49 protein-coding genes (1 of these 49 running past the window's edge) are annotated in these 57,671 nt (G+C 65.9%); 15 read left to right on the top strand and 34 right to left on the bottom strand.

Annotated features, from left to right (window positions below; all coding sequences use genetic code 11):
* Window positions 1-172: 172 nt before the first annotated feature.
* Window positions 173-982 carry a 3-methyl-2-oxobutanoate hydroxymethyltransferase gene (gene panB, locus LC092_RS17580; protein WP_224808670.1) on the bottom strand — a complete coding sequence of 270 codons (810 nt, stop codon included), beginning with the start codon at window positions 980-982 and terminating at the stop codon, window positions 173-175.
* A gap of 193 nt (window positions 983-1,175) precedes the next feature.
* On the opposite strand from panB, the gene sppA reads away from it, so the two are divergent.
* From sppA to LC092_RS17595, 3 genes are all read left to right on the top strand, one after another.
* Window positions 1,176-2,180 carry a signal peptide peptidase SppA gene (gene sppA / locus LC092_RS17585; RefSeq protein ID WP_224808671.1) on the top strand — a complete coding sequence of 335 codons (1,005 nt, stop codon included), beginning with the start codon at window positions 1,176-1,178 and terminating at the stop codon, window positions 2,178-2,180.
* Complete coding sequence (locus LC092_RS17590; RefSeq protein ID WP_224808673.1) at window positions 2,177-2,473, top strand: integration host factor subunit beta; 297 nt, start codon at window positions 2,177-2,179, stop codon at window positions 2,471-2,473. Before sppA ends, LC092_RS17590 begins: the two co-directional genes overlap by 4 nt.
* Window positions 2,474-2,562: 89 nt before the next feature.
* Window positions 2,563-2,916, top strand: a complete 354-nt coding sequence (locus LC092_RS17595) for a LapA family protein (protein WP_224808674.1) — start codon at window positions 2,563-2,565, stop codon at window positions 2,914-2,916.
* Here the strand turns inward: LC092_RS17595 and LC092_RS17600 are convergent.
* The 16 genes from LC092_RS17600 to LC092_RS17675 all read right to left on the bottom strand — a co-directional run bounded on the left by LC092_RS17600 (window position 2,913) and on the right by LC092_RS17675 (window position 24,687).
* A complete protein-coding gene (locus tag LC092_RS17600; protein WP_224808676.1) occupies window positions 2,913-3,260 on the bottom strand; it encodes a VOC family protein in 348 nt (115 codons plus the stop codon). The two genes, LC092_RS17595 and LC092_RS17600, sit on opposite strands and share 4 nt — an antisense overlap.
* 198 nt (window positions 3,261-3,458) lie before the next feature.
* Window positions 3,459-4,070, bottom strand: a complete 612-nt coding sequence (locus LC092_RS17605) for a trimeric intracellular cation channel family protein (RefSeq protein WP_224808678.1) — start codon at window positions 4,068-4,070, stop codon at window positions 3,459-3,461.
* A 161-nt stretch (window positions 4,071-4,231) separates the two neighbouring features.
* A complete protein-coding gene (gene grpE / locus LC092_RS17610) occupies window positions 4,232-4,885 on the bottom strand; it encodes a nucleotide exchange factor GrpE (protein ID WP_412103604.1) in 654 nt (217 codons plus the stop codon).
* A gap of 271 nt (window positions 4,886-5,156) precedes the next feature.
* Window positions 5,157-5,477, bottom strand: coding sequence for a thioredoxin (gene trxA / locus LC092_RS17615; RefSeq protein WP_224808681.1), 321 nt, complete (start codon window positions 5,475-5,477; stop codon window positions 5,157-5,159).
* Window positions 5,478-5,552: 75 nt separating this feature from the next.
* The gene (gene addA, locus LC092_RS17620; protein ID WP_224808682.1) at window positions 5,553-9,086 is read right to left on the bottom strand and encodes a double-strand break repair helicase AddA; all 3,534 of its coding nucleotides are present in this window, start codon (window positions 9,084-9,086) and stop codon (window positions 5,553-5,555) included.
* Window positions 9,083-12,244, bottom strand: coding sequence for a double-strand break repair protein AddB (gene addB, locus LC092_RS17625; RefSeq protein WP_224808683.1), 3,162 nt, complete (start codon window positions 12,242-12,244; stop codon window positions 9,083-9,085). Before addB ends, addA begins: the two co-directional genes overlap by 4 nt.
* Window positions 12,245-12,329: 85 nt before the next feature.
* On the bottom strand, window positions 12,330-13,049 hold the full coding sequence (locus LC092_RS17630; protein ID WP_224808684.1) for a nucleotidyltransferase family protein: 720 nt from the start codon (window positions 13,047-13,049) through the stop codon (window positions 12,330-12,332).
* Between the two features lie 14 nt (window positions 13,050-13,063).
* The gene (gene tsaE, locus LC092_RS17635; protein ID WP_224808685.1) at window positions 13,064-14,659 is read right to left on the bottom strand and encodes a tRNA (adenosine(37)-N6)-threonylcarbamoyltransferase complex ATPase subunit type 1 TsaE; all 1,596 of its coding nucleotides are present in this window, start codon (window positions 14,657-14,659) and stop codon (window positions 13,064-13,066) included.
* Between the two features lie 9 nt (window positions 14,660-14,668).
* A complete protein-coding gene (locus LC092_RS17640) occupies window positions 14,669-17,179 on the bottom strand; it encodes a sensor histidine kinase (RefSeq protein WP_224808686.1) in 2,511 nt (836 codons plus the stop codon).
* 214 nt (window positions 17,180-17,393) lie between these two features.
* Entirely contained in the window at window positions 17,394-18,791 is a 1,398-nt protein-coding gene (ahcY, locus tag LC092_RS17645; protein ID WP_224808687.1) for an adenosylhomocysteinase, read from the bottom strand.
* 381 nt (window positions 18,792-19,172) lie between these two features.
* The gene (locus LC092_RS17650) at window positions 19,173-19,466 is read right to left on the bottom strand and encodes an HPr family phosphocarrier protein (RefSeq protein WP_224808688.1); all 294 of its coding nucleotides are present in this window, start codon (window positions 19,464-19,466) and stop codon (window positions 19,173-19,175) included.
* Window positions 19,467-19,468: 2 nt separating this feature from the next.
* Complete coding sequence (locus LC092_RS17655) at window positions 19,469-19,873, bottom strand: PTS sugar transporter subunit IIA (RefSeq protein WP_029057726.1); 405 nt, start codon at window positions 19,871-19,873, stop codon at window positions 19,469-19,471.
* Window positions 19,874-20,057: 184 nt separating this feature from the next.
* A complete protein-coding gene (locus LC092_RS17660) occupies window positions 20,058-20,570 on the bottom strand; it encodes an HPr kinase/phosphorylase (protein ID WP_224808689.1) in 513 nt (170 codons plus the stop codon).
* Entirely contained in the window at window positions 20,567-22,396 is a 1,830-nt protein-coding gene (locus tag LC092_RS17665) for a sensor histidine kinase (RefSeq protein WP_224808691.1), read from the bottom strand. The genes LC092_RS17660 and LC092_RS17665 overlap by 4 nt, the downstream gene beginning before the upstream one ends.
* A 38-nt stretch (window positions 22,397-22,434) precedes the next feature.
* On the bottom strand, window positions 22,435-23,133 hold the full coding sequence (locus LC092_RS17670; RefSeq protein WP_029057728.1) for a response regulator transcription factor: 699 nt from the start codon (window positions 23,131-23,133) through the stop codon (window positions 22,435-22,437).
* 138 nt (window positions 23,134-23,271) lie between these two features.
* Window positions 23,272-24,687: an MATE family efflux transporter gene (locus LC092_RS17675; protein ID WP_224808692.1), complete on the bottom strand. Its 1,416-nt coding sequence runs from the start codon at window positions 24,685-24,687 to the stop codon at window positions 23,272-23,274.
* Between the two features lie 617 nt (window positions 24,688-25,304).
* Here LC092_RS17675 and LC092_RS17680 point away from each other — a divergent pair.
* The 8 genes from LC092_RS17680 (at window position 25,305) to LC092_RS17715 (ending at window position 33,392) form a co-directional block, all read left to right on the top strand.
* Window positions 25,305-26,876 (top strand): phosphoenolpyruvate carboxykinase, encoded by a 1,572-nt coding sequence (locus tag LC092_RS17680; RefSeq protein WP_263627194.1) that lies wholly within the window; start codon window positions 25,305-25,307, stop codon window positions 26,874-26,876.
* Between the two features lie 137 nt (window positions 26,877-27,013).
* Window positions 27,014-27,367 carry an XdhC family protein gene (locus LC092_RS17685; protein ID WP_224808696.1) on the top strand — a complete coding sequence of 118 codons (354 nt, stop codon included), beginning with the start codon at window positions 27,014-27,016 and terminating at the stop codon, window positions 27,365-27,367.
* Window positions 27,368-27,450: 83 nt separating this feature from the next.
* On the top strand, window positions 27,451-28,155 hold the full coding sequence (locus LC092_RS17690) for an XdhC family protein (protein ID WP_224808698.1): 705 nt from the start codon (window positions 27,451-27,453) through the stop codon (window positions 28,153-28,155).
* Window positions 28,152-29,783, top strand: a complete 1,632-nt coding sequence (locus LC092_RS17695) for an NTP transferase domain-containing protein (RefSeq protein ID WP_224808700.1) — start codon at window positions 28,152-28,154, stop codon at window positions 29,781-29,783. Before LC092_RS17690 ends, LC092_RS17695 begins: the two co-directional genes overlap by 4 nt.
* A gap of 127 nt (window positions 29,784-29,910) precedes the next feature.
* Entirely contained in the window at window positions 29,911-30,609 is a 699-nt protein-coding gene (locus LC092_RS17700) for a L,D-transpeptidase (protein WP_224808701.1), read from the top strand.
* Window positions 30,606-31,148: an OmpA family protein gene (locus tag LC092_RS17705; protein ID WP_224808703.1), complete on the top strand. Its 543-nt coding sequence runs from the start codon at window positions 30,606-30,608 to the stop codon at window positions 31,146-31,148. The genes LC092_RS17700 and LC092_RS17705 overlap by 4 nt, the downstream gene beginning before the upstream one ends.
* A gap of 291 nt (window positions 31,149-31,439) precedes the next feature.
* Complete coding sequence (locus LC092_RS17710) at window positions 31,440-31,652, top strand: GcrA family cell cycle regulator (RefSeq protein ID WP_224808704.1); 213 nt, start codon at window positions 31,440-31,442, stop codon at window positions 31,650-31,652.
* Between the two features lie 198 nt (window positions 31,653-31,850).
* Complete coding sequence (locus LC092_RS17715) at window positions 31,851-33,392, top strand: cryptochrome/photolyase family protein (RefSeq protein WP_224808706.1); 1,542 nt, start codon at window positions 31,851-31,853, stop codon at window positions 33,390-33,392.
* A gap of 153 nt (window positions 33,393-33,545) precedes the next feature.
* Here LC092_RS17715 and rpsL read toward each other — a convergent pair whose 3' ends face one another.
* The 9 genes from rpsL to mutM form a co-directional block, all read right to left on the bottom strand.
* Window positions 33,546-33,917 carry a 30S ribosomal protein S12 gene (gene rpsL / locus LC092_RS17720; protein WP_029057738.1) on the bottom strand — a complete coding sequence of 124 codons (372 nt, stop codon included), beginning with the start codon at window positions 33,915-33,917 and terminating at the stop codon, window positions 33,546-33,548.
* A 114-nt stretch (window positions 33,918-34,031) separates the two neighbouring features.
* Complete coding sequence (gene gyrB, locus LC092_RS17725) at window positions 34,032-36,485, bottom strand: DNA topoisomerase (ATP-hydrolyzing) subunit B (protein WP_224808708.1); 2,454 nt, start codon at window positions 36,483-36,485, stop codon at window positions 34,032-34,034.
* Between the two features lie 205 nt (window positions 36,486-36,690).
* Entirely contained in the window at window positions 36,691-37,308 is a 618-nt protein-coding gene (locus LC092_RS17730; RefSeq protein WP_224808710.1) for a LysE family translocator, read from the bottom strand.
* 23 nt (window positions 37,309-37,331) lie between these two features.
* Window positions 37,332-38,471 carry a DNA replication/repair protein RecF gene (recF, locus tag LC092_RS17735; protein WP_224808712.1) on the bottom strand — a complete coding sequence of 380 codons (1,140 nt, stop codon included), beginning with the start codon at window positions 38,469-38,471 and terminating at the stop codon, window positions 37,332-37,334.
* Between the two features lie 49 nt (window positions 38,472-38,520).
* Entirely contained in the window at window positions 38,521-39,639 is a 1,119-nt protein-coding gene (gene dnaN, locus LC092_RS17740) for a DNA polymerase III subunit beta (protein WP_224808713.1), read from the bottom strand.
* Window positions 39,640-39,923: 284 nt separating this feature from the next.
* A complete protein-coding gene (dnaA, locus tag LC092_RS17745) occupies window positions 39,924-41,399 on the bottom strand; it encodes a chromosomal replication initiator protein DnaA (RefSeq protein ID WP_224808714.1) in 1,476 nt (491 codons plus the stop codon).
* Between the two features lie 1,185 nt (window positions 41,400-42,584).
* Entirely contained in the window at window positions 42,585-42,851 is a 267-nt protein-coding gene (rpsT, locus tag LC092_RS17750; RefSeq protein ID WP_224808715.1) for a 30S ribosomal protein S20, read from the bottom strand.
* A 179-nt stretch (window positions 42,852-43,030) separates the two neighbouring features.
* Complete coding sequence (locus LC092_RS17755; protein WP_224808716.1) at window positions 43,031-43,804, bottom strand: enoyl-CoA hydratase; 774 nt, start codon at window positions 43,802-43,804, stop codon at window positions 43,031-43,033.
* A 124-nt stretch (window positions 43,805-43,928) separates the two neighbouring features.
* Entirely contained in the window at window positions 43,929-44,840 is a 912-nt protein-coding gene (gene mutM / locus LC092_RS17760; protein WP_224808717.1) for a bifunctional DNA-formamidopyrimidine glycosylase/DNA-(apurinic or apyrimidinic site) lyase, read from the bottom strand.
* A gap of 250 nt (window positions 44,841-45,090) precedes the next feature.
* Between mutM and ubiE the strand changes: the two genes are divergently transcribed.
* Together ubiE and ubiB are read left to right on the top strand one after the other, a co-directional pair.
* The gene (gene ubiE / locus LC092_RS17765) at window positions 45,091-45,888 is read left to right on the top strand and encodes a bifunctional demethylmenaquinone methyltransferase/2-methoxy-6-polyprenyl-1,4-benzoquinol methylase UbiE (RefSeq protein WP_224808718.1); all 798 of its coding nucleotides are present in this window, start codon (window positions 45,091-45,093) and stop codon (window positions 45,886-45,888) included.
* A 7-nt stretch (window positions 45,889-45,895) separates the two neighbouring features.
* Complete coding sequence (ubiB, locus tag LC092_RS17770; RefSeq protein ID WP_224808719.1) at window positions 45,896-47,464, top strand: 2-polyprenylphenol 6-hydroxylase; 1,569 nt, start codon at window positions 45,896-45,898, stop codon at window positions 47,462-47,464.
* A 16-nt stretch (window positions 47,465-47,480) separates the two neighbouring features.
* Here the strand turns inward: ubiB and LC092_RS17775 are convergent, their stop codons facing one another.
* From LC092_RS17775 to LC092_RS17810, 8 genes are all read right to left on the bottom strand, one after another.
* Entirely contained in the window at window positions 47,481-47,906 is a 426-nt protein-coding gene (locus LC092_RS17775; RefSeq protein ID WP_224808720.1) for a GFA family protein, read from the bottom strand.
* A gap of 147 nt (window positions 47,907-48,053) precedes the next feature.
* On the bottom strand, window positions 48,054-48,683 hold the full coding sequence (locus LC092_RS17780; RefSeq protein ID WP_224808721.1) for an alpha-ketoglutarate-dependent dioxygenase AlkB family protein: 630 nt from the start codon (window positions 48,681-48,683) through the stop codon (window positions 48,054-48,056).
* Window positions 48,684-48,823: 140 nt separating this feature from the next.
* A complete protein-coding gene (locus tag LC092_RS17785; protein WP_224808722.1) occupies window positions 48,824-49,231 on the bottom strand; it encodes a F0F1 ATP synthase subunit epsilon in 408 nt (135 codons plus the stop codon).
* 24 nt (window positions 49,232-49,255) lie between these two features.
* Window positions 49,256-50,680, bottom strand: coding sequence for a F0F1 ATP synthase subunit beta (gene atpD, locus LC092_RS17790; RefSeq protein ID WP_224808724.1), 1,425 nt, complete (start codon window positions 50,678-50,680; stop codon window positions 49,256-49,258).
* A 24-nt stretch (window positions 50,681-50,704) separates the two neighbouring features.
* A complete protein-coding gene (locus tag LC092_RS17795; RefSeq protein ID WP_224808725.1) occupies window positions 50,705-51,589 on the bottom strand; it encodes a F0F1 ATP synthase subunit gamma in 885 nt (294 codons plus the stop codon).
* A gap of 35 nt (window positions 51,590-51,624) precedes the next feature.
* A complete protein-coding gene (gene atpA / locus LC092_RS17800; protein WP_224808726.1) occupies window positions 51,625-53,154 on the bottom strand; it encodes a F0F1 ATP synthase subunit alpha in 1,530 nt (509 codons plus the stop codon).
* Window positions 53,154-53,714, bottom strand: coding sequence for a F0F1 ATP synthase subunit delta (locus tag LC092_RS17805; RefSeq protein ID WP_224808727.1), 561 nt, complete (start codon window positions 53,712-53,714; stop codon window positions 53,154-53,156). The genes atpA and LC092_RS17805 overlap by 1 nt, the downstream gene beginning before the upstream one ends.
* Before the next feature lie 238 nt (window positions 53,715-53,952).
* Window positions 53,953-56,190 carry a primosomal protein N' gene (locus LC092_RS17810; RefSeq protein WP_224808728.1) on the bottom strand — a complete coding sequence of 746 codons (2,238 nt, stop codon included), beginning with the start codon at window positions 56,188-56,190 and terminating at the stop codon, window positions 53,953-53,955.
* Between the two features lie 149 nt (window positions 56,191-56,339).
* Between LC092_RS17810 and fsa the strand changes: the two genes are divergently transcribed.
* A complete protein-coding gene (fsa, locus tag LC092_RS17815) occupies window positions 56,340-56,993 on the top strand; it encodes a fructose-6-phosphate aldolase (RefSeq protein WP_224808729.1) in 654 nt (217 codons plus the stop codon).
* 65 nt (window positions 56,994-57,058) lie between these two features.
* A protein-coding gene (locus LC092_RS17820; protein WP_224808730.1) for a tyrosine recombinase XerC crosses the window boundary here: on the top strand, window positions 57,059-57,671 show its 5' portion. Its footprint extends 356 nt past the window's final position; the window shows 613 of its 969 coding nt (coding positions 1-613); its start codon is at window positions 57,059-57,061; its stop codon lies beyond the right edge, outside the window.

Genomic DNA, 57,671 nt, shown 5'->3' on the forward strand with positions numbered 1-57,671 from the left:
AGCCCCAGCCTGAGGTGGCTGGACCAATCTAACCCTGAACCAAAACCGCTCAAAACCTCAGAACCAAAACTGCAAAAAAACAAACCCGCCGAAATCGACGGGTTTGTCAGCAGTCTGAGCCCGGCCATCTGGCCGGGCTTTCTCGTTTCAGCACCTCAATCAGACCGCGGCCTTACCCGTAGCAATGTTCGGGTGCGGGATAGACACCCGTCTCGACCTCCTCGGCAAAAGCGCGAAACGCCGCCTCGATGCCGCCGGCCTGCGCCATGTAGTCCTTGACGAAGCGGGCCTTGCGCCCCGGCGATACGCCCAGCATGTCGTGCATCACCAGCACCTGGGCATCCGTCGCCGGTCCCGCGCCGATCCCGATCACGGGGATCGAAAGCGACGCCGCAACCGCCGCGCCGAGCGCATCGGGAACGCATTCCAGCACCAGCAGGCGCGCACCGGCCGCCTCCAGCAAAGCCGCATCGTCGCGGATGCGGCGGGCGGCTGCCTCATCGCGCCCCTGCACCTTGTAACCGCCGAGCATGTCCGCCGTTTGCGGCGTCAGCCCGAGATGCGCGCACGCCGGCACGCCGCGTTCGCTCAGAAAGCGCACGGTGTCGGCGAGCCATGCGCCACCCTCCAGCTTGACCGCATTTGCGCCGGCACGCATCAAGCGGGCCGCATTCTGCCCGGCCTCTTGCGGTGTGTAATAGGTTCCAAGCGGGAGATCGGCGACGATCAGCGGCGCCGCTGCCCCGCAAGAGGCGATGCCGCGCGCCACGCAGGCGGTGTGATAGGCCATGTCCTCGAGGGTGACGGACGCGGTCGAGGCACCGCCCTGGACGACCATGCCCAGGCTGTCGCCAACCAGCACCGACGCCACCCCGGCGCGGGCCGCTGCTCCCGCGAAGGACGCATCATAGGCGGTGACCATGGAAAAGCGTTTTCGCTCGGCTTTGAACTTGTTCAGTGTGGCGAGGGTGATCGCGGACATGACGACGAGGACACTCCTGTTGAATGACGGGCTCCGGAAGTCCTTTAGCCTGCCCTTATTGAGTGTACAATCAAGGCCCTGTGATCAGCCGCGGCAAAGAGGAATGTGCAATCAGACCGCTTCCGGGCTTTCCATCCGCGGCGCGGGGATGTAGCGATAAGGTCCCGACGACCAGAGAGAAGGCTCCTTGTTCATGTCCCTCGATGCCGACGCCATCGTCGACCGCCGTCGCCTGCGCCGCAAAGTCACCTTCTGGCGGGTTGCTGCCTTCCTGGTCGCCATAACCGCCCTTGCGGGGATTATCGGCTGGAGTGGCGCCTTCGGCTCGATGTCGAAACGCTCGACGCATATCGCCCGGATTTCGATCGAGGGCGTCATCGTCGACGACAGACGGCGCCTGAAGCTGCTGGAAGACGTTGCCGAAAGCGACCGGGTCAAGGCCGTGATCCTCGACATCGATTCTCCCGGCGGATCCACCGTCGGGGGCGAGGCGCTTTACCAAAAGCTCCGCGAGCTTGCCGAGAAGAAGCCGGTCGTTGCCACCATCGGGACACTGGGCGCTTCCGCCGGATACATGACCGCGATCGCCGCCGATCATGTCGTCGCCCGCCACACATCTCTCACGGGCGCGATCGGCGTCTACATCCAGTACGGCAACATCAAGGGCCTGCTCGATTCAATCGGCGTGAAGGTCGACGTCGTTCGCTCCGGCCCGCTCAAGGCCGAACCGAATTTCTTTTCCGACACGCCCGAAGCCGCCCGCGAAAACCTCCAAGCGGTGATCGACGACAGCTACGATTGGTTCGTCGGGCTTGTCGCGGAGCGCCGCAAGATGAGCGACACGGAGGCAAGAAGCGTTGCCCAGGGCGGTATCTTCTCGGGCGAGCGAGCCCGGCAGCTCGGTCTCGTCGACGCCATCGGCGGACGCGACGCAGCGCTCGCCTGGCTCAAGGAAGAGCACGACATTTCCTCCGATCTTCCCGTCGTGACCTGGTCCGTACCGGAAGAATACGACGACCTGCCCTTCGCCGCGCGGATGTCGCATGCCGTGGGCCAGGGCATCGGCGCCACGGTTCTTGAAGCGCTTGGCGGCGCCGGAGCGCTTTTGGGAGAAGGCGTTGCGCTTGACGGTCTGGTATCCGTTTGGCACGCTCAGGACGCGTCGAACGCAAGCAGTGGCCCTGGGGGACGGGAATGATCAAGTCGGAACTGGTGCAGCGGATTGCCGAACAAAATCCGCACCTCTACCAGCGGGACGTGGAAAACATCGTCAACGCCATTCTCGACGAGATCACCAACGCCCTTCGGAACGGGAACCGCGTCGAATTGCGCGGCTTCGGAGCCTTCTCGGTGAAGAACCGGCCGGCGCGCACCGGACGCAATCCACGGACCGGCCAGAAGGTCGACGTGGACGAGAAATACGTGCCGTTCTTCAAGACCGGCAAGGAGATGCGCGAGCGTCTGAACGACGGCGACGGATCCGAGGACTGACGCCACGCCCCCGTATCGCCGGCCTGACAACGGCTTCCGGCGATGCGTCACCACACGCCCAAGACGTATCAAATGCGGGAGAACATGCCGTGAGGCGGTTGATCAAGAACCTGGTGCTCATTCCGATCGCGATCGTGCTCATCGCACTCGCGGTCGCCAATCGCCATACGGTGACCTTGTCGCTCGACCCGTTCTCGCCTGCAGATCCGGCCATCAGCATCAACGCACCGCTGTTCTGGTATCTGTTCGCCGCCGTTGCCTTCGGCGTTCTGATCGGCGGCATCGCCTCCTGGGCCGGCCAGGGTAAATGGCGCAAGGAAGCGCGCGTCAAGCGCCGCGAAGCCGACCGCTGGCACAATGAGGCCGACCGGCTCAAGGCCGTGCATGAACCGGCCAAGGGGCCGGCGCTGCCCGCTCCGACCTCGTCGCGAAACGCGGCCTAAGACGGTTCGACGGGCGTCATCCACCCGGTAACCGCGCCTTCCGGGTCGCGGACGATCGCAATCCGACCCACTCCCTCGACGTCGAACGGCGTGCGAAGAATGCTGCCGCCGGCGCCGACGGCCGCCTCCAGCCGCGCATCGACATCATCCACCGCGATGTAGGACATCCAGTGCGGCTGCATCTGCGGGTCGTCCATCATATGGATGTCGAACAGGCCGGCCACCGGCGCCTCGCCGCTGGCCATGACGAGCCAGTAGGTGCCCTCAGGCATGGGCATGGGCGCGAAGGTCCAGCCAAGCGCGGCGCCGTAGAAGGCCTTCGCGCCCTCCACGTCACGGGTCATCAGTTCATTCCAGTAGAATACACCGTGTGCGACAGGCATTAGGTCCCCCGGGTTTCACGCCTCACGGAACGAAACACGCCTCACGTGCGGCATTGGTTGCCACCACCTTGAGAATAATAAACCGAAACGGCCGGCAACGCACGCAGTGCGGATGAGGCGACACCTCCAAAGAAGCGGCGGGTTGGACGACGGCTGCCGTCAGGAGCGGTCCTGCGGCGGCGCATAGGGGGGAAGAGACCAGCCCTTGAGGATCGCCCCGCCGCGCAGGAGCAGCGCACAGGCGGCTCCTGCCAGCGCCGCCGGCCAGGAGGGAACCGAGAGCGCCGCCAGCCCTACATAGACACCGGCGCCGGCAAAGGCAGCAGTGAGATAGATCTCCGGCTTCAGCAGCGCGGACGGCTGTCCGGCGATCGTATCGCGAATGATCCCGCCGAAGGTCGCTGTGGCAACCCCCATGAGGACGGCGACCACCGGCGGATAGCCGAGCGACAGGGTCTTCGCCGCGCCCATCACCGAATAGGACGCAACGCCGACGCTGTCCGCCCAACGCAAGGGACGGTCGACCCTTTCCACCCAGGCCGCGGCAAACCACATCGCGGCGCCGATGCCGAGACAGACAAGGAGATAGAGCTGGTTCCCGACCCAGAAGATCGGCACGCCAAGCACGAGATCGCGCAGGGTTCCGCCGCCAACGCCGGTGAAGACCGCAAAGAACAGAAAGGCCAGAAAGTCGAGCCGAAGCCGGGACGCAACGATTGCGCCGGTTACGGCGAACACCGCAACACCCAGGAAATCAAGAAGCTGAAGCATGGTCGCCATTTTCGGCCCCGGTTGTTCTCGCACGTCCGATCCGACGGAAACGCCCGTCGGCCCGGGCCGGCCTGAAGGGATGCAGACACAAAAAGACGCGGTCACCCGGGGTGCCGCGCCTTCATTCGGGCCATCGACCCGGCCCAGATCCGTGGACCGTCTCAGGCGGTCTTGTCGACGGTCGCCCCCGGTTCGGCCTGCGGCGCGTCGGGCTTGCGCTCCTTCGGACCGCCCTTCGACACGCCGACCATTGCCGGGCGCAGGACGCGATCGCCGATAATGTAGCCGGCCTGGACAACCTGCACCACGGTGTTGTTCGGCACCTCGGTGTTGGGCACCTCGAACATCGCCTGATGGAAGTTCGGATCGAAGCGCTCGCCTTCCGGGTTGAGCTTCTTAACACCGTGCTTCTCGAGCTGGTTGATCATCTCCCGCTCGGTCAATTCGACGCCCTCGATCAAGACGCGCATGGCTTCGTCGGCCGATGCCCGCGCATCGTCGGAAATCGCATCGAGCGCGCGGCGCAGGTTGTCGCTGACGCCGAGCATGTCACGCGCGAAATTCGCAACCGAATACTGTCGGCTTTCGCGGACTTCCTTTTCCGTGCGCCGACGGAGGTTTTCCATTTCCGCCATGGTGCGAAGGACACGGTCCTTCATCTCGGCGTTTTCGCTGCGAAGCGCTTCCACCGGATCGACCGCACCCTCGCCGTCCGCCATGTCGTTCGCGGCGGCATGTGCCTCATCCGCAACGGCCTCATTGGCGGCGTTTTCTTCCGGATTGTCATTCGGAGTGTTGCTGGTGTCGCTCATCATATACCCGAAACTGTCTGACGCGTATGACTGTGTGACGCGTATGGACGATCCCGCCCGGAGGCGGAGATCGGCGGAGACCCGCCTTTAAGACGCAACGAACCCCGTGTCCAGTCCGGCAAGCGGAAGGACACGGGGCGCGCGCATGCGCGAATGTTCACTTGCCCCCGGAGACCGGATCCGCCGAGACGGCCGGGTCCGGTGCGGTCCTGCCTGCCTGCCCTGAAGCGACCGCATCGCGATTCGCTTCCAGGCCCGGCGGCAATGACGACCGTCAGGACGACGTCTTGATCCAGTCCGCAAGCTTGTTCTTGGGCGCGGCGCCGATCTGCGTGGACACCGGCTCTCCATCCTTGAACATGATCAGCGTCGGGATCGACCGGACGCCGTACTTCAAGGCGATGTTCTGGTTCTCGTCGATGTTGAGCTTGGCGATCGTCACCTGCTCGCCCATCTCGTCGGAGATTTCCTCAAGCGCCGGCGCGATCATCTTGCAAGGGCCGCACCATTCCGCCCAGAAATCAACGACAACCGGGCCCGATGCCTTCAGGACATCGTTTTCAAAGGATTCATCCGTCACGACTGCGGTGGCCATTTCTTGCCCTTTCCAAAATCACGAATGCGACTGCATTCTTCGTTGCGCTGAACGTAGGAAGCCGGCCCGCCCGCGTCAAGCGAGCGATCCGTCCATCGCCGCCCCGCCCGACTGCGCGGTCAGCGCCGCAAGGGCCGCCTCGAGACGGTCCTGCGAAATCTCCCTCAACACCGGCCGCGCAGTGTAGAGCAAAGCCGCGCGCACCGCACGACCGGGATAGATCTCCTGCAACAGGGCGCGATAGACGGCGAGCTGGGCCACATAGGCCTCGCCGATGTCCTCCGTCGCATCCGGCACCCGCCGGTCGGTCTTGAAATCGACAACCAGCACCGCCGCCTCCGTCACACACAACCGGTCGATCTGGCCGGAGACGTCAACGCTGCTGCCGTCATCCAGCGAAAGCTGGCCGACGAGCGGCACTTCCGTGAGCGCGCGGGTGGAAAACACCTCGGCGAAGGCAGGCTCCGCGAGAACGGCACAGGCTTCGTCGGCCAGCGCATCCGTATTGCCGGCAAGCTCGGGCGCAAGACCGGCCTTCAGATAGCGACGCGCCGCCGAAAGCCTATCCTCGGGGGCCAGGTCCGGCAGGAGCTGAAGCAGCCGGTGCAGATGCCGGCCACGCTCCAGCGCCAGCGACTGGCGCGCACGGGCGACCGCGAGTTCCTCCACCGGCGCAAGCTCGGCCGGGCCGTCCTTGGTTTCCATTTCCTCAAAGGCCGCCGACGGCTGCAGGCGGCGCGGCCGCACAACGGGCGCAACCGGCGCATGCAGCCAAGCGGGAAGACGGGCCACAGGCGCGGCATCGGCCCCGCCTCGAGGGGCACGCGCGCCGAGCTGCGGCGGATCGCAATGGGTGCCGCGCGCCTGCCATACACGGCAGGGGTCGCCGGTCGCGGTCACGCCATCGCGGGCGTCGGGGTCCAGTCCGGCAGCAACGAGGCGGTGCCAGCAGCCGTCCTTCTGGCCGCTCGCGGGCGCCCAGCCGCAGACGACGAGCCGGTCGCGGGCCCGCGTCATCGCCACATAGAGCAACCGCCGGTATTCCTCTTCCGCCGCCGTTCTGAGGGTCGCAAGCGCCTCTTCGTGCCAGTCCGTGCGCGAGGCCTTGGGCGGCAGCCAGACAAGTGCCTCGGGCGCGGCCTTGTCGTCTGAACGCCGGCGCGCCAGAAACGCCGGATCGTGTTGCGACACCACCGGTGCCGCTCCGCTGTCGACCAGGATGACCAGCGGCGCTTCCAGCCCCTTGGCGCCATGCACGGTCATGATGCGCACGACCCCGCGTGCGGCGTTCAGCTCGCGCTTGACCTGCGTCGGCGCGGCGGCGAACCAGGCGAGAAACCCTTCAAGCCCCGGCGTGCCCGTCTGTTCGAACGTCAGGGTGAGCGCCAGGAACTCATCAAGGACATCGTCGACCTCCGTGCCCATGCGGGCGCGAAAGGCGGCGCGCGCGCCGTCGGCGGACAAGAGCCTGGAGAAAAACTCGAAGGGCGGCATGAAGTCGGCGCGCGCGCGCAACTCTTCGATCCGGGCGCGAACGGCATCAAGCGCCGGATCGGCCTGCGCGCAGCGCACCAGCGACTGCCACAGCGTCCCGCGCCGCAGCGTCACCCCGTCCGGCCGGGCAACGCGATAAAGCGCGTCGTCGTCGAGCCCGAACAGCGGGCTCTTCAAGACGGCTGCAAGCGACAGGTCGTCCTCGGGCAGCAGCAGGAAGCGGCCAAGCGCGATCAGGTCCTCCACCGCGATATGCTCGTTGAGGATGAGGCGGTCGCTGCCGGCGACCGGAACGCCGGCCTGCTTCAGCGCGCGGGTCAGCGCATCGACGAAGGCGCCGCGCTTGCGCACCAGCACAAGCACATCCTCGGGATCGGCCTCGCCGTTTCGCCACCATGCCTCGACGGTCTCCGCGATCCGGCCCGCCAGCCGGATTATCGGGTTTCCGGCGGACAGGCGGTCGATCGGCTCCCTCCAGTCGTCCGGCGTCTCGACGGCGTCGCTTTCCTCCGGCGGCCAGATCTCCACATACCCCGGCTCGTTACGGCGCACGGCCTCATGCACGGGCGGCACCTGCTCCTGCGCCAGTCCACGGTGCACCTCTGGGGCGGCAAAGACCGTATCGACCGCGGACAGGACGTCAGGGCGGGAGCGGAACGACAGGGTCAGCTCGACCCGGGAAAAGGCGGTCTCCGCATCCTGCGCCCGCTTCTGGAAATAGGTGCGCATCTCGGCGAAATAGGCAGGCACCGCGCCCTGGAACGAATAGATCGACTGTTTCTCGTCGCCGACCGCGAAAAGGGTCCGCGTGCGCGGGTTCGCCGATGCGCCGGCGAAGAACTCCTCCGCCAGGGCCCGGATCACCTGCCACTGGTGCGGGCTGGTGTCCTGGGCCTCGTCGACCAGAATATGATCTAGGCCCTGATCGAGCTTGTATTGCACCCAAAGGGCGGCATCCGCGCGCGACAGCAGGCTCGCGGTGCGCACGATCAGATCCTCGAAGTCCATCAGCCCGCGCCGGGTCTTCTCGCGCTCATAGGCCTGCAGCATCGCATCCGCCAGGAGCAACGCGGCTTGCGTTCCCGCAAGCGTATAGGCCGCCCGCCGTCGCGCCAGAAGATCGAGCAGCCGCTCCTGCTCGGCGACGAGCCGCTCGATGATCTGCGGATCGGCAGTCGCGACCGCCTTGCCGGCAAGCGCCTTGGTCGGCGACAGGTCCTTGTTGAGAAAGACGGAGAGCCAGAGATCGCGCCACTGCGCCGGATCCTCGCACCCGACGGCAGCCCGCAGGCGATCCGCGCGCTTGCCGTCGGTCGCGGTTCCCTGCGCCAGCGCCTCGGCGATTGTCCGCGCGGCTACATCGTCAATCGTGCGCTCGTCGAACACACGCGCCTCGAGCGACGCCACTGTATCCTGCTCGGAAAGCCCGAAGAGACGTTGCAACTCGCCAAGCGCCAGGTCCGGCGAGCCGGCGTGCTGCAGCCAGCGGCGCAGCTGGTCGCGCTTGGCGACCAGTTCGCCAAGCGCGGTCTCGACGGACTTGTCGGGCAATTCGGCAATGAGAAAGACGAGCGCGCGGCCGAGCGGACTGTCGGGCGAGCGTTCGGCGCGCGCCAGCACCTGTGCCCTTGCGGTTGCCAGAAGGTCCGCCGACTGGCGGTCGTCCAGCACGGAGAAATGCCCGGCGACATTGGCCTCCAGCGGGAACTGGTGCAGCAGGGCCTCGCAAAAGGCGTGGATCGTCTGGATCTTCAGCCCGCCGGGCGTTTCCAGCGCGGTCGCAAACAGATGCCGCGCCCGGGCCAGGCGGCGGGCATCGGGCACGCGCCCCTCGATGTCCCGCACCTCCTCGCTCAGCCGCGCGTCGTCATAGGTCGTCCAGTGGCCCAGCGTCTCGAACACGCGCGTTTGCATTTCCGATGCGGCGGCCTTGGTAAAGGTCAGGCACAGGATGCGCGACGGCGCTGTTCCGGCAAGCAGCAGGCGGATGACGCGCCGGGCGAGCACGAAGGTCTTGCCCGAACCCGCGTTGGCGCTCACCCAGACGGACCGCTCCGGATCGGCGGCCAGGCCCTGCCGCTCGCGGGTGGCTGCCGGGATCTCGATCTTGCTCACCCGTCGTCTCCGCTTTCCAGAGCCCATTCGCGGACCCTTGCAAGATGGTCGTAGGGCGCTGCGAACTCGCGCTCCTTCATGACGCGGGCGCGCGAGAGATACCCGGTCGCGGGATTCTCATAGCCGGCAAAGAGCGCCCTGGTGCGGGCGAGGGCTTCGGCCGCGAGATCGGCCACGTCGCCTTCTTTCGGCTTGCGCTCGGCGACCTCCAGCGGCACGCGCCCGCCCGACAGCCGCAGATACAGAAGGCTCTCGACGGGAATTGCCGGGTCGACGCCGGCAAAGGCCCCGGCCCGGATCATCGCGGCTTCCAGCGGCAATTGCGGCGCCAGCAGCGCGGCAACTTCCTTGGCGCTCGGCGCCTGACCGGTCTTGTAGTCGATGACCGCATGGGAGCCGTCGGCCCGAAGATCGATCCGGTCCGCCCTTGCGCTAAGCGTCACGACGCGGCCGGGCGTCAGATCCAGCTCCATCGCGCCGGCGATTTCCAGATGACGTTCGACGATCTCCCCGGCCCATCCGGCTTCATTGCGCAGGAAGGCCGATGCAATGCGCTCGAACCGCAGCCACCAGATCGCCCGGATGGCGGGGAAGGCATCCACCTGCGAAAACCGGCTGCGCCCGATCTCCAGAAGCCGGGCCTCGGCCGCAGCATCGAAAGGGCCCGTCCAGCTCTCGAGGAACTCGGCGAGGATATCGTGGATCAGCGTCCCCTTTTCCGCCGCCCCCGGATCGCCGCCGATGGGATCGACGGGATCGAGCTTCAGGATGTCGCGCGCATAGATCGCATAGGGGTCGCGGATCAGCGTTTCTATGGCCGTCACCGACAGGCGCGACGGCCGCGCGGCAACCGGCGGTGTCGGCGACGGTCGCTTTGCAGGTAGCGGCGGATGCGCGGGCTGGTCCATAGCCCGGGCAAGCTCCAGCCAGGCGTCGCCGCGGGCGCGCATTGCCTTTGACTGCGCCTCACCGAGAAGCGTCGTCAGCCGCAACAGCCAACGCGAGGCCACCGTCGGTGCGCCATCGGCACGCTCGGAGCGCGACAGCACGACCCGCCCCGCGCCCATTCCCTCGATGAAGTCATGCGCGGCTGCGCCGATGCGCCGCTCGGGCGGATCGAGGCCGATCCCGCGCTTCATCGGCCGGTTGAGCCATGGGTCATTGCGGGTGCGCTGCGGCCAACTGCCCTCGTTGAGCGCGCCGAGAATCACGAGATCGAACGGCTGGAGCCGGGCTTCCATCGGCCCGAGGATCGCGATGCGCGGATCGCCCGGAAGCCGACGGCGGACGTTCAGGCCGGACAGCAGCGCGACGAAGACATCCGGCCAGTCGCGCAAGGGAACCGAGAGGCCGGCAGCCTCCGCATCGAACATCTCCGCAAAGGCGGCCGCCAGCCCTTCGCCGGCCTCGCCCGCATAAAGCTCGCCCGCATCCCCTGTTTCATCGCGGCACAGTCGGCGCAGCACCTCTTCATGCGCCCGGGCCAGCGCGACGGCCTCGATTTCGGTCTCGCCACCCGCGCCGTCGACCTCGTCCGCGGCAAGGGTCTCGAGCGGCGCAAGCGCCTCTCCAAGCCGCGCGACGAGATCCTCCACCACGTCCCAGTCTTCGTCGTGCAGCCGTTTCCAGCGCGGCATGCGCCCGCCGCCGCCCTCTCTCCCGGCGAGCGCGCGGGCGGCGCGAACGCCGCCGAGCAAGCCTTGGGTGCCGCTGCGGGCACGCGGCCCCCGCAACACCGCCCGCTCCAGCGCACGGGCCGCAGCGCGCACTTCATTTGCCGGCAAACCGAGCCGGGTGAGGGGATGCTTCAACAGGGCGAGCAGCGGCACCGGTTCAAGCCCGCCAAGCGCAAGTTCGCCCGCCAGCCGTGCCAGAACGCCAGGCGGCGTCTGGTCCAGCGGACGCCCGGCGCTGTCGTCGGCCTGCAATCCCCAGCGGCGCAGTTCCACCGCAACCCGGCGCGCGAGCGTCCGGTCCGGCGTGATCAGCGCGGCGGACGTTCCCTCCTCCACCGCCTGTCTCAAGACGATGGCGACGACAAGCGCCTCTTCCGCCTCGTTGCGCGCCGTCAGCAGGTCGACGCCGGCGAACGCCGCGCGGCGCTCATCGTCGCTTAATGCTGCGGCCAATGCCGGCCAGCTATCGGTGGTCTCGGCCGGGCGCAGGGCATCGGCAACGATCCGGTCCCGCACCGACCCGGGGGCAAGCAGGGGAATATCGGCCCGCTCGACGCCAAGCCCGGTTACCACATGAGCCATGCCGTATTGCGGATGGCTCGGCACACCGCCGCTTGCGGCGGGCGCGCGGTCATCCGCTTCGCCGGCCCCCAGGATCGCCTGCCAGGACGGATCGTCGAGTTCCCGATCGAAGCCGGGAAACACGATGGCGCCTTGATCGAGATCGGCAACGACACGCAGAAGCTCGGCGGTCGCCGGCACGGAGCCGGTCGCGCCCGCCACGATCACGGGACCGGCGGGCGGGGTTTCGCGCAGGCGCTCAGCCTCGCGGCGGATCAGCGCGGAGCGCCGCGCCTTGGGGTTCATCGCGCCCTGATCGGCCAGATGCGCCGGCCAGTAGGTCATCGCGATCTTGAGGAAATCCAGCGTGATCTGCCAGTAGCGGGCGTGATCCTCGGGAACGAGACCGGCAAGCCCCGTCCAGGGCACTTCCTCCGTCTCCATCTCGTCCATCAGCGCCAGTAGATCGCCGGCGAGCCAGGCGGCATCGGCGGCCGACGCCGGTGTCCGCAAAACGGCATCCGCGCCCAGTTCCAGCACCTCGCGGCGCAGGGCCCCTTCCCAGGCATGAACAAGCCGGGTCATCGCCATCTTGCGATGCATCTCGGGGAGAGCCGGCGGCAGGTCGAGATCGGCGCCGTCGTTGCGCAGCAGATGAACGTCCTCGTCGACATCGCCAAGCGCGCGAATGACGGGGAGCAACGTCGCGCTGCGGCCGAGCCGCACCTGGAACAGCGCCGGCAACACGCGCGCGGCGCGGCGTGTCGGCACATAGAGCGTTACGCGCGCAAGGGCCAGCGGATCCGCAGCCGCATCCAGTCCCGGCACGAGCCGACCCGCCAGCAAGGCATCGACGAATGTCGGCAGGAAGGGCGCCGAGGGTGGAATGGTGAAAATCTTCGGCTGGCGCCGCGTGCTCATGCGCACCGTCCCGGTCTCAAAGGCAACAAATCAAAATCGTCCGCGCGAAACCCGCCACTCACGCACGGATATCCGGATGCGGATATCAGCGGGTGCTGTTGCGGATTGCCCGCTCCGCCTCGGCAATCGATTCCGGAGTTCCGACATGCAGCCAGAGCCCCTCCATCTGCACACCGTAGAGGGTGCCGCGCGCAATCGCCACGTCAAACAGCCGGTTGAGGGAAAAGGCTCCTTCCGGCGCATTCTCGAAAAGCCGGGGATGCAGGATCGCGGCTCCCGCGTAGGCAAACGGCGCGACGGTGCGCTCCGGTCGCCGCTTCAGTCTCCCATGCGGATCGATGATGAAATCGCCCTTGCCGTCGTAGCCGACCGACTCGACATACTCCGAAAGCAGGAGCAAAGCGTCCATCTCGTCCGGTTTCCAGGCCGCCCGCAAATGGTCGAGGTTGGGCACGACGCCCTCGATCCATGTGCTGTCGGAATTCAGCAGGAAGAACGGTTCCTCCCCCAGCAAGGGAAGCGCCTTGACGATGCCGCCGCCGGTCTCGAGCAGCAGCCCGCGCTCATCGGAGACCACCGCCTTCGGCAGGCCGGGACGGCGTTCCACATGCACCTCGACGAGGTCTGCCAGATAGTGGACGTTGACGACGCAGGTCTCGACGCCGGCGGCTTCGAGCTTGTCGAAGGCCCGGTCGATCAGCGCCTCGCCGGCGACCGGGATCAACGGCTTGGGCGTGATCGCCGTGAGCGGGCGCATCCGCGTTCCCATCCCGGCGGCCAGAACCATCGCGCGGCGAATGGGCATTGCCGTTTCCCCTGTCATGGACGTTCCCGCAGGGCGGCATCGTCGTTCCCCGTGTCCAGCCCTGCAAGCCACGTCGCCAGCGGCACCAGCAGCGGATGCGCCAGCGCCCGCGCAAGATAATCCCGTACCCTTGGCAGATGCTCGAGATAGGCCGGCTTGCCGTCGCGCTCGGACAGGCGGACGAACACCCCCAGCACCTTATGCGCGCGTTGTGCGGCCATGATCGCATAGTCGCCGCGCAGGCGGTCGGCATCGAAGGCGGGATCCCGCGCAAGGCGGCGGGCGATGTAGCGCTCGACCAGCGCGGTCTCGAGATCGGGCGGGATCGTCACCCGCGCATCCATGGCAAGCGAGGCAAGATCGTAGGCCGGCGATCCCATCACCGCATCCTGATAGTCGACCAGACCGAGCCGGTCGTTGCCGCTGCGCTCGCCGCGCCAGATCAGGTTGGGCGAATGATAATCGCGCAGCGCCAGCACGGGTGGCTGCTCCTGCACCCGCGCGATCAGCGGCCGCCAGAGGGCGGAAAACGCGTCGCGCATGGCCGGCGTCACCGTCACGCCGCGTGAGGGCAGATACCAGTCGAGAAACAGTTCCGCCTCGGTCAGCAGGGCGCGTTCGTCATAGGCGGGAACCTGATAGCTTCCGCCTCCCGGAACGCCCGGCAGGGCCAGCGACGGGCCGATGCCGGCTTCATGCAGGTCGGCCAGCAGGTCGACCGCCGCCTCGTAGCGCTCCGGCACCGGCGCACCCGCTTCGACGATCGCGCCGCGCCCGAGATCCTCCTGCAGCAAGAGGCCCGCGGGAAGATCTGCCGCAAGCGTCTCCGGCGCGCTGAAACCATGGGCGCGCAAGGCCTCTCCGACAGCAACAACGGCGTGCATGTCCTGTGCAAGATGCACGATATCGGCGTAGCTCTCGGTGCCATCGGCGGCCCCTGGAATGTCGAGCGCCGGCGCGTTCATCAGGATCGCGGCCCGCTCCGGCGTCCTCGCCGTCTCGTAGCGGCGGGGCGAGGCATCGCCCTGCAAATAGCGCCGCACCGCATCTCCCATCCCTGCATTTTCCAGAAGCGCGCGGATGGCACGGGTGCGCTCGATGCGGGCAAGCCACGCGGGATCTGCGGAGCGCAGGAGAAACCTGCGCGCATCGGTTTCGCCCACCGTTTCGATGGAAATGGAGAGACAGTCTTTGGGCAGGAAATCCCCAGCCTTTTCCGGCCATTCGACCAGGGCGACCCCGGTTTCCAGCGCATCCTCCAGCCCCAGTTCCTCGATCTCCTCCGGCTCCTCGAGCCGGTAGAGATCAAGATGCGCGACGTCGAAACGGGGAAGCGGATAGGACTGGACCAGCGTGAAGGTCGGACTTGGAACCTCAAGCTCCGCATCGTCGGCAAGCGCGCGGATCAAGGCGCGGGCGAAAGTGGACTTTCCGGCTCCCAGATCACCCGAGAGGCACAGGCAGTCGCCGGGCGCGACGACCATCGCCAGATCTTCCGCAAGCCTTTGGGTCTCGGCCGGCTCCGCCACGGCAATGCAGATCTCCTCCGGCGTGCCCTGCTCCATTGCCGCGGGGCCTTGCTGCCCGCCGGTGGCTGTCGTCTCCGCCATCACGTGCTGCTATTCGGCGGCGTGCTGGAGGGCATCGGGAGCAAAGGGAAATCGACACACGACATGCGTGCCGACCCCCTCTTGTGAGGAAATATCGACCGTGCCGCCGTGCAATTCGACAAAGCTCTTCACGATCGACAGGCCGAGGCCCGCGCCGCGGCGGCGCGCGCCGGCGTCGCGCCCGACAAAGCGGGCAAAGACCTGATCGAGCATGTCCTCGGGAATGCCGCAGCCATGATCGCGAACCTGGAATTCGATCGCATCGGCGGTTCGCTGGCAGGAGACGTCGATGGCCCCGCCGACATCGGAGAAGCGCAGGGCGTTGGAAATGAGGTTGTAAAGCACCTGGCGCAACCGGCGCTCGTCCGCCTGGATCACGCCGACATTGTCCGACATGTCGAGATTGAGCGTTATCCCGGAATCGGTCAGCCGGTCCTTCAGCCCCTCGACCGCCGCCTGTACCGTCTTGGCGACATCGACCGACGAAAGATCCAGCTCCATGATGCCCGCATCGATGGTCGCCAGATCCAGAATGTCGTTGATGATCGCCAGGAGCGCCGAGGACGACGACAGGATGTAGTCCACATATTCGCTCTGCTTCGGCGTCAGCGGACCGAACTTCGGATCGGACAGAAGCTGGGCAAAGCCGATGATGTTGGTCAGCGGCGAGCGCAATTCGTAGGAAACATGCTGGATGAAGGCGTTCTTGAGCTGGTCGGCCTGTTCCAGCGCCTCGTTCTTGTCGAGAAGCGCGCGTTCGACGTTTACCGAATCCGTGACATTGACGAAGGTGACAAGCGTGCCGCCGTCGGGAAGCGGAACCGTCGCATAGTCGATGGCCTCGCCGCTCTCGCGCTCCATCCGCCCGACGACCGGCTCGCGGTTGTCGGCCAAGCTCGTCACCGCGGTTACCAGACGCTGCCAGACATGCGCCTCTTCCGGTTCCAGCAGTCCAGCCTCGACGATCCGGGTGATATGCGGACTGTCACCAAGACCGTCGTCGGCAAGGTCCCAGATCACCTCGAAGGCCGGGTTCCACAGCCGCAAACGGCCATCGGAGCCGAACACCGCGACCGCTTCGGAGAGATTGTCGAGGGTTTCGCCCTGCACGCGAATGAGCGAATTGTAGCGGCTTTCCAGATCGAGCCGCTCGGTCACATTCTCGTAGATATAGGTCACGCCGCCCTGCGGATGCGGGTTGGCGATCACGCGCAGCGTGCGGCCGTCCGGCAGATGCCACCAGAATTCCCGCGCATCGACGGACGTGTAGGTCTCGAGCAGCTTGTTGCGCCAGCCACGGTAGTCCGCCTGTTCGGGCAGCTTGCGTGCCGCGCGGAGCGCGTCGAGCAGCGCGCCGTCCGTCGGATTGCTTTCCAGGAACCCGGTATCAAGCCCCCAAAGCGCATGAAAGGCAGCGTTGTAGAACTGCAGACGCCTGTCGGCGCCGAAGATCGCCACGGCGGTGGCGAGCTGGTCGAGGGTGCGGGCGTGAAAATCGATCGTGCGCCCCAGCTCCTGACGGCTGTGCTCCAGCTCGCTGACATCGATGGCGAAACCGCCCGTCCCGCTTTCGACCGCGCATTGGGTGACATCGAAGATCCGGCGCGCGCCGGCGGATACGGCAGGCATGCGGGCATGCGCCACGCCGGCATCATCGCGCGCCCGGTCCATCGCCTTGCGGTTGCGGGCATCGAGAAATTCCGTGCCGGCCTCGACGGCACCGGAGCCGTCCGGCGCTTCCACGGCCGTCGCATAGGCGGCATTGACCCAGACAAGACGCCCCTCGCCATCGCGCAACCAGGCCGGCGCCGGCACCGCGTCGAGCAGCGCGCGCAGCGTCGCGACCTCATGGGTGAGCTCTTCGTGGCGCTTGACCAGGAGCGCGTGGTTCTTGCGCTCGCCCGTCAGATCGCGCATGCGCACGACCGGAGCGCTGGCGGCGACCCGGCCCGAAACCTCGACCAGACCGCCCGATTGCGTGGGCAACACCATGTGGAAGGTTTCACCGTTGCGACGCAGGCGCTCGACGGCCCGCTCAAGCGCTGTGGCGGATTTCGCGTCGAGCCATGTCCCGAAGGCCAGAAGCCGAGCCGGCGAGCGCGGAACACCGCAGGCTTCGTCGAGAACGCCGGCGATCATCGGCCCGGCGTCTCCCGGTTGCCAGACGATCAGGCGCTGATCGTCGGAGTCCACCAGGCTCTCCAGCCGGTCGAGCCGCGCCGTCAGGCTGGCGTTCTTCTCGCGAACCTCGGACAGCGTGCCGACGGTTGCACGGCGGTTGCGCAGGAAGGTCACCGCGGCGGTAACGGCAAAGGTGACCGCGCCGCCGACAGCCGCGACCCAGACGACCTTGAAGGGATCGACATCCCCGAGGGACAGGGTGGCCGTGTCTTGTGCCCTGGAAAGTCCGGTCAGAGACAGCCATGCAAGCGTGCCACCGGTGGCCCGGACTGCCGTCTTTCGACGCAATTCCCGCCACGCGCTGCTCTTGCGCGCATGTTGCAAGCCGTCCGCCGGCATTCTCACGATCCTCTACCGCCGCTTCGAGCCCGAAAATGCTCGTCGGGACAGTTGTGCCTCACGAACCGCCCGATTCGCAAAGACCATAACGCAAAGCCGAATCGCGAAGAAGTGTTCCTTGCCGAAAAGTAAACGGGAGCCGTGTCGTCCACAGCTCCCGCACAAAGGCTCGATCGCATGATGCGCGGGCGGGCAAGGGCCCGCCCGGCAGGGATCAGTAGCGGTAGTGTTCCGGCTTGTAGGGGCCGGTGGTCTCGACGCCGATATAGGCGGCCTGCTCGTCGGAAAGCTCCGTCAGCTCCACACCGAGCTTTGCCAGATGCAGGCGCGCGACGCGCTCGTCGAGGTGCTTCGGCAGCACATAGACGTCGTTTTCATACTGGTCCGGGCGCGTCCACAGTTCGATCTGCGCCAGCACCTGGTTGGTGAAGCTGGCAGACATCACGAAGCTCGGGTGGCCGGTGGCATTGCCGAGGTTCAGCAGACGGCCTTCCGACAGAAGGATCATGCGCTTGTTGTCGGCGAACTCGATCATGTCCACCTGGGGCTTGATGTTCGTCCACTTGTAGTTGCGCAGCGCCTCGACCTGGATCTCGTTGTCGAAGTGGCCGATGTTGCCGACGATCGCCATGTCCTTGAGCGAACGCATGTGGTCGATGGTGACCACGTCCTTGTTGCCCGTGGTGGTGATGACGATGTCGGCGGTCGGGGCAGCCGTTTCCAGCGTCACGACCTCATAGCCGTCCATCGCCGCCTGCAGGGCGCAGATCGGATCGACTTCCGTGACCTTCACGCGAGCACCGGCGCCGCGCAGCGAGGCGGCCGAGCCCTTGCCGACGTCGCCATAGCCGCACACGACGGCGGTCTTGCCGGCCATCATGACGTCCGTGCCGCGGCGAATGCCGTCGACCAGGCTTTCCTTGCAGCCGTATTTGTTGTCGAACTTCGACTTGGTGACGCTGTCGTTGACGTTGATCGCCGGGAACGGCAGCAGGCCCTTGGCCTTGAGCTGATAGAGGCGGTTGACGCCCGTGGTGGTTTCTTCCGAAACACCGCGGATGTCATCGCGCTGGCGGGTGAACCAGCCCGGGCTCTGCTCCATGCGCTTGCGGATCTGGGCGAAGAGAACGGTCTCTTCCTCCGACGAGGGATTGGACAGCACGTCCTCACCGGCTTCGGCGCGGGCGCCGAGCAAGATGTACATGCTGGCGTCACCGCCGTCGTCAAGGATCATGTTGGCCGTGCCTTCGGGGAACATGAAGATCCGGTCGCAATAGTCCCAATATTCCTCAAGCGTCTCACCCTTCTCGGCGAAGACCGGAACGCCGGCGGCGGCGATGGCGGCGGCAGCGTGGTCCTGCGTGGAGAAGATGTTGCAGGACGCCCAGCGGACTTCGGCGCCGAGCGCGGTCAGCGTCTCGATCAGGACGGCCGTCTGAATGGTCATATGCAGGGAACCGGCAATGCGCGCGCCCTTGAGCGGCTTGCTCTCGCCGAACTCCTCGCGGCAGGCCATCAGGCCCGGCATTTCGGTTTCGGCGATATCGATTTCCTTGCGGCCGTAGTCGGCCAGGGAGATATCCTTGACGTAATAGTCGCTTGCAGTGCTCATCGGCTAGATCCGCTCACTCGGTTGGCGTTGACGCCCGAAGCACCCGACCGGAGACCGGCAGAGCGCACGGCGGGACGGAGCTGGGAATTGACATGGGATTGCGTCCGCGCAGCGCGCGGATCCCTCCGCATCCTTATAGGCGGTCATCGGATACAAAGCAATAATGATATAAAGATTTCTTTATATCATAAGCGGCGACTTAACGGCGCGCACGCAGGGCCAAGCCCGATCCCCGCAGGACCGGACACTTCGGGTGCGCGTGTCATGCCCGATGATGACATCATGAAATGAAGAGAGATCCGAAGCGCAGGACACTTTGGCGCTTCGGTGACGCCCGTTTTGACGCCTCAGTGATGGCACAGCAGCGCCTGGATGGCCGCGTCAGTCGACTTCGCCGAAGCCGTCCTCGACCAGGGCGCGAATCGCCTCCATGACCTCCTCGGCCTCGGCGCCCATCGCATCCACCTTGATGCAGCAGCCCGGGCTTGCCGCCAGCATCATCAGCCCCATGATCGACGTCCCGCCGACCGACTGGCCGTCGCGGGTGACCGTAACGTCGGCATCGAAGCGCTCGACGAGCTTCACCAGCTTTGCTGATGCGCGGGCGTGCAGGCCGCGCCTGTTGACGATGGTGAGTTCCGCGCTTGCTGCCGGCCGCGTTTGGGTATCGGTCATCGTCATCCCTGTCCGGAGAGCACCTGGCTTGCGACCGAGATGTATTTCTGGCCGGCCTTGCGTGCCTCGTCGACCGCCTCGGCGATCGCGGCATCTTCGCGCACGCTGGCAAGCTTGATCAGCATCGGCAGGTTCACCCCGGCGATCACTTCGATATTGGTGCCGTCCATAACGGAAATCGCAAGATTTGAGGGCGTCCCGCCGAACATGTCGGTCAGCAGCACGACCCCGCCGCCGTCATTCACATCCTCAACCGCTGCGAGAATGTCCTGGCGCCGCTGCTCCATGTCGTCATCGGGACCGATGCAGATGGTGGCGACCCGCTCCTGCGGACCGACCACATGCTCCAGCGCCGATTTGAACTCTTCAGCCAATCGCCCGTGCGTGACGAGTACGAGACCTATCATGCCCTGTCCGTCGTTCTTGTCCTGCTCAGGCGTGTCGCCTGTTGGATCCGGCGACTCTCGGATCCGGTGAATGTCCCGCCCCTCGTGAGCGAAGGGCAATCCCTCCTGCCCGCGCCGGAGGCCCAATGTCAGCAAGGGGGCACTGCAGTGCAAGAAAAATCGGCGCGCATTGCCGCCTTTTCCGTCAGCGATCCGACGTTGGGGATCGATCCGCTGCGATTTCGTCCCCGCCGGGCGCAAGAAACCGCAGTCCACCCGCCAGATGCGCCAGAACGCGGTCGATCGCGTCATCGGCCAGCGGAAGCGGCACCTGAAGCCGCGCAACCCTGACACCGCACAGCGCGACGACGCCCTCTTCCGGCTCCGGAAGACGCCCGATTTCCGTCTCCGGCATCAGGTCGACGAGCAGCCGGACGACGGCGCGCGCTTCATGAGAAACCCGTTGAATGCCCTCGCCGCGCCGCTCCCACAGCCCGGCGAGGGCTGCCGGCGGTTCGGCGACGAGCCGACCGCCCTGTGCGCTCAGCACGAGCCGGTCATCGGCGACATGGGCGGCGAAGGCGCCGGTGCGGCGCATATGGGCAACGAGGCGGTCGCCCAGCCGCGACTTGCCGGCACCCGACGCCCCGCGAAGCAGGACACCGTCAGCGCCGAGCAGCACGCAGGATCCGTGGATCGTCTCGGGTCTCCCAGTCATGCCCGCGGCTTCGCATCCGCCGGCAGGCGAACGGTGAAGCGGGCACCGAGGATTTTCGTCTCCCCGGTGGCCGGATCGCGTTCCTGCCGGTTGTCGACGGAAATCCGGCCCTGGTGGGCCTCGACGATCTGCCGCGAGATCGACAGGCCAAGGCCGGAATTGTTGCCAAAGCCCTCCGCCTCGGGGCGGTCGGTATAGAACCGCTCGAAAATCCGGTCCCGGACATCGGGCTTGATGCCCGGACCGTCGTCGTCGACGGTGATCTCGACCGCGTCGGCCAGCCGCGTGCAGTCGATGCGAACCTTGGCGCCCGGCGGCGAGAACGAACGGGCGTTGTCGATCAGATTGTTGATCACCTGCGCCAAACGGCTGTCGTGGCCGTTGATGCGATAGGGGTGGTCGCGCCGGGACGGCGCGATGGTGATCACCACGGGCGCCTCACCCGGGGCGGCGCGCTCGTTGGCGAGATCGGCGACGCCGCGCAGCAGGGCTGCGATGTCGATGGGTTCGGCATCGGCGCGGGCGAGTTCCGCATCAAGCCGGGAGGCGTCCGAGATATCGGTGATCAGCCGGTCGAGACGGCGCACGTCGTGCTGGATGATTTCCATCAAGCGGTCGCGCGCTTCCGGCTTGCGGGCAAGCGGCAGCGTTTCGACCGCGCTGCGCAGCGAGGTCAGCGGGTTCTTCAATTCGTGCGACACATCCGCCGCGAAGGTCTCGATCGCGTCCATGCGATTGTAGAGCGCATTGGTCATGTCGCGCAGTGCGCGCGCCAGATGGCCGATCTCGTCCCGGCGTTCGGAGAAATTCGGGATCTCCTCACGCGACTTGATCCCGCGGCGCACCCGTTCGGCGGCGGCGGCCAGCCGGCGCACCGGGCCGGCAATGGTGCCGGCGAGCAGGATCGACAGGACCACCGTCACCGCGGCCGCAACCAGGAACACCCGCATGATCGCGACGCGCTCGGCGCGCACGATGGCGTCGATGTCGCCGCCCTGGGTCGACAGCAGCAGCGACCCAAGAACCGCACGGAAGCGCTGCACGGGAACCGCGACCGATACGATCAGCTCGCCGCGCGGCGACACGCGCACAACGCTTGCCGGAGATCCGGCCAGCGCCGCCTCGACCTCGGGATAGGCCCGCCCGTTGCCGGCGCCGATTTCCTCGTAGAGCGGAAGGTCGCCACGCCGGAACCAGAGCTTGACGTCGGACCAGATCTGCTCCCACAGCCCCGGCGTTTCCGTCGTCGGCGGCGGCAAGTCGAACCGCAGGATCTGGCCGCGCGCATACAGATGGCGCGAATCGAGAATGAGGATCCCTTCCGGGTCATAGATCCGGGCGCGGGTCTTGGTTGGCGAGATCAGGCGGCGCAGGACCGGCGCCACCCGCTCGGGATTGATCGGGAAATCGAGCAGGCGCGCGCCGTCGGACGGCGACAGGCTTTCACCGGCCTGCAGCTGCAGGAGCTGTTCGGGATCGACCATCAGGCCGTCAGTCTCGACCGTTGCGGACGCCGCGATCGCGCCTGCAATAATTTCGCCCTGGGTCAGCAGGCTCTGCACCCGGGCGTCAATCAGGCCGGCGCGAAACTGGTTGAGATAGAGAATGCCCGCGACGAGAGCAAAAAGCCCCGCGAGATTGAGCACCACGATGCGGCGCGTGAGCGACGAAGTGAGATAGGGGCCGAGGAAGCCGAAGGTACGCGACAAGAAGCGCCTGCGAAAACGCCTGTTGCCGAGCGTGCGCAGGGTCGACGGCCGGTCCGCAGCGCTGGCGGCGCGCCGCGCCGACCCGGCCTCTTTGCCTGTCTCGACTTCCGTTACCATATGTTGTCCCCGCGGCGGCCCGGTGACCGCCGGGTCCCTCAACTCTCCCGAAAGCGGTAGCCCACGCCGTAAAGCGTTTCGATCATGTCGAAGCTGTCGTCAACGATCTTGAACTTCTTGCGCAGCCGCTTGATGTGGCTGTCGATGGTCCGGTCGTCGACATAGACCTGATCGTCATAGGCCGCATCCATCAGCGCATTGCGGCTCTTGACCACGCCCGGCCGATGGGCGAGCGCGTAGAGGATCAGGAACTCGGTGACCGTGAGCGTGACCGGCTTTCCCTTCCACATGGAGGTATGCCGCTCCTGATCCATGACGAGATCGCCACGCTCGAGCAGCTTGTCGCTTTCCGGCTTGGTCGCCGTGGCGTCGCGCGGCTGGACCCGGCGCAACACGGCCTTGACCCGTTCCACCAGAAGGCGCTGCGAGAACGGTTTGCGGATGAAATCATCCGCCCCCATCTTCAGGCCGAAGAGCTCGTCGATCTCGTCGTCCTTGGAGGTGAGGAAAATCACCGGCAGATCGGACTTCTGGCGCAACCGGCGCAGAAGCTCCATTCCATCCATGCGCGGCATCTTGATATCGAAGATCGCCAGATCCGGCGGGTCGGTCACCAGCCTGTCGAGGGCGGAGGCGCCGTCCGTGTAGGAATGCACACGATATCCCTCGCTCTCCAGGGCGATGGATACCGAAGTGAGAATGTTGCGGTCATCGTCCACAAGCGCAATCGTCGGCATAATCCGGGTCCTGTTCCCATTCTTTTCGCGCGGTGTTTCGTGTTTACCAGCCTTGGCGGTGAAAATGCGCGCAAATTATGACGCGGAGACGGGAACGATCCGTGCAGCGCCGGTCGCGAAAGGGCAAAACCCGTGCTTTCAGGGCAACGCTGCGGTGTTTCGGGCGCGGTCCCGGGTGGCAAGATGATAGCGTGTCAAAAGGCCGGCAAGCGACACCAGAATACCGGCAAGCAGGCCGCCGATCAGGGCGCCCGCGCCAAGATCCATCACCAGCCCGCCGAAATAGGCGACCGGGATCGCGACGCACCAGAAGGCCGCGATCTGCAACATCGTCGGCCACCAGACATCGCCCATGCCGCGCAATGCGCCGAGCGCAACGGCCATCATGGCATCGACCGACAGCATCAGCCCGGCGACGAAAAGCGCCTGCGACGCCGCCGCGACGGTGACCGGATCGTCCGTCACCAGACGCGCGGCCGTTTCCGGCGAGACCAGAAAGCAGATCGCGACGGGAACGGGCCACAGGCCACCCAGCGCAATGCCCATCCAGCCGGCCCGCGCCATGTCCAGGCGGCGGTCTTCGCCGAAGGCCCGGCCGACCCGGATGGCGGTCGCACCGGCCGTGCCGATCGCCATCATGAAGGTCAGGGTCACCAGCGTCATCGTGGTCTGATAGGCGGCGAGCTCGGCGGTGCCGATCAACCCGGCGAACATCACCACCGTCGCGAAGGCCGCGCTCTCCACCCCTTGCGCCAATCCCATGGGCAGTCCCATGCGACGCAGGCTTGCCGCCTCGGGCCCGCGAAACAGGCTGGCAAGGCCGGGACGCTCGCTCCCCTGCGCTCCCTCAAGGGACAGGATGCGGAACGTATCCATTCGCAGCGCGGAAAGCACCAGAATGGCGACAATCGACAGGCCCGCCGCGGTGCGCGCCAGCGAACTGGCCAGCATGATCCCCTCCGCGCCCATCGGCGCGACAAGCCCGCCCCAGCCGAAGCCGAAGACGAGGTTCAACGGCACGTTGAGCAGGTTGGCGCCGAGCATGATCGCCATCCCGGTCTTGGGGCGTCCGGTGGATTCCATAAAGAGATTGCAGGCGATGAACAGCAGGGTTCCGGGCATGCCCACCCCGAAGGCGACGGACACGGTCGCCGCGCCCGCCGCGAGATCCGGCGCCTGGCCGATGGCCAGGAAAAACGGCCCGGCCAAGAGCGACAGACCGAACACCGCCACGCCCATGGCCAGCGCATGGGCGACGGATGTCCTGAACACGACACCCACCTGCTGCACCCGTCCGGCGCCGATAGCCTGGGCGGTCAGCACGGACGCGGCTTGAAGCGCGCCGACGGCGATCAGCATCAAGGTCAGCTGCGGGGCAACGCCGAGGCCGAAATAGGCCAGATCCTGGGAGCTGATCCGCCCGACCATCAGCGTATCGACGGAAAACATCACCACGAGCGCGGCCCGCGCCACAATGATCGGAATCGCCAGCACCACGGTTCTAGCAAAATGTCTCGCCAAAGGGTCCGAGGGGCGGGCGGGCGTGGCTGTCATCGATCGTCCTTGGCAGGGCAGAGGTCGGCGGCGAACCGGGCGCGGTCGGTCGCGCACTTGCAACCAGAAACACCTGCGCCCAATCGACGGCCCCGGCAAGCCCTTTCGGAATGCGCAATCCGAAATTTCACCGGATTGAAACAGGCATTCCGCATCGGGACGACCTCCGGGCTTGGTTAATTTGCCTATGAAAGAAATTCTGTTTTGCGGTTCCGAGTATTAAATCGATTAAGTCGCATTTTGCGAGGGATCTTGCGCTTGTTGATCGAAGACCCATCCTCTAGGTTCACTTTGCTCAAATCGAAGGCGCTTGCCGCAACTTGCGGTTTACTCGATCATCCGTTCAACCGAACGGCTGCGGGAAACAGGATCGGGCAAATCGACGACCGGCATTCCGGGCATCCGGATCAAGGCAGGGCGTATCTCAAACGAGCAGGACCACGGCGCAAGGCAAGCTGGCGATCCGTCACCGAAGGGTGACACAAACCGGTCGTTTCGCCTTGCTGCCGGAACACGCAAACCAACGCGACATCAAAAACGCGCGACACCGGAAACGCAGACAGGGATCTCGGAACATGGCGGATCAGGGCGTAGGGCTTCGGTCAACTCCCGCGGAAATGGGCGGTTTGACCGACCTCGGCGAGCTTCATCACAATCTTTCGGCGCCTGCGCTTTACGAACATGCCTTGCGACGCGGCGAAGCCGTGCTTGCCGATGGTGGCGCGCTCGTGGTCGAGACCGGCGTCCATACCGGCCGTTCGCCCAAGGACAAGTTCGTCGTGCTCGACGACGCCACCCGCGACACCGTGTGGTGGGACAACAGCGCCCAGATGAGCTCCGACGCCTTCGCCACCCTGCATGCCGACATGATTGCCCATGCGCGCGGCATGTCGCTCTACGCCCAGGACCTTTACGGCGGCGCAGAGCCGGCCAACCGCATCAACGTCCGCGTCTTCACCGAATATGCCTGGCACTCGCTGTTCATCCGCAATCTGCTGATCCGGCCGGAGCGCGCCGAGCTTGCCGGCTTCGTGCCGGAGATGACGATCATCGACCTGCCGAGCTTCAAGGCGGATCCGACACGCCACGGCTGCCGCTCCGAGACGCTGATCGCCTGCGACTTCACCAACAAGATCGTGCTGATCGCCGGCACCTCCTATGCCGGCGAGATGAAGAAGTCGGTGTTCTCGCTCCTCAACTTCCTGCTGCCGGAAAAGGGCGTGATGCCGATGCATTGCTCCGCCAATCTCGGCGACGCGGGCGACACGGCGGTGTTCTTCGGCCTGTCGGGCACCGGCAAGACGACGCTTTCTGCCGACCCGTCGCGCACCCTGATCGGCGACGACGAACACGGCTGGGGTCCGGAAGGCATCTTCAATTTCGAGGGCGGCTGCTACGCCAAGACGATCAAACTCTCCGAAGAGGCCGAGCCGGAAATCTATGCCGCGACCAAGCGGTTCGGCACCGTGCTGGAGAACGTCGTTCTCGACGAGGCGACCCGCGTCCCCGATTTCGACGACGGGTCGAAGACCGAAAACACCCGCTGCGCCTATCCGATCGACTTCATTCCCAATGCCAGCGCGACCGGCACGGCCCCGCAGCCCAAGAACATCATCATGCTGACGGCCGATGCCTTCGGCGTGCTGCCGCCGATCGCAAAGCTCACGCCGGCCCAGGCGATGTACCACTTCCTGTCCGGATACACGGCGAAGGTCGCCGGCACCGAAAAGGGCGTGACCGAGCCGCAGGCGACCTTCTCGACCTGCTTCGGAGCTCCCTTCATGCCTCGGCATCCCTCGGAATACGGCAACCTGCTGCGCAGCCTGATCGCCGCGCATAATGTCGACTGCTGGCTGGTCAACACCGGCTGGACCGGTGGCGCCTACGGCATCGGCAACCGCATGCCGATCCGCGCCACCCGTGCCCTGCTCGGTGCCGCGCTCGACGGCTCGCTGCGCGACACGGAATGCCGCACCGATCCGAACTTCGGCTTTGCGGTTCCCATCGAGGTCCGCGGCGTCGACAGCAAGATCCTCGACCCGCGCTCGACCTGGGCGGAGCCGGCGGCCTATGACGCACAGGCCGCCAAGCTGGTGGAGATGTTCGTGGCGAATTTCGCGAAGTTCGAAAGCCACGTCGACGGCACGGTGCTGGCCGCAGCTCCCTCCTTTCGCGCCGCCGCCGAATAAGGCGAGCGACCTCCTGCACTGACGCAAGGGGCGGAGCCGGCAAGGCTTCGCCCCTTTGCTTTTGGGGGGCGCCGGACGGCCGTCCCTGTGCAGAGGCGCTCGGGCGGACTATATTCTGGCCAAACGGAGGAGATCCCATGCAGTCGACCGCCGACGCCAATGCCACCGACCCGCTCGCGCTGGCCGAAACCTGGACACGGGAAGGCCGTGACGTGGCCCTTGCCACCGTCGTCGAGACTTGGGGCTCCGCGCCCCGCCCGGTCGGCGCGCATCTGGTGATCGATTCGGAGGGAAACTTCGAGGGATCGGTCTCGGGCGGATGCGTCGAAGGCGCCGTCGTGGCCGAGGCCGTCGAGGTTATCTCCACCAAGAAACCTGCCATGCTCGAGTTCGGCGTCGCCGACGAAACCGCGTGGCGCGTCGGCCTGTCCTGCGGCGGACGCATCCGGGTGTTCGTCGAACCGGTCAGGCGGGACCCGGCACCGACCTAGGAAACGGTCGGGCCCTTCACCGCGCCCTGCCCTTCACCGACGCCCCTTTGCATCACGCCCGTGATCGACAGAAGCTGACCCTGATGGACATCGACCTTCTCTCCCGCTTCAATGCCGCCCGCACCGGCCGCCGGCCGGCGATCCTCGTCACCGCGCTGGACGACGCCGGCAAAGCCCAGCGCCTGATCAGCCCGGACGACGACCTTGCCGGCGACCCGCTCGCCGAAGAGGTGGCCCGCCGGTTCCGGTCGGGAAAGTCCGGCATCGTCGAGAGCGCCGACGGGACCCAGCTCTTTTTGACTGTGAGCGTGCCGCCGCCGCGTCTCGTCCTGATCGGTGCCGTCCACATCAGCCAGGCGCTGGTGCCGATGGCGCAGATCGCCGGTTTCGATGTGGTGGTCATCGATCCGCGCACCGCCTTTGCCACGCCGGAGCGCTTTCCCGGCGGAACGCTGCTCGCCGAATGGCCGGAGGACGTGCAAGATCAGGTCGCGCTCGATCCCTATACCGCCGTTGCCGCCCTGACCCACGATCCGAAGATCGACGACGCGCCGTTGCGGGCAGCCCTTGCCGCCGGGTGCTTCTATGTCGGGGCGCTCGGCAGCCGCAAGACCCACGCAAGGCGCCGCGAGCGCCTGCTGGAAGCCGGCGTCAGCGCGACGGATTTCGAGCGCCTCGATGCGCCCATCGGCGCCGATATCGGCGCGGCCTCGCCGGCGGAAATCGCAGTCGCCGTGCTTGCCAATATCATTCGCGCCCTGCGCAAAGGGCCGGAGACGGCGTCGTGAAATTCGGCCCGCTTCGCACGCGCGATGCGCAAGGCGCCCTGCTCGCCCACACCATCCGCCTCGACGGGGGCGCCTTGAAGAAGGGGCACTGCCTGCAAGCCGAGGACATCCGCAGGCTTGAAGCGGCACGGATCGAGGAGGTCGTTGCGGCGCGTCTCGAAGCAGACGACTGCCATGAGGACAGGGCCGCGGAGCGACTCGCGCAGGCCGCCGACGGCGGCGGGCTCACCCTCGCCCCGGCCTTCACCGGCCGGGTCAACCTTCATGCAGCAACCGACGGTCTCCTCATCGTCGATGCCGCCGCCATCAATGCGGTGAACCGGGTCGACCCGGCGATCACGCTGGCCACCCTGCCGGCTTTCGAGAGGGTGACGGGCGGGCGCATGGTCGCAACCGCAAAGATCATTCCGTTCGCCGTCGGCGAGGAGGCGATTTCCCGGGCCGAGAGTGTCGCGCGGGCGGCCGTGCGCGTCGCGCCGTTTCGCGCCCGCAGCGTCGGGCTCGTCGCAACGACGCTGCCGCATGTGAAGCCCGCAACGCTCGACAAGACACGGCGCATCACCGAGGCCCGGCTCGCCGTCTCCGGCTCAAGGCTTGCAGGCGAGTTGCGTGTTGCCCACACCGTCGCCGACGTCGCCGGCGCCATTCGCGACCAGGTTGCCGCCGGCGTCGACATGGTTCTCATCTTCGGAGCCTCCGCGATCGTCGATCCGGCGGACGTGATCCCGCAAGGCATCCGGGCAGCGGGCGGCGGCGTGGATCATTTCGGCATGCCGGTCGATCCGGGCAATCTCCTGCTGATCGGCCATATCGGCAAGGTCCCGATCATCGGCGCTCCGGGCTGCGCGCGCAGCCCCAAGGAAAACGGTTTCGACTGGGTGCTCGACCGCTACATGGCGGACTGTCCGGTCACCCCGGACGACATCATGGCAATGGGGGTCGGCGGCCTCCTGATGGAAATCGGCACACGCCCGCAACCGCGAGAAGCTTCGCCCGGCCGCGCGGCGCGGGCCCACAGGGTCGACGGCATCCTGCTCGCCGCAGGCCAGGCGCGGCGGGCCGGCGGTATCAACAAGCTTCTGGCGACAATCGACGGCGAGCCGGTCGTGCGCATCGCCGCGCGCAACGCCCTTGCAAGCGGCCTCGCCTCGCTCACCGTGGTCACCGGCCACATGGGCCGGGAGATCGAGGCCGCGCTGGACGGACTGCCGGTGACGATCGTCCACAATCCGGATTACGCCGAGGGCATGGCCGGTTCCATTCGCGCAGGCGTCACCGCATTGCCGGAGGCCGCAGACGCCGCGCTCATCCTTCTTGCGGACATGCCGGAGGTCACGGCGGAGGCAATCGACCGGATGATTGCGACCTATGCGCCGGAGGCCGGCGTCCTGGTGGTCGGCGCCGCGCATGAGGGCAAACGCGGAAATCCGGTGCTCTGGGACAAGAGCCACTTCGAGGCGCTGGCCCGACTGGAAGGCGACAGCGGCGCCCGGCACCTGCTCGACCAGCATCCGGACGATCTGGCACTGGTCGAAACGGGTCCCGGCGCCCGGCTCGACCTCGACACGCCGGAGGCGCTTGCCGCGGCGGGCGCCGTCCCGCCGCGGCATACCCCCGCCCGGGATTGACCTTTTCCGGCTTCTGTCCCGTAATGTTGCGCGTCGAGGTCCGGCGGACCCGCGACGGAAGAGGCCGGCAACCCCACTCGCCGTGATGCCGTCCCGACAAGGCCCGCCCGTCAGAGGAGGAGAGGGCATGACCCACGAACTGACACCCGCAAGCCGCGCAGGGGCCGGCGTGAGAGTGCCGGGCGCGCTGTCGCGGCGCAGCCTTCTGGTCGCCGGCGGTGCGGCCCTTGCCTGCGCGGCGCTGCCGACGCCCGCCATCGCATCCTCGAAGTGGTTCGACGGAACCCTGGAAGACAACGGGTTTGCCTATCGGCGCACGAATTTCTCGGTGATCAAGCCGCAGTGGCGCCGACAGATGGTCAAATATCTGTCCGAGGAATCGCCGGGCACCGTCGTCGTCGACACCCGCAATCACTTTCTCTACTGGATCTGGGAAAACAACACGGCGCTGCGCTACGGGGTCGGCGTCGGTCGCGACGGCTTCAAATGGTACGGACGCGCGCAGATCAAGCGCAAGGCGCTATGGCCGCGCTGGGTCCCGCCTCCCGAGATGCTCCAGCGCCAGCCGGACCTTCCCCGCCTGGTGAAAGGCGGGGCGCCGAACAACCCGCTCGGCCCGCGCGCGCTCTATCTGCATCACGACAGCGGCGCGGACACAGGTTACCGGCTGCACGGCACGCTGGAACCCTGGAGCATCGGCAGCGACGTCTCCTCCGGCTGCATCCGCATGTTCCCGGAAGACGTGATCGATCTCTACCAGCGCTGTCCGGTCGGGACACGTGTCTCGGTTCTGGAGCATCTGGGTGCGGGGTCGCAGGACGGATGACGCACATCAGGAGCTCCAGCCGCGTGACGACAGCAAACGCCAGACGTCTCGCCCTCGGCCTTGTGCTGGTGGCCGGTTCGGCCGCCCTCGCCGGCTGCAACACCACGGACACGGTCGCCACCCCCAATGTCACCAACGCCCCGGCGATCGGTTTCGCCAATATCGCTCCCGGGAGCGAAGAGGCCTTCATGCTCAATGTCGGTCGGCGGACCTATTTCAAGCCGGGGTCCGCGGAGATCGACGAAACCGCGCGCATGACGCTCGACAAGCAGGCCGACTGGCTGAACAGGAACGCGGGCTGGTACGCCAAGATCCAGGGTTTTGCCGACGATCCCGGCACCGAAGCGCAAAACACGTCCCTGTCGACCAAGCGCGCCAATGCCGCCATGGCCTATCTGGTCTCGAAGGGCGTCGCGCCCGGACGGCTCTGGGCCAAGGGCTACGGTACGGAGCGCAAGGTCCGCCATTGCCCGGAAGAAGAATGCAAGGCACAGAACCGTCGTGTCGTGACCAACCTGCGCGAGGAAAAGGAACGCTGAAACAACGTGGTATCCAGGCGGGGCCGCATCCGCTCGCCTGATTGCGTTAACCACAATGCTGCACTGCAATAATTACATGGCTCCCATGCAGGGGATGCGCTTGGCGCGGAGCGTTGTGACACTTATATTACAGAAAGAATTTCTCATGCCGGGCGGCGGTCATGCCCCCGGCATTCTTGCACAACTTCGTCCGATGACATCCTCGTGCGATGACATGACCGCTCCTGAGGGGCGCAAGGGCCTTACCGCCCGCCGGATGATGGGTGCGCCTGAACAAAGGTAAGCAACGCCATGACTGATCTTCGACTTCCGCGCGCCGGCCAATGCAAGTGGGCTGAAGGAACAGGCGGCAATTACTCCTTCCCGTGCCGCAACCGCGTCGAGGCAGGGGTGTCCTACTGCGACGAGCACCGCGCGCTCGTCTATATCTCCCCGGAAGAGCGCCGCCGCAACCGCGAGAATGCGCCGATCGCCTTCCGCGCCCAGAAGCGGATCGCCGCCTGAGACCTTGCACGCGACGGGAAACGCCTTTCCCGGTCGTCACACATGATCCACCGTTCAAGAGCCGCCGGCGACCGCGCCGGCGGCTCTTTCGTTTCCCCTCCCCGCGCGCTGTCGCGGCAATCCACGCCCTCACGGGCTGCGTAGCCGGTAGAGAACGCAAACGTCCCCCCTCCCCGCGCTCCGGATACCTGCCCGCCCATGACATCCACCGTCCTCATCCCCGTTCTTGGCGACCAGCTCACGCTCGACCTCGCGTCGCTTCGCGACGCCGACCCTGCAACGGCGCGGGTGCTGATGATGGAGGTCGTTGAAGAAACCGAGTACGTCGCGCACCACCGCAAGAAGATCGCCTTCCTGTTCTCGGCCATGCGCCACCATGCCAGCGCGCTCGAAAGCGCGGGATGGACCGTCGACTATGTAACGCTCGACGATCCGGACAACAGCGGATCCTTCACCGGCGAGATCAAGCGCGCGGTCGCCCGTCATTCGCCAGACAGCATCCGTGTCACGGAGCCCGGCGAGTGGCGGGTGCTTCAGGCGATGAAGGGCTGGGAAAAGCAACTCGGGGTCCCGGTCGAGATCTGCCCCGACGACCGTTTCCTGTGCTCGCATGACGCCTTCGCCAAGTGGGCGGAAGGCCGCAAGCAGCTGCGCATGGAATATTTCTACCGGGACATGCGCCGCAAGACGGGGCTCTTGATGGACGGTGACGATCCGGTCGGCGGGCAATGGAACTTCGATGCCGACAATCGCATGCCGGCGACGGGCGACCTGTTCATGCCCTCACCGCGACAGTCGACGCCGGACGAGACCACCCGCGCGGTGCTCGACCTCGTGGACAGGAACTTTCCCGACCGGTTCGGCGACCTCGAGCCGTTCTGGTTCGCGGTCACGCAAAAAGACGCGAAGGCGGCGCGGACCCATTTCATCAAGACCGCCCTGCCCGGTTTCGGCGACTATCAGGATGCGATGCTGGCCGGGGAACGGTTCCTCTATCACTCGGTCCTGGCGCTGTATCTCAATGCGGGCCTGCTCGACCCCTTGGAGACCTGTCGCGCGGTCGAGGCCGCCTATCACGACGGCCATGCGCCGCTGAACGCGGTTGAGGGGTTCATCCGCCAGATCATCGGCTGGCGGGAATATGTGCGCGGGATCTACTGGCTGAAGATGCCGGACTACGCGCAGGAGAACTTTCTGTCCGCCGACCGCGACCTGCCCGAATTCTACTGGACTGCCGACACGAAGATGGCCTGCGTCCGCGATGCGGTGGAACAGACGCGCGAGCAGGCCTATGCCCATCACATCCAACGGCTGATGGTCACCGGCAACTTCGCACTGCTGTCGGGTGTCGAGCCGCGACAGATCCACGAATGGTATCTCGCCGTCTATGCCGATGCCTATGAATGGGTGGAATTGCCCAACACGCTTGGCATGAGCCAGTTCGCCGACGGCGGGCTTCTCGGTTCAAAGCCCTATGCGGCGAGCGGCAACTACATCAACAAGATGTCCGACTACTGCAGCGGCTGCCACTACGACGTGAAGGACAAGACCGGCGAGAACGCCTGTCCATTCAATCCGCTCTACTGGGACTTCCTGCTGCGCAACAAGGAGGTTCTGGGCAAAAATGCCCGCCTGGCCCAGCCCTATCGCACCTGGGAGCGGATGAAACCGGACACCCAGGCCGCCTATCGCACGGCCGCGCGCCGCACCCTCGACAGGCTCGATCGCGGAACGCTCTGACAGGCCCGTCCCCGACCGGCGGCGGTCCCCCGATCGCGCCGCCCAATCGCGCTGTGCAAACCAGTCCCGCTGTGCAAACGCAAAAACCCCCGGCAGTGCCGGGGGTCAAAATTTGCGCGCAAACTGCCTTCGGCGTCTGTCGCCGAGCGCGGCTTACTTCGGACGCTTGGAACCGTAGAGCGAACGGCGCTTCTTACGATCCTTGACGCCCTGGGTGTCGAGCACGCCGCGGATCACGCGGTAGCGCACACCCGGAAGGTCGTTCGGTCCACCACCGCGCACGAGCACGACCGAGTGCTCTTGCAGGTTGTGGCCCTCGCCCGGGATGTAGGCGGTGACTTCGTTGCCATTGGTCATACGCACGCGGGCGACCTTACGCAGAGCCGAGTTCGGCTTACGCGGCGTGGTCGTGTACACGCGGGTGCATACGGCGCGCTTCTGCGGGTTTCCGGCCAGCGAAGGCGTCTTGGACTTCTTGACGGTCGGCTTGCGGTTCTGACGAACCAACTGATTGATTGTCGGCATAGGTTGCTTGCGGCTTGTTTTTGAGGAATGTCTTGGCCGCTTCGTATAGGGGGAGCGACCGGCTTTGTCAAAGGGAGATTGCCGCGCAGGCAAGGTTTCTGCGCGCGCGGCAATCTACACGTCGAGATTGGCCACGGACAGGGCATTGTCCTGGATGAACGTGCGGCGCGGATCGACGTCGTCGCCCATCAGCTTGGTGAAGATATCGTCGGCCGCATCGGCCTCGCGCACCTTCACCTGCAGCAGCGAACGCGCATGGGGGTCGAGGGTCGTTTCCCAGAGCTGCTCGGCATTCATCTCGCCAAGGCCCTTGTAGCGCTGCATGGAAATGCCCTTGCGCCCCTGGGCGAAGACCGCCGCCAGCAGCGCGCGCGGCCCGCGGATCGGCGTGTCCGTATCCTTGCGCGTGAGCGTCGCCGCCTTGCCGAAGACCTCCTGAAGGGTCGCGGCACGCGCGTCGAGCTTGCGCGCATCGGCGGAGGCGATCAGCGCCGCGTCGATGGTCGCCACTTCCTTCACGCCGCGCACGATACGCTCGAACACCAGATCGCCATTGTCGAGAACCCGGCCTTCCCAGCCGCGCTCGAATTCATCCGCCAGAATGTCCATCCGGCGCGCGATATAGGCGGCCGCCTCCCGCGCACGTTCCGGATCGTCATGGACATCCGGGTTGAGCGCCCCGGCGATGATCGCCTGTTCCACCACATCCCGGTCGTAGCGGGAGTGCAGGCCGTCCAGCGTGTGGGCCACGTTGCGGGCCGTCTCGACCACCGCACGCAGATCCTGCCCGGTGCGCACCTCGCCATTGGCAAGCGTCAGCGCGCAATCCTCCAGACCGGTGTCGATCAGGTAGCGCTCCAGCGCGTCCTCGTCCTTCAGATACTGCTCGGAGTTGCCACGCTTCACCTTGTAGAGCGGCGGCTGGGCAATATAGATGTGGCCGTGCTCGATCAGGTCCGGCATCTGGCGGAAGAAGAACGTCAGGAGCAGCGTGCGGATATGGGCGCCGTCGACGTCGGCGTCCGTCATGATGATGATCTTGTGATAGCGCAGCTTCTCGAGATTGAACTCTTCCTTGCCGATGCCCGTGCCGAGCGCGGTGATCAGCGTGCCGATCTCGTTGGAAGAGAGCATCTTGTCGAAGCGCGCCCGCTCGACGTTGAGGATCTTGCCGCGCAGCGGCAGGATCGCCTGATTTTCACGGCTGCGGCCCTGCTTTGCGGAGCCGCCGGCGGAATCGCCCTCCACCAGGAAGAGTTCGGCCTTGGCCGGGTCGCGCTCCTGGCAGTCGGCGAGTTTTCCCGGCAGGGAGGCAATATCGAGGGCGCCCTTGCGGCGGGTCAGCTCGCGCGCCTTGCGCGCGGCTTCGCGGGCGCTGGCCGCTTCCACGATCTTGGCAACGAGCACGCGCGCCGGCGCCGGATTTTCCTCCAGCCAGGTCGACAGCGTCTGGTTGATGATGTTTTCCACCACCGGCCGCACTTCCGAGGACACGAGCTTGTCCTTGGTCTGCGAGGAGAACTTCGGATCCGGCACCTTCACCGACAGGACGCAGGTCAGGCCCTCGCGGCAATCGTCGCCCGTAAGCGAGACCTTCTCGCGCTTCAGGATCCCCGACTGGTCGGCATACCCGGTCATCTGGCGGGTCAGCGCCCCGCGGAAGCCGGCAAGATGGGTGCCGCCGTCACGCTGGGGGATGTTGTTGGTGAAGCACAGAACCTGCTCGTGATAGCTGTCGTTCCACCACAGCGCCGCCTCCACGGTGATGCCATCGCGCTCCGCCTTCATCACCACCGGATCCGCGATCAGCGGATGCTTGGCGCGGTCGAGATAGCGCACGAAGGCCTCGAGCCCACCTTCGTAGTAAAGCTCGACGGCGACATCCTCGACGCCGCGCTTGTCGGTCAGGAGAATGCGAACGCCGGAGTTGAGGAACGCCAGCTCGCGCAGACGGTGCTCCAGCGTCGCGAAATCGAACTCCGTCTTGGTGAAAGTCTCGGTCGAGGGCAGGAAGCTCACTTCCGTGCCCTTGCGCCCTTCGGACTCGGCAACGACCTTCAGCGGCGACACGGCATCGCCGTGCTCGAAGCGCATGGCGTGCTCCTTGCCGTTGCGCCAGATGCGCAATTCCAGCCAGGACGACAGCGCGTTGACGACGGAGACGCCGACCCCGTGGAGGCCACCGGAGACCTTGTAGGAATTCTGGTCGAATTTGCCGCCCGCATGCAGCTGGGTCATGATCACTTCGGCCGCCGACACCCCCTCTTCCGGGTGCAGTTCGGTCGGAATGCCGCGGCCGTTGTCGGAGACGGTCACCGAGCCGTCGGCATTGAGCGCCACCGTGACCCGGTCGGCATGACCGGCCAGCGCCTCGTCGATGGCGTTGTCGACGACCTCATAGACCATGTGATGCAGGCCCGACCCGTCGTCGGTGTCGCCGATATACATGCCGGGACGCTTGCGCACCGCATCCAGGCCCTTGAGGACCTTGATCGAGCCGGCGCCATAGGCATCCGGATCCTGCGGGAGGGTCGGGTCGTTTTCGCTGGGCGTCGGTGTGTCGTTCATACGAATCAATCGCTCACTGGGTGACGAGTTTAAAGAGGTTATACGGGGTAACGAGCCGCATTCAACCAACCGAAACCGGCCTTGGACGGCGAGATGCGGATCGCGCCCGGGCCGCGCATCGGACCGGTCCCGCCGCCAGCCCGGACAAGCCCGGAAAACACAATGCTGCCGGGAGCTTGGCCGACATCTCGCGGTCGCGGAAACGTCAACGCGTGGCCACCGCGACGGCGGCGCCCGCCATCACCGAGCCCGCAAACCTGTTGAGCAGTCGAACGGCCCTTGGACTGGAAATCAGCCGGCGCGCGCGATCTGCGAGCACGCAATAGGCGCCAAGCACCAGGGCGAGCACGGCGAGGGTAACCAGACTGAGCTCGAGATAGCCGATCATCGTGACCGTTTCGAGGGCGATGATGTTGGGCAGAAGCGCAAGATAGAAGACCATCACCTTGGGGTTTCCCATGGTCACGGCGAGACCGCCCATCATCAGTTGGAAAGGGCGCGCGGTGCGGGGCCGCGGCACGCCGCCAAGTCCGCTGTCGCCGCTCGCCGTCCACATCTTCCAGGCAAGATAGAGCAGATAGGCCGCCCCCAGATACTTGATCACCAGGAAGGCCACCCCGAACGTCTTCGCAACCACCGCGAGACCGGCCACGGCGAAGCCGAGCCAGATCACGTCGCCGAGGGCGACGCCGAGGCAAAACGCCATGGCGCCCTCGCGACCGTGCGCGAGCACGCGCGCAACGATCGCTGCGATGCCGGGACCGGGGATCGCCGCCATCACCATCAGGGACAGCGCAAAGACCGCAAGAGCAGAGAGTTCCATCGAGGGAGGGATCCTTTTGGAGATTACGCCGCACTATAGGGAGAAACGCGTCCGTTTGCGACCTTTAGTATCCGGCTTGCCTCCGGCAGTTCGGCGAACAGGAACGGATCCGTGCCGGTCATCATCACCTGCAGGCCAAGGTCGGCAAGACGCGCAAAAAGCGCGCGGCGGCGGTCGGGATCGAGATGGGCCGCGACCTCGTCGAGCAGCAGCAGCGGCGTCAGGCCGGCGGTGGCCGCGGCCACTTCCGCATGCGCCAGAACCAGGCCGATCAACAGGGCCTTCTGCTCGCCGGTGGAGGCAAGCGCGGCCGGCATGTCCTTGGCGACATGGCGCACCGTCAGGTCCGAGCGATGCGGCCCCTGGAGCGTGCGTCCCGCCGCCCGGTCGCGATAGCGGCCGGCGGCGAGCATCTCGCGATAGGCATCTTCCAGATCGCCCGCCGCAACCCCGGCGGCGCTGTCCTCGAAGCCTCCGGTAAGGAGAACGTCGGCCTGCGGAAACGGCTGTCCGGCCTCGGCCTGGGAGGCCATGCGCTCGCGCAGCAGGCTCACGGTCTCCTGCCGGGCATAGCTGACGGCGACGGCGAGCGGCGCAAGCTGCGCCTCCACCGCATCGAGGAAGGCATCGGACCCGCGCTCGTCGAGAAGGCGATTGCGCGCCCGCAGGGTCCGCTCCAGATCCGCGACCCGCCGCCCGTGTCCCGGATCGATGGCCAGAACCAAGCGGTCCAGAAACCGTCGCCGGTCGCCCACCGGTCCGGTGAACAAGCCGTCCATGGAGGGCAGAAGCCAGAGAACCCGCAGATAGTCGAGAAGCATTTCGGAGCTGCGCGCGTCAGATCCGTTGATCCGGATCCGACGACCGGGATCGCCGGCGGTGTGCCCGACCCCGATTCGCGTCTCGCCGCCGATGCCCTCGACCCGCGCCGACACCGCCCAACCGTGCGGCGCGCCGCGGCGCGCCAGATCTTCAAGGGCTGCACGGCGCAGGCCGCGGCCCGCCGTCAGCAGCGAGATCGCTTCAAGGAGGTTGGTCTTTCCCGCGCCGTTTTCCCCCACGAGGGCGACCATCGGCGCATCGAAGGTCACGGAAAGCGTTTGGTAGTTCCTGAAATCAGACAAGGTGAGGCTGCGCAGGGCAACCCTGACCGGCTCGCCCATCGCGCGCCTTTCTTTCTCCGATCTCGCGGCCTGCGGATCACCCCGCCGGTCAGACCCGCATCGGCATCAGGACATAGAGTGCGTCTTCCACGCCCTTGTCCTGGATCAGCGTCGGCGCGCCGGCGTCGGCAAAACGGAACGACGCCGTGTCGCCGCGCAACTGACCGGCGATCTCCAGCAGATAGCGCGAATTGAAGCCGATCTCGAGCGGATCGGACTCATAGTCGACCGCCAGTTCCTCGGTTGCCGACCCGGAGTCGGGATTAACCACCGTCAAAACCATCCGCCCTTCGGAAATCGCCAGTTTCACGGCCCGCCCGCGCTCCGACGAGATCGTCGAGACACGGTCCACCGCCGACTTGAACTCGTCGCGGTCGACCAGCATTTCCTTGTCGTTGTTCTGCGGAATGACGCGACCGTAATCCGGGAACGTCCCGTCGATCAGCTTCGAGGTCAAGATGACATTGCCGGTGGTGATGCGGATCTTGGTCTCGGAGATCTCGATCCGCGCTTCGGCATCCGGGTTTTCCAGAAGCTTCTGCATCTCGCCGACCGTCTTGCGCGGCACGATGATGCCCGGCATGCCGGTGGCACCGGACGGCGCCGGAATTTCGGCGCGCGCCAGGCGGTGACCGTCGGTCGCGACACCGCGGAAGCGCTCGCCCGCCTCGGTCGCGACGGCATGCATGTAGATGCCGTTGAGATAGTAGCGCGTCTCCTCGGTGGAGATCGCGAACTGCGTGGCATCGAGCACCGTGCGCATGTCGCGCGCGGTCAGCGTGAAGGAATGGGTGAAATCGCCGGCCGTGATGTCCGGGAAATCCGATTCCGGCAACATCTGCAGCGCGAAGCGCGAGCGCCCGGCGCGGATCTCCAGCGTCGCATTGTCGCCGGAGGTCTCGAGCGCGACCTGGGAGCCCTCGGGCAGCTTGCGCACGATGTCGTAGATCATGTGCGCGGGCACGGTCGTTGCGCCCGGCTGCTCCACATGCGCCGCGATGCGCTCGGAGATTTCGAGATCGAGATCGGTCGCCTTCAACGCCAGCTCACCCGCCTCGCAGCGCAACAGCACATTCGAAAGGATCGGGATGGTGTTCCGGCGTTCGACGACACGGTGGACATGGGTCAGGGACTTCAGGAGATCCGTCCGCTCAAGCGTCACTTTCATTGTGTCGTCCGTTGTCAAATGCGTTGGCACCGGGAGGCCGCGTCCGCAAGGATAAGCCGCGACGGCGAAATGGGCGTCGACACTGGCCCTTGGCGCTGCAAAAAGCAAGAGGCAAGCGCCCGATTGCCGCCCATTATCCGCAGAAAACCGCCGCTTGCGGGAAAGCGGCGGTTTTGGGCAGCGGGCCTGCAGTTGCAGGTCGATACCGGCACATGGGCCGCGCCGCTTTCGCCCCGCACTCACGCGCGCGACGGACCACGGCCGCGCCTCTCGGCGCTCCGGCCTCAGGCGTCGAGCATGCGCTTCAGCAGATCGATTTCCTGCGCGAGCGTACTGTCGTTGCGGCTCAGGTCCTCGATCTTGCGAACGGCGTGCAAGACGGTGGTGTGGTCTCGGTTGCCGAAGCGACGCCCGATTTCCGGCAGGGAGCGCGGGGTCATCATCTTGGCGAGATACATCGCGATCTGACGCGGACGCACGATGGTCCGGGTGCGGCGGGCCGACAGAAGGTCGGCCTTCGACACGCTGTAGTGTTTCGACACCACGCGCTGGATGTCCTCGATCTTCACCCGCCGCGGCTCGGTGTTGCGCACCAGATCGCGCAGGGTCGCCTCGGCCATCTCCTGGGTGACCGGCTGGTTGGTCAGCTGGTTGTGGGCGATCAGCCGGTTGAGAGCGCCTTCAAGGTCGCGGCCGGAGGTGCCGACGTTGCGCGCGACATAGTCGAGGACGCTCTCGGGGATGGCAAAGCTCGGATGGGCACGGCGCACCGTATCGACGCGGCCGGTAAGGATCGCGCGGCGCAGGCCGTAGTCCGGCTCGGAGATCGCCGCGACGAGGCCGCCGGCCAGACGCGAGCGCATCCGGTCGTCCAGCGTCTCCAAATCGGAGGGCGGACGGTCCGCCGCGACGACGACCTGGCGGGCACCATCGATCAAAGCGTTGAGCGTGTGGCAGAATTCCTGCTGGACCTGCTTGCCGTGAAGGAACTGCATGTCATCGATCAGCAGGAGATCGATGGTGCGCAGCGTGTCCTTGAACGCCAGCGCGGACTGCGCCTTCAGGGCGGCGACGAAGCGATACATGAAATGTTCCGCCGTCAGGTAGAGCACCCGCTTCCCCGACGCCCGCGCAGAACTCGCGATCGCCTGCATCAGGTGCGTCTTGCCAAGCCCAACGGAGGCATGGACATACAGAGGATTGAAGGTGACGGCACTCGCGGTCGCGATCTGGCGCGCCGCAGCGAGAGCCAGGGCATTGGACTCGCCCTCGACGAAGGAGTCGAACGTGTATTTCGGATCGAGCGAGGCGCCTTCCAGCCCGTCCGGCATCGGGGCCGCGGTGCGCGGCTGGGCGGCCGGCGCCATGCGCGCCACATCGGATCCGGCCACGGCTTCCAGACGCGGCTTGTCGGCCGCCTTGAGCGACGGCGAGGGACGCACGGACCCGGCAAGCGCGGCCTGAGGCGCAGGGCGGGCACGAACGGCGCCACGGACCGTCAGTTCGATGCGCAGAACATCGTCGCATTCGCGCTGCCACAGACCGATCAGGCGCTCGAGATAATGCGACTGAATCCACTGCTTGAGGAAGCGGGTCGGAACGGAAAGGCGCACGATGCCATTGGCGTGATCCTCAAAATCGACCCGGGCAAACCAGCTTGTGAAGACATCTTCACCCAGTTCGGCTCGCAGCCGCTTCTTGACACGAACCCAGTGGTCTGCACCTGCGAGTTCAGTCGCCGGCATCTCCTGCAAGTTCATCGTGATCGCCTCCTTGTCCAACGGGAGTGTCCGCCGCCGCAGAACCCGCTGTACCTTTGTTTTTTCATCGTTTTTTACCCGACGACCTCTGGCGCTGGCGCGCAAAGCCCGTCCGGAGCGGATGAGCCGCGTCCGTTGGCATTGTGTGAAGCGTGGCAGGACGTCGGCGTGGTTGGTCGCGGATGCAAGAAGCATCGCCGCCAAACCCCGACCCGTCAGGCCGCGCGTGGGTTGAATGATCCAGTGTTGCCCGGCGGACGGGGATGTCCGACCGGTCGGCTCAGCCGGGGCGGGCTAAGGATCGCGCCTGACCGCTTTCGCCGAATTCGGAGCGGCACAGAAAGTCCATTGCGCGTTCATCGTCAAGCCCCTCATTTTCATTTTCGTTTCGCGAGACCAAGGCAAGCCAGCCGGTTGCCCCGCATTGTTCCCGATAGCTCCGTCGGACGGGCCAAGCATTTTGTCGCGGGCCTTGTCGCCCGTCTTGCCACGCCCTTGATGTCCGCAAATCCATCACCTTAATCAGACAATAAAACTCGCTCCACCAAACGTAATTTGGCGGCGCTCATGCCATTTTTTAAGGATTAAAAGCTTCCTACTCGAAGATCCCAAGTGGCCGAAGCCAAGACCTCCAGACAAGCTTATGACGAGACCGGAAGGGGTTACAAGAACCACCCAATGTATATTTTTGACAAAAATATATCATTGCTCTTCCAGAGGCCCTTAGTCGATTTCTTGTTTCGATTTACCCGGGCGACTGCCCGATGAAGTGACCATACACAGCCCAATTCGGGCTCGCAACAGCGACGGAGAGCAATTCGTTAACGCAGTGCGAACCCTGCCCCGTCTTCGGCCTGCCTGTCCCCGGCACTGCATTTTGGAAGGCGTTTTGACTCAATGCATTTTGGCGTTCGCACACCCGACAAATCCCATTTTGCTGTGCACGAAAAAAAATTTGTCGAGTTCATTCTTGACACGCCCCAAACCCGCACGACAACCGAAGCCAGCAAGCTACATCCAGTTAAATAATTGATATTATTGATATTTCTTTGCCATGAAGCCTCGCCGCGGCACCCCGCGATTCGGCTCATGTATTTAGACGGATTGCAAGGCGGAAAGAGTGCGCCGGCAAAAGAAAAACCCGACCAAAAGGCCGGGTTCAACATCTCAAATCACCGCAAAATGTCAGGCGCTAAGCGCTTTGATCCGCGAGTTCAGCCTGGAGATCTTCCGGGCTGCCATATTGCTGTGAAAGACGCCCTTGGTTACCGCCCGCATAAGTTCCGGCTGGGCAGCCTTGAGCGCGTCGTTGGCCGCCGACTGGTCACCGGAAGCAATTGCCTCCTCAACCTTGCGAAGGTGCGAGCGCACCCTGGTACGGCGGGCCTTGTTGATGGCCGTGCGGCGCTGGATCTTGCGTGCCGCCTTCTTGGCCGAAGGGGTGTTGGCCATGGTGTGTCCTGATGCGTTACGTGAACATTCTGGCTCGTCACGATCGAGGCGCCAGATGTCACCCCGGTCAAACGAAAGCGGCGGCGGAACACTCCGCCACCGGTCGACTTGGCTTATAGTGGCCCACCCGGCGCGCGTCAACGTGAAAGTCGCAGCACTCGCCGGTTTCCGCCGGGCGCTTACCGGTTCTTGAACTGCGGCGACCGTTTCTCGACAAAGGCGGCCATGCCTTCGCTTTGATCCTCGGTCGCAAACATCGAATGGAACACCCGGCGTTCGAAGCGAATGCCTTCCGCAAGCGTGGTCTCATAGGAACGGTTGACGCTCTCTTTCGTCATCATCGCGATGGGCAGGGAGAAATCCGCGATCTTCTCCGCCACGCGCATCGCCTCGTCGACGAGTTCGTCAGCGGGAATGACCCGGCTGACAAGACCTGAGCTTTCCGCCTCCGCCGCGTCCATCATGCGCCCGGTGAGGCACATTTCCATCGCCTTGGACTTGCCGACGAACCGCGTCAGGCGCTGCGTGCCGCCGGCACCCGGCATGACGCCAAGGGTGATTTCCGGCTGACCGAACTTGGCCGTGTCGGCGGCCAGGATAAAGTCGCACATCATCGCCAGTTCGCATCCGCCGCCGAGCGCGTAGCCGGCAACGGCGGCGATGATCGGCTTGCGGAACCGCGAAACCTCATCCCAGGAGGTGATGAAATCGCCGGTATAGGCCTCGACATAGGAGAGCGAGCTCATTTCCTTGATGTCGGCGCCGGCAGCGAAGGCCTTCTCCGACCCGGTCAGAACCACGCATCCGATCTTGTCGTCGCTCTGGAACTGGGCCAGGGCATCATTCAACTCCGCGATCAGGGCCGAATTCAGCGCGTTCAACGCCTTCGGGCGGTTGAGGGTGACAAGAGCCACGCGGCCCCGTTTCTCAACCTGAATATTCTCGTATCCCATGGAACCTCCGGCAATCCGCGCGGCATCAATCCTCAACGCCGCTCCCAATACAGAAGGGGTAGCCGATGGGCGCATCCGCCGCAACCGCGCCGGACGCGCGTGCCGGCCGGCATCCGCAGAGGGCCTAGGTCTGGCAGCGCGGACAGTGGAAGCTCGAGCGGCCCGACTGGACGGCGCGAACGATCGTGCCGCCGCAGCCCTCCTTCCGGCACGTCTCCCCCTCCCGGCCGTAGACCTTAAAGCTGTGCTGGAAATATCCAAGCTCGCCATCCGCCTGGCGGTGGTCGCGCAGGGTCGATCCGCCGGCGGCGATGGCGGCATCGATCACGTCGCGGATCGCCGTGGCGAGCCGGTTCGCTTTCGCGCCCGCCCGTCCGGTCTTGCCCGCCAGGGTACCGGCCGCGCGCAGCGGCGACAGTCCGGCATCGTGGAGCGCCTCGCAGACGTAAATGTTGCCGAGCCCGGCGATGATGCGCTGGTCGAGAAGAGCCGCCTTGAGCGAGGTCGCCTTGCCCGCGAGCACGCTTGCGAGATAGGCGCCGTCGAGCGCGTTGCCCGTCGGTTCGATTCCGAGCTTGCAGAAATAGGGGTGGGCGTTCATCTCCGCGCGGCGCACCAGCGTCATGAAGCCGAAGCGGCGCGGGTCATTGTAGACGACCCGCATCGGCTGACCGCTCGCGCAGCGCAGGCGAAAGACGACATGATCGTGCTTGCGCTCCTCCGAGCGCGGATAGTGGAAGGCGCCCGGCGTGCGCGGCTGTGCGTCGGGCCCGGCGGCAGCCGGATCCTCGATCCGGAACGCCCCCGACATCCCCAGATGCATCACCACCGCCTCGCCGTCGTCGAGATCGGCCAGCAGATATTTCGCCCGCCGGCCGAGGGAGACCACCTGCCGCCCCGTGATCCGCTCCGCGAAGCCGGCGGGAAAGGGAAACCGCAGGTCGGCGCGCGCCAGCGCGACCTCCTCGATCCGCGCGCCCTCCATCACCGGCTGCAAGCCGCGGCGGACCGTTTCGACCTCAGGCAACTCGGGCATGGCATGCTCTCCCTTGAGGGACAGGCGTCGCGCACGACACGTGTCCCGCGACCGTCTCACGCGCTTGCATACAGAAGTGTCGTTCCGCGTCAACGCAAAGGCCTTCAGGCTGGTGCGGGGACCGATCGCCGCAGCCGCCATGCGCGGCGCAAGGCGCTCGTGACCTCTTGGGGAAAATGCTGTAAGGCAACCGGCAGAGGCGGCACCGGGCGATTTCCGGCGCAGCCGGACGACAGGCGGGAGACAGGTGATGCCGGGCAGCACGAACGGAAACGACACGCGCGCGCAAGGGCCCGAAATGGCGACGAGCTTCGGTTTCCGCACCGTGGCAAGTGGCGAGAAGCAGCCGCTCGTCAACGATGTCTTCCATCAGGTCGCGGCACGCTACGACGTGATGAACGACCTGATGTCCGGCGGGCTGCACCGCCTCTGGAAAGACGCGATGGTCGCAGCCCTTGCCCCTCCGAAGAGCGACCGGCGGGCCTATTCGGTGCTCGATGTCGCCGGCGGCACCGGCGACATCGCAACGCGGATCGTGCGCCAGGGCGGCAAGGCGACCCGGGCCGTCGTCTGCGACATCAACGGTTCGATGCTTTCTGTCGGCCGCGAGCGGGCGCAAAAGGCCGGGCTCGGCGACGTTCTGCGCTTTGTCGAGGGCAATGCGGAGGACCTCCCCTTTCCCGACCGCAGTTTCGACGCCTATACGATCGCCTTCGGCATTCGCAATGTGCCGGATATCGCCAAGGCGCTGCGCGAAGCCAGGCGCGTGCTGAAACGCGGCGGCCGTTTCTTGTGCCTGGAGTTCAGCCAGGTCGATGTCCCGGCTCTCGACAAGGTCTATGACGCCTTTTCCTTCAACGCGATCCCGACCATGGGCCGGATGGTCACCGGCGACGGCGAGCCCTATCGCTATCTGGTGGAATCGATCCGCAAGTTTCCGCATCAGGAGCGTTTCGCGCAGATGATCCGCGATGCCGGCTTCTCGCGCGTGACCTACCGCAATTATTCCGGCGGCATCGCCTGCCTGCATTCCGGCTGGGCGGTCTGAAGCGCAGATGGCCGTGATCGCACTCTTCCGGCTTGCCCGCGCAGGCTACGTGATGGCCCGCGAGGGCGTTTTCGGCATCGTCGACCTTCCCGACCTGCCGCCGGCGCAGCGCTATGCGCTGAAGATGGTGCGGCTGCTGGAGCGCCGCTCCGCCCGCGACAAGGCCGCGAACAAGCGCTTGTCGGATGCGCTCACCCGGCTCGGCCCCTCCTACGTCAAGCTCGGCCAGTTCCTCGCCACACGACCCGACGTCGTGGGCCGCGACATGGCGAGCGACCTGACCGCGCTTCAGGACCAGATCCCGCCGTTTCCGATGGAAGCGGCGCGCAAGGTGGTGGAAGAGCAGCTTGGCAAGCCGGTGGAGGCCTTGTTCGAGACCTTCGGGCTGCCGGTCGCCGCCGCCTCCATCGCCCAGGTTCACCCGGCGCAGGTCCGCGACAGCGACGGCCACCTGCGGGCGGTCGCGGTCAAGGTGCTGCGCCCCGGCGTCGCCGAACGCTTCCGGCGCGACCTGCGCAGCTTCTACCTGATCGCCCGGCTGGTGGAGCGGTTCCATCCGCCGTCGCGCCGGCTCAGGCCGCTTGCCATCGTCGACACGCTGGCGCGGTCCGTCGAACTAGAAATGGACTTCCGGCTCGAGGCGGCCGGGCTGTCAGAAATGGGCGAAAACACCGCCGAGGATCCGGGCTTTCGCGTTCCGGCCGTCGACTGGCCGCGCACGGCCAAATGCGTGCTGACGATGGAGTGGATCACCGGCCGCAAGCTCTCCGACGTCAAGGGATTGGCCGCCGACGGTCACGACCTTCCGGCGGTCGGCGCCAACATCATCCAGTCCTTCCTGCGCCATGCGGTGCGCGACGGCTTCTTCCACGCCGACATGCACCAGGGCAACCTGTTCCTGGAGCCGGACGGTACGCTGGTCGCCGTCGACTTCGGCATCACCGGGCGCCTTGGACGCACCGAGCGGCGGTTCCTGGCGGAAATCCTGTTCGGCTTCATCACCCGCGACTATCGCCGGGTGGCGGAAGTGCATTTCGAGGCGGGCTATGTCCCGTCCGACCAGGATGTCGATGTCTTCGCCCAGGCGATCCGCGCCATCGGCGAGCCAATCCACGGCCATGACGCTTCCGAGATCTCGATGGCGCGACTGCTGACGCAGTTGCTCGAGGTCACCGAACTCTTCAACATGCGCACCCAGCCGCAACTGATCATGCTGCAAAAGACGATGGTCGTTGTGGAAGGGGTTGCCCGTACCCTCAACCCGCATCTCGACATGTGGCGCACCGCCGAACCGGTGATCCGCAGCTGGATCGAGCGCAACCTCGGCCCGGCCGGACGCCTGCAGGACGCTGCCGGAGGCCTGACGGCGCTCGGACGCCTGGCCGCCGATCTGCCGCTGATGGCGGATCGCGCGCAGCGCCTGTCCGGGGAACTGGAACGCATGGCGGAAAAGGGGCTGCGGTTCGACGCCGAGACCGCCGAGGCCATCGGTCGCGCCGAGGCCCGCCACAGCCGCTCCGGCCGTCTTGCCCTTTGGGTGATTGCCGCCCTGCTGGCCGTCGCGGTCTTCGGCTAGAACCGGCTTTGCGGCATCAGTCCTGCGGTGGCGCAAACGCGGCGAAAACTTCCGCGCCCGTCATGGTCTCGGTCTTGTCCGCCAGCGTGTAGAAGGGCGGCTTGCTGTCGGTGAAGACCTGCAGGGTGAGACAGAGGTCGGATTGCTGGTCGAGAAGCCCGGCCGCGATCTGATACTCGTCGCTGTCGACGATGTGATAGAACAGGTTCGATCCGCATGTCGCGCAGAAGCCGCGTTCCGCCCAATCGGAGGAGCGGAACCTGGTGATGCTGTCCTCGCCCTGGAAGACCACATCGCTGCAGGTCACCTCAAAGTACGGCCCGGAGGACCAGCGCCGGCACATGTCGCAATGGCAGGCCCCCGCTTTCGGCCCATCGGCGACGCCTGAGATTTCGACCGCGCCGCACATGCATCTTCCGGTCAGCTTCACTTTCTCTGTCATGCTCCTGCCGCCTTTCCGTTCGTGCGAGCCTTGCCATTTCTCCACGTAGCATGGCCGGACTGCAACCGGTTTGACCTCGATCATCCTCGCCACGGCGACATCGGCAGAGCGAAACCTTGCCCGCAAGCGGACCGACGCAGGCCGCCGCTAGCCCTTCGGCGGGGTAACACGGCGCAGCGTCAGATTGATCCGCCCGTCGTCCTTTACGAGCTCCGACGTTCCCTTGATGATCCGGTCGACGCCGTGGTGGGCAAGTCGCGCGGCACCCCCAAGCACAACCGCGTCGCCAGAGGCCAGCCGGATCGACCGGGTCGGATCCCGCCTTTGTAATCCGCCGATCCGGAAAACGGCCGTCGCACCGATCGAGATCGACAGGACCGGCGCATCAAATGTCTCCTCGTCGCGATCCTGATGAAGCCCCATGCGAGCATCGGGACCGTAGAAATTGATCAGGCACGCCTCCGGGTCGGGGGCATCCGGGCAGATGTCGCGCCACGCATTGGCGAGGCTCCGGGGCATGGGTGGCCAGGGGTCCCCGGTTTCCGGATGCATTGTCTGGTAGCGGTAGCCGTTGGGGTCGGACACCCAGCCAAGCGACCCGCAATTCGACATCCGGACGGAAAACGGCTTTCCGGTTTTGGGCATGCGGGGAAGAAACAGCGGCGCTGCCTGAACGACAGCGCGGATCTCCTCTAGGAGGCTTTCCTGCGCCGCCCGATCGAAATAGCCGGGCAGAACCCTGAAACCGGGCAGCATCTCGAACGTCCGACGGGTCATCTGGCAGTGTAACGCATCTTCATCGCGGTCATTCTAACGCTGTGGGCGCGCGAAAAAACCCCAAGCGATCAAGCGGCCAAAGAAAAAGCCCGGAGCGTGTCCGCTCCGGGCCTTGAATTTTCGATGTGCGTGTCGGCGCATCAGTTCGATGCGACAGCCCGCTCCATCTCGCGAAGGTGGTCGAGCGCGATCTGCGCCCGCTCGCGCGCGGCGTCATCGCCGGCATCGGCCAGGTCTTCTTCCGCCTCGCGGATCTGCCGGGCGATGTCGTCGGCCTTCAGATCGGCCATCGGCACCGCAACTTCCGCCAGAACCGTCAGCCCCTTGGGGCCCGCTTCGGCGAAACCGCCGCGGACGAAAAAGGCCTCGTCGGCTGCAGACGGGCGCGACACCGTGAGCACGCCGGGGCGCAGGGTCGATATCATCGGAGCATGTCCGGCCATGACGCCGAACTCACCCTCGACGCCTGGAACCACGACCTGGGTCGCCTCTTCCGACAGAAGAAGCCGCTCCGGGGAGACGAGTTCGAACTGGAATGCTTCGGCCATGTCGTGCCTCGGTCCTTGACTGTCTTACGCGGCTTCCGCAGCGAGCTTCTGGGCCTTCTCGACGGCTTCCTCGATGGAGCCGACCATGTAGAAGGCGGCCTCGGGAAGGTGGTCGTACTCGCCTTCCACCAGACCCTTGAAGCCCTTGATCGTGTCTTCGAGCGCGACGAGCTTGCCCGGCGAGCCGGTGAAGACCTCGGCCACGAAGAACGGCTGCGACAGGAAGCGCTCGATCTTACGGGCGCGGGCCACGGTGAGCTTGTCCTCTTCCGACAGCTCGTCCATGCCGAGAATGGCGATGATGTCCTGAAGCGCCTTGTAGCGCTGCAGCGTCGCCTGCACGGCACGGGCCGTCTCGTAGTGCTCGTCGCCGATCACGCGCGGGTCGAGCATGCGCGAGCTGGAGTCGAGCGGATCCACGGCCGGGTAGATGCCCTTTTCGGCGATGGAGCGGTTCAACACCGTCGTCGCGTCGAGGTGGGCGAAGGTCGAGGCCGGCGCCGGGTCGGTCAAGTCGTCGGCAGGGACGTAGACGGCCTGCACCGAGGTGATCGAGCCCTTGGTGGTGGTGGTGATGCGTTCCTGCATCGCACCCATGTCGGTGCCAAGCGTCGGCTGGTAGCCCACCGCCGAGGGAATACGGCCGAGAAGCGCCGACACTTCCGAGCCCGCCTGCGTGAAGCGGAAGATGTTATCGACGAAGAACAGCACGTCCTGGCCCTTGTCGCGGAAGTCTTCCGCAACGGTCAGACCGGTCAGGGCGACGCGGGCGCGCGCTCCGGGAGGCTCGTTCATCTGGCCGTAGACAAGCGCGGCCTTGGAGCCTTCGCCGCCGCCTTCCTTGTTCACGCCGGATTCGATCATTTCCCAGTAAAGGTCGTTGCCTTCACGGGTGCGCTCGCCGACGCCGGCGAACACGGAGTAACCGCCGTGCGCCTTGGCGACGTTGTTGATCAGTTCCATGATGAGAACGGTCTTGCCGACGCCGGCGCCGCCGAACAGGCCGATCTTGCCGCCCTTGGCGTAAGGCGCGAGCAGGTCGACGACCTTGATGCCGGTGACGAGGATCTCGGCTTCGGTCGACTGCTCGACGAAGGACGGGGCTTCCTGGTGGATGCCGCGCTTCGCCTCGTGCGGGATCGGACCCGCCTCGTCGACCGGCTCGCCGATCACGTTCATGATGCGGCCCAGCGTACCGTCGCCGACGGGAACCGAAATCGGCTCGCCGGTGTCGGTCGCGGCCTGGCCGCGCACGAGACCCTCGGTCGCGTCCATCGCGATGGTGCGAACCGTGTTCTCGCCAAGATGCTGGGCAACCTCAAGCACCAGACGGGTGCCGTTGTTGTCGGTTTCCAGCGCGTTCAAGATCGGCGGCAGGTGCTCGTCGAACTGTACGTCGACCACGGCGCCGATGACCTGGGTGATCCGTCCGACTGTTTTTTCAGCCATATTGCTATCCTCGTCTCGATCCGGTCAGAGCGCCTCGGCGCCCGAGATGATTTCGATCAGCTCCTTGGTGATCTGAGCCTGCCGCTGACGGTTGTAGCTCAGCGTCAGCTTGTCGATCATTTCACCGGCATTGCGTGTCGCATTGTCCATCGCGCTCATCCGCGCGCCCTGTTCGGACGCGGCGTTTTCCAGCAGACCCCGGAAGATCTGGACGGAAATGTTGCGCGGCAGAAGTTCCGCAAGAATCTCGCCCTCGTCGGGCTCGTACTCGTAGACGGCCTCATTGCCTTCCGGCAGCTCGGCCTCGGCGTTCTCGAAGGTCGCCGGAATGAGCTGCTGCGCGGTCGGCACCTGGCTGATCACCGACTGGAAGCGGGCGTAGAACAAGGTGCAGACATCGAATTCGCCATCATCGAACATCTGCCGCACGAGGGTGCCGATCTCGTCGGCATTCTCGAAGGCGACCCGCTTGACGTGACGAAGCTCGATCGTCTTGACGATATGCTTGCCAAGATCCCGCTTCAGGCTGTCGAAGCCCTTCTTGCCGACGCAGACGATCTTCACCGTCTTGCCGGCAGCAAGCAGGGACTTGGCCCGCTCGCGCGCCAGCTTGGCGATCGAGGCGTTGAAGCCGCCGCACAAGCCGCGCTCGGCGGTCGCGACGACCAGAAGATGGACATCGTCCTTGCCAGTTCCGGCGAGCAGGAGCGGCGCGTCGTCGCGCCCCTCGAAGGCCGTGGCAAGGTTGGCCAGAACGGCTTCCATGCGTTCCGCATAGGGCCGCGCAGCTTCCGCAGCCTCCTGCGCGCGACGCAGCTTCGCCGCGGCCACCATCTGCATGGCCTTGGTGATTTTCTGCGTCGCCTTAACGGAGGCGATCCGGTTTCTTAGTTCCTTCAGGCTCGGCATGGCCGCCCCTTGTCCTGGATGCCGTCAATCACGCGTCAGGCGAAGTTCTTGGTGAAGGCTTCGACCACTGCCTTGAGGCGACCCTCGAGTTCGTCGTCGAGCGCCTTCTTCTCCCAGATCGCATCCAGGAGATCGGCATGTTCGCCACGCAGGTTGAGCAGAAGCCCTTCCTCGTAGTCACCGACCCGGTCGACCGGGATCTTGTCCAGGTAGCCGTTGACGCCGGCGTAGATCACGGCGACCTGCTCCTGGGTCTTCAGCGGCTGGAACTGGCCCTGCTTGAGAAGCTCGGTCAGACGCGCACCGCGGTTCAGCAGGCGCTGGGTCGTGGCGTCGAGGTCGGAACCGAACTGCGCGAAGGCCGCCATTTCGCGGTACTGCGCGAGCTCGCCCTTGATCTTGCCGGCAACCTGCTTCATCGCCTTGATCTGGGCCGAGGAGCCGACGCGCGACACCGAAAGGCCGACGTTCACGGCCGGGCGCACACCCTGGAAGAACAGGTCGGTCTCGAGGAAGATCTGGCCGTCGGTGATCGAGATCACGTTGGTCGGAATGAAGGCGGAGACGTCGTTGCCCTGGGTTTCGATGACCGGGAGCGCCGTCAGCGAACCGGACCCGTTGGCCTCGTTCAGCTTCGCCGAACGCTCCAGCAGACGGGAGTGCAGGTAGAACACGTCGCCCGGGAAGGCTTCACGTCCCGGCGGACGACGAAGCAGCAGGGACATCTGGCGATAGGCGACGGCCTGCTTGGACAGATCGTCATAGCCGATCACGGCATGCATGCTGTTGTCGCGGAAATACTCGCCGATGGCGGTGCCGGAGAACGGTGCGAGGAACTGGAGCGGCGCCGGATCGGAGGCCGTGGCGGCCACGATCACGGAGTACTCGAGCGCACCGGACTCTTCCAGCTGCTTCACGAACTGCGCAACGGTGGAGCGCTTCTGCCCGACCGCAACATAGATGCAGTAGAGCTTGACGTTCTCGTCGTCGGACGCATGAAGCGGCTTCTGGTTGAGGAACGTGTCGAGAAGGATCGCGGTCTTGCCGGTCTGGCGGTCACCGATGACCAGCTCGCGCTGTCCGCGACCGATCGGGATCAGGGCGTCGATCGCCTTGAGACCGGTCGACATCGGCTCATGCACCGACTTGCGCGGCAGGATGCCCGGCGCCTTGACGTCGACGCGGCGCATTTCGGTGCCTTCGATCGGCCCCTTGCCGTCGAGCGGGTTGCCGAGCGGATCGACAACGCGGCCGAGAAGACCCTTGCCGACCGGAACCTCGACGATGGCGCCGGTCCGCTTGACCGTGTCGCCTTCCGAAATGCTGCGGTCGGAGCCGAAGAGCACCACACCGACATTGTCGGTTTCCAGATTGAGCGCCATACCCTTGATGCCGCCGGGGAACTCGACCATCTCGCCGGCCTGGACATTGTCGAGGCCATAGACACGAGCGATACCATCACCCACGGAAAGCACCTGACCGACCTCGGAGACTTCGGCTTCCTGGCCGAAGTTCTTGATCTGGTCCTTGAGGATGGCGGAGATTTCCGCTGCCCGAATATCCATCAGCCGACCTCTTTCATCGCGAACTTGAGGGAATTGAGTTTCGTCTTGAGCGAAGTGTCGATCATGCGGCTGCCGACCTTGACGACAAGGCCACCGATCAGCGCAGGATCAACCTTCGCGGAGATAGTCACGACCTTGCCGGTCGCAGCGTTGAGCGCCTCTTTCAGCGAGGAAAGCTGCGCCTCTGACAAGGCATTCGCCGACACCACGTCCGCCGACACCTCGCCGCGGCGCCGCGCCACTTCGGCACGGAACGCGTCGATCATTCCCGGAACCGCGAACAGCCTGCGGTTCTTGGCGGCAAGCTTCAGGAAGCTCGCCGCAAGGCCGGTCACGCCGGCCTTGTCGAGAACGGCGGTGAGCGCCCGCAGCTGGTCGTCGGCGGAAAACACCGGGCTATGGACCAGACGACGAAGATCGTCGCTGTCCTGAAGCAGCTTCTCGAAACCGGCAAGGGCTTTCTCGACCTCCGCCACGGAGCCCTGCTCCTCTGACAAGTCGAGCAGCGCCGTCGCATAACGGGAAGCCACACCTGATATGAGAGATACGTTGTCGGTCACAGGGTCCGTGCTCTCTGAGGCGGGTTAGGCCGGAGCTCTCAGCTAGGCTGATTGCAAGGCGTTGGAAAAACTTAACATTTCGAGAAACCGGCGGACCAGCGGTCCGGCTGGTTCCCCAAAGCCGCGCTCCGATTACCACAGGGCTTTGAAGGGTGCAACATAGCCACAGGGCCCAAATGGCGGAAACCGTCCGGAAAAAGGTCTAAAGCGGACAAAGAGGCGCCTTGCCGCGCGCCCGTCACCAGAAACTTTGCGGGTCGATATCGACCTGAACGCGCAGGCCGCCGCGGGCTTTCGGGGCCTTGGCAAGCCAGCTTCGCAGCAAGCCCTGCAGATCGGTGGCCCGCGACGCCATGACGAGCAGCCGGAACCGGTGCCGGCCGCGCACCAGCGCGAGTGCTGCCTCGGCGGGACCCAGCACGGTCAACGCCGGATCGGCGGGCGCGGCGCGGGCGAGCGCGCGGGCGTGGGCGTGGGCCGCCGCCTTGTCCGGCCCGGAGACGATCAGCCCCGCAAGGCGCCCGAACGGCGGCAGGCCGGCGGCCCGTCTGGCGGCGATCTCCGCCTCGTAGAAGGCGGCGCCATCGCCGGAGGCGAGCGCCTTGATCACCGGATGGTCCGGGGCGTGGGTCTGCAGAAACCCGCGCCCGCCCCCACCAATGCGGCCGGCACGGCCCGTGACCTGGGCCAAAAGCTGATAGGTGCGCTCCGCCGCGCGCGGGTCGCCGTTCGCCAGCCCGAGATCGGCATCGACGACGCCGACCAGCCGCATCAGCGGAAAATTGTGACCCTTGGCGACCAGCTGGGTGCCGACCACGATATCGGCCCCGCCCTCCTCGATCACCCGCATCTCGCGGCGCAGCCGGTCGGGACCACCCTGAATGTCCGACGACAGCACCAGCACCCGCGCATCGGGAAAGGTCTCGGCCGCTTCCTCGGCGATGCGCTCGACGCCGGGTCCGCAGGCGACCAGCGACTGAGTGTCTCCGCAGGCCGGGCAATGATCGGGAGTCGGTTCCGTGTGGCCGCAATGGTGGCAGGCCAGCTGCTGGCGGAAACGGTGCTCCACCAGCCAGGCCGTGCAGTTCGGGCACTGGAACCGGTGCCCGCAGGAGCGACACAGGGTGAGCGGGGCGTAGCCGCGCCGGTTCAGGAACAGCAGCGACTGCCCGCCACCGGCCAAAGTCTTGGCGATCGCGGTGCGCAGCGGCGGCGACAGCCATTGCCCGCGCTCGGGCCTGTCGATGCGCAGATCGACAATCGCAATCTCCGGCAGGGGCGCGCCGCTCGCCCGCTCGGGCAGTTCGAGCTTCCTGTACCGCCCCGACAGCGCGTTGACCTGGCTTTCCACCGAGGGTGTTGCCGAGGCAAGCACGACCGGGAACCGGGAGATGTGCCCGCGGACCACTGCCATGTCGCGGGCATTGTAGGGCACGCGGTCGTCCTGCTTGTAGGCGCCGTCGTGCTCCTCATCGACGACGATCAGTCCGAGTTCGGCGAAGGGCAGGAAAAGCGCGGACCGCGCGCCGACGACGACGCGAACCGCGCCGTCAGCCACCCCGCGCCAGACGCGGGCGCGCTGCTTCGGCGTGATTTCGGAATGCCACTCCGCCGGGCGCACGGCGAACCGCCGCTCGAATCGCTCCAGGAACGCACTGGTCAGCGCAATTTCCGGGATCAGCACCAGCGCCTGCCGTCCCTGGCGCAAGGCCTCGGCAACCGCCTCCAGATAGACCTCGGTCTTGCCGGAGCCGGTGACGCCGTCGAGAAGGAACGTCTGGAAGCCCTTGCCAATGCTGTCGACCAGGGTCTCCGCCGCCCTGCCCTGCATCGGCGTCAGCACCGGCGGACCGAAGTCCGGATCCGGACGCGGCGCCGGGGGAACGGCGGGCATGGAGATAACCTCCAAAGTGCCATGCGCCAGAAGCCCGTCGATCACCGAGGCGCTGACGCCCGCGGCATGGGACAGGCCGCTCTTCGACCAGGCCATGCCGTCGGCCACCATCTCCAGCACCCGCTTGCGCGCCGGCGTCAACCGGTCGGGCGGCGCCTCTCCGGCCGCAAGCCGCACGCCGGCGACCGGCGGTTCGGGGTCAAGCGCCTCCGGCGAGCGCAGCACCATGCGCAAAACCATGCCGGGCGTTGCCAAGGTCCAGTTGGCAACCCATTCGACCAGAGCCCGCAGGTCGGGTCCAAGCGGCGGGGCCTGGTCGTAGTGATGCAGGATATCCTTCAACCGGGCGGCCGGAATTTCGGCGGCCGCCTCGCCGCCGACGATCTCCCAGACGGCGCCGATCACCTCGCGGGGGCCAAGCGGCACGCGCACGATCGCGCCGGGCTCCACGCTCATCCCCGGCGGAACCCGGTAGCTGTAGGCCATTCCGATCGCGACCGGCAGCAGCACGCGCGCCACCACCAGCGGATCGGACCCGAACAGGTCTTGCACGGCGCTTCGGGGGGGCGGATTTTCGGTCATGGATCCTTGCAGGCTGCTGCGGCGGCGCCGCGCGGGTGCGGCCGCGCGGGCGAATCGGGGCTGTCGTTGCAGGCTATCCTAGGGTATGGAAACGCACGATCGCATCAATTCCGGACCCGCGTCCGAACACGTCAGGAGAACGCGCCGCCATGAAGTTTTTCGTCGATACCGCCGATACCGGAGAGATCAAGGAGCTTGCCGCCACCGGACTGCTCGATGGCGTCACCACCAATCCGTCGCTCATCCTCAAGTCCGGCCGGCCGATGAAGGATGTCATCACCGAGATCTGCGACCTTGTCGAGGGCCCCGTCTCCGCCGAGGTGACGGCAACCGACGCTGACGCGATGATCGCGGAAGGCCGGGCGCTTGCCGGGATCGCCGACAACATCGCCATCAAGCTGCCGCTGACGCTCGACGGCCTGAAGGCCTGCCGCACGCTCACCGGCGAAGGCCATATGGTCAATGTCACGCTGTGCTTTTCGGCCAACCAGGCCCTGCTCGCCGCCAAGGCCGGCGCAACCTTCATCTCGCCCTTCATCGGCCGTCTCGACGATGTCAACGTCGACGGCATGGACCTGATCCGCGAGATGCGCATCATCTACGACAATTACGGTTTCGAGACAGAAATCCTCGCCGCCTCGATCCGCACCGCCAATCACGTCAGGGAATGCGCGCTGGTCGGTGCAGATGTCGCAACCGTCCCGCCGGCCGTGCTCAAGGGCCTGGTCAAGCACCCGCTGACCGACAAGGGCCTGGAGCAATTCCTCGCCGACTGGGCGAAGACCGGCCAGAGCATTCTGTAAAAAACCGTTTCGGGGCGGCGGGCGGACAGACCGTCTCCGCCCGTACGTCGTGATATCCTCGCGCCATGACCGACGGCGATTCGCTCCTCGTATCCGCCCGGCCCGACGTGAATGCGGCGATGGACGACTGGCTCGATCATCTCGGCTCCGAACGGCGGCTGGCCGACAAGACCCTCATCGCCTATGAGCGCGATGTGCGGCAGTTCCTGCGTTTTCTCACCAATCATCTGGGCGCACCGCCTGCCATTTCCGACCTGTCGGATCTGAAGCCTCTCGACTTTCGCGGATTCCTGGCCGAGCGGCGGCGCTCCGGCGCTGAAAGCCGGTCTCTGGCGCGCGGGCTTTCGGGGCTGCGCTCTTTCCTCGGATTCCTGGAACGGCGCGGCGAGATCAACGCCACGGCCGCTGGCGCCGTACGGGCCCCGCGCCAGCCGCGGTCCCTGCCCAAGCCCGTCTCCGCCGGCGATGCCATGACCCTGGTCGACGCCGGCAGCGGCCTGGACGAGGAGCCCTGGATCGCGGCCCGAAATGCCGCCGTGCTGACCCTGCTCTACGGCTGCGGCTTGCGCCTGTCGGAAGCCCTGTCGCTTACGGGTCGCACCGCCCCGCGCAAGGGCGCGCAAACGCTCCTGATCCGCGGCAAGGGCGGACGCGAACGCATCGTGCCGCTGCTGCCGG

The organism is Stappia stellulata, assembly GCF_020176715.1.
In the GTDB taxonomy this organism is placed as follows: Bacteria; Pseudomonadota; Alphaproteobacteria; order Rhizobiales; family Stappiaceae; genus Stappia.

Excerpts from the sequence above, each read along its gene's own strand:
- LC092_RS17780 (WP_224808721.1), bottom strand. The coding sequence starts at position 48,683 with ATGACCCGTCGGACGTTCGAGATGCTGCCCGGTTTCAGGGTTCTGCCC.
- rpsT (WP_224808715.1), bottom strand. The coding sequence starts at position 42,851 with ATGGCCAACACCCCTTCGGCCAAGAAGGCGGCACGCAAGATCCAGCGC.
- LC092_RS17730 (WP_224808710.1), bottom strand. The coding sequence starts at position 37,308 with ATGGAACTCTCTGCTCTTGCGGTCTTTGCGCTGTCCCTGATGGTGATG.
- LC092_RS17675 (WP_224808692.1), bottom strand. The coding sequence starts at position 24,687 with ATGACAGCCACGCCCGCCCGCCCCTCGGACCCTTTGGCGAGACATTTT.
- LC092_RS17755 (WP_224808716.1), bottom strand. The coding sequence starts at position 43,804 with ATGGGATACGAGAATATTCAGGTTGAGAAACGGGGCCGCGTGGCTCTT.
- LC092_RS17785 (WP_224808722.1), bottom strand. The coding sequence starts at position 49,231 with ATGGCCGAAGCATTCCAGTTCGAACTCGTCTCCCCGGAGCGGCTTCTT.
- addB (WP_224808683.1), bottom strand. The coding sequence starts at position 12,244 with ATGAGCACGCGGCGCCAGCCGAAGATTTTCACCATTCCACCCTCGGCG.
- ubiB (WP_224808719.1), top strand. The coding sequence starts at position 45,896 with ATGGCCGTGATCGCACTCTTCCGGCTTGCCCGCGCAGGCTACGTGATG.
- LC092_RS17710 (WP_224808704.1), top strand. The coding sequence starts at position 31,440 with ATGACTGATCTTCGACTTCCGCGCGCCGGCCAATGCAAGTGGGCTGAA.
- grpE (WP_412103604.1), bottom strand. The coding sequence starts at position 4,885 with ATGATGAGCGACACCAGCAACACTCCGAATGACAATCCGGAAGAAAAC.
- LC092_RS17715 (WP_224808706.1), top strand. The coding sequence starts at position 31,851 with ATGACATCCACCGTCCTCATCCCCGTTCTTGGCGACCAGCTCACGCTC.
- LC092_RS17650 (WP_224808688.1), bottom strand. The coding sequence starts at position 19,466 with ATGACCGATACCCAAACGCGGCCGGCAGCAAGCGCGGAACTCACCATC.
- sppA (WP_224808671.1), top strand. The coding sequence starts at position 1,176 with ATGTCCCTCGATGCCGACGCCATCGTCGACCGCCGTCGCCTGCGCCGC.
- atpD (WP_224808724.1), bottom strand. The coding sequence starts at position 50,680 with ATGGCTGAAAAAACAGTCGGACGGATCACCCAGGTCATCGGCGCCGTG.
- mutM (WP_224808717.1), bottom strand. The coding sequence starts at position 44,840 with ATGCCCGAGTTGCCTGAGGTCGAAACGGTCCGCCGCGGCTTGCAGCCG.
- LC092_RS17795 (WP_224808725.1), bottom strand. The coding sequence starts at position 51,589 with ATGCCGAGCCTGAAGGAACTAAGAAACCGGATCGCCTCCGTTAAGGCG.
- LC092_RS17665 (WP_224808691.1), bottom strand. The coding sequence starts at position 22,396 with ATGGTAACGGAAGTCGAGACAGGCAAAGAGGCCGGGTCGGCGCGGCGC.
- trxA (WP_224808681.1), bottom strand. The coding sequence starts at position 5,477 with ATGGCCACCGCAGTCGTGACGGATGAATCCTTTGAAAACGATGTCCTG.
- LC092_RS17690 (WP_224808698.1), top strand. The coding sequence starts at position 27,451 with ATGGACATCGACCTTCTCTCCCGCTTCAATGCCGCCCGCACCGGCCGC.
- ubiE (WP_224808718.1), top strand. The coding sequence starts at position 45,091 with ATGCCGGGCAGCACGAACGGAAACGACACGCGCGCGCAAGGGCCCGAA.
- LC092_RS17660 (WP_224808689.1), bottom strand. The coding sequence starts at position 20,570 with ATGACTGGGAGACCCGAGACGATCCACGGATCCTGCGTGCTGCTCGGC.
- LC092_RS17670 (WP_029057728.1), bottom strand. The coding sequence starts at position 23,133 with ATGCCGACGATTGCGCTTGTGGACGATGACCGCAACATTCTCACTTCG.
- dnaN (WP_224808713.1), bottom strand. The coding sequence starts at position 39,639 with ATGAAAGTGACGCTTGAGCGGACGGATCTCCTGAAGTCCCTGACCCAT.
- tsaE (WP_224808685.1), bottom strand. The coding sequence starts at position 14,659 with ATGGCGGAGACGACAGCCACCGGCGGGCAGCAAGGCCCCGCGGCAATG.
- LC092_RS17640 (WP_224808686.1), bottom strand. The coding sequence starts at position 17,179 with ATGCCGGCGGACGGCTTGCAACATGCGCGCAAGAGCAGCGCGTGGCGG.
- LC092_RS17700 (WP_224808701.1), top strand. The coding sequence starts at position 29,911 with ATGACCCACGAACTGACACCCGCAAGCCGCGCAGGGGCCGGCGTGAGA.
- recF (WP_224808712.1), bottom strand. The coding sequence starts at position 38,471 with ATGGGCGAGCCGGTCAGGGTTGCCCTGCGCAGCCTCACCTTGTCTGAT.
- LC092_RS17605 (WP_224808678.1), bottom strand. The coding sequence starts at position 4,070 with ATGCTTCAGCTTCTTGATTTCCTGGGTGTTGCGGTGTTCGCCGTAACC.
- rpsL (WP_029057738.1), bottom strand. The coding sequence starts at position 33,917 with ATGCCGACAATCAATCAGTTGGTTCGTCAGAACCGCAAGCCGACCGTC.
- fsa (WP_224808729.1), top strand. The coding sequence starts at position 56,340 with ATGAAGTTTTTCGTCGATACCGCCGATACCGGAGAGATCAAGGAGCTT.
- atpA (WP_224808726.1), bottom strand. The coding sequence starts at position 53,154 with ATGGATATTCGGGCAGCGGAAATCTCCGCCATCCTCAAGGACCAGATC.
- LC092_RS17590 (WP_224808673.1), top strand. The coding sequence starts at position 2,177 with ATGATCAAGTCGGAACTGGTGCAGCGGATTGCCGAACAAAATCCGCAC.
- LC092_RS17630 (WP_224808684.1), bottom strand. The coding sequence starts at position 13,049 with ATGCCCATTCGCCGCGCGATGGTTCTGGCCGCCGGGATGGGAACGCGG.
- LC092_RS17680 (WP_263627194.1), top strand. The coding sequence starts at position 25,305 with ATGGGCGGTTTGACCGACCTCGGCGAGCTTCATCACAATCTTTCGGCG.
- gyrB (WP_224808708.1), bottom strand. The coding sequence starts at position 36,485 with ATGAACGACACACCGACGCCCAGCGAAAACGACCCGACCCTCCCGCAG.
- LC092_RS17705 (WP_224808703.1), top strand. The coding sequence starts at position 30,606 with ATGACGCACATCAGGAGCTCCAGCCGCGTGACGACAGCAAACGCCAGA.
- dnaA (WP_224808714.1), bottom strand. The coding sequence starts at position 41,399 with ATGAACTTGCAGGAGATGCCGGCGACTGAACTCGCAGGTGCAGACCAC.
- panB (WP_224808670.1), bottom strand. The coding sequence starts at position 982 with ATGTCCGCGATCACCCTCGCCACACTGAACAAGTTCAAAGCCGAGCGA.
- ahcY (WP_224808687.1), bottom strand. The coding sequence starts at position 18,791 with ATGAGCACTGCAAGCGACTATTACGTCAAGGATATCTCCCTGGCCGAC.
- LC092_RS17775 (WP_224808720.1), bottom strand. The coding sequence starts at position 47,906 with ATGACAGAGAAAGTGAAGCTGACCGGAAGATGCATGTGCGGCGCGGTC.
- LC092_RS17685 (WP_224808696.1), top strand. The coding sequence starts at position 27,014 with ATGCAGTCGACCGCCGACGCCAATGCCACCGACCCGCTCGCGCTGGCC.
- LC092_RS17600 (WP_224808676.1), bottom strand. The coding sequence starts at position 3,260 with ATGACCCGTGACGTGGAGGGCGCGAAGGCCTTCTACGGCGCCGCGCTT.
- LC092_RS17810 (WP_224808728.1), bottom strand. The coding sequence starts at position 56,190 with ATGACCGAAAATCCGCCCCCCCGAAGCGCCGTGCAAGACCTGTTCGGG.
- LC092_RS17655 (WP_029057726.1), bottom strand. The coding sequence starts at position 19,873 with ATGATAGGTCTCGTACTCGTCACGCACGGGCGATTGGCTGAAGAGTTC.